Consider the following 57,671-nt stretch of genomic DNA (forward strand, 5'->3'; position numbering starts at 1 on the left):
AACTCGGCTACTAAGTTAAAATCTTCTAGCGCTTCATCAAGATCATCGGTTTCTATTGCATCGTTAGCTTCAGCTGCTGGCTCTTCTGTTTGCGCTTCATCAATTAAGCTGTCGATATCGAAATCATCTTCATCGATGAGTTCTGCTTCTACGTTAGTTGTTGAGGCATCATTATTTTCATCGAGTAAGTCATCAATATCGTCTAGGTTTACGTCTTGATTAGAATCCGTGTTGTTTTGCTCATCAATTAAGCTATCAATGTCAAAATCATCTTCAGCGTCATCTTCTGCGAGCTCTTCACTAAGCGCTGCCATTTCATCATTAGCGTTATCTAACGAGTCACCTTCATCAGTATCAAATAGGTCATCAATGTCATCTGCACTTAAAATATCACCCGATGAATCTGCTGGAGACTGTTCACTATCTAAGTCTATTTCATCACCTAAACTGTCGTCATCGGTTTGATCGAAATCTTGCTGTAAAAATGCATCTAAATCATTATCGTCAGCGCTATTAGATGAATCATCGCTAAACTCAATATCATCACTTAAAAGCCCTTCTAGCTCATCTTGATTTAAAACACTGTCATCTTCATCGAAACTATCATCAATGCTGTCGTCAAAAATGATGTCATCATCTGGCAGCATGTCTTGGTCTAAGTCGTCATCTAAACGCACACTCAAGTCATCATTGTCTTCGACTGGATCAGGAACTAGTGGATCAGTTTCTATAATTGGTTCTAAATCATCATCAGCATTATAACTTGGGCTTTGAGGTAAAAATTCATCGTCATCGCTGGCATCTGTATCATCATTAGCGCTGTTGCGTTTTTTCAAAAACATCACAACGGCAGCAATGATCAGTAATGCCGGAATAAACATTAATGCACCGAGAACAAATGGGTTGCTCAGTAAACTCGAAAAACTAAACCCACTGTCCTCTTCAATCTTTTTTGCTCTTTGCTGCTCTATGATTTCATTTTGTTTAGTGATCAGTTCTTTCAGCTGCTTTTGAATTTCACTGTCTTGACCAAGCTGATCGCGAACGGTTTCAAGCTCTTTAGAAATACCACTCAGTTGTTTTTTGAGTTTGTTGTTCTCAGCTAAGATTTCTTCAACATTTTCAACCGACGATTTAAACTGCTTTTGAAGCTCAACTAGCTGCGTACCCTGCTCTGTTTTAATGGTGTTGATTTCTTGCTTAAGCTCTTGCTTTGCTTCGTCTACATCAACTTTACGGGCTTGGGTTACTTTCTTTTGCGATTCATTAATTTCAGCAGTAGTCAGGGTGCCGTTTTTCTTTTTCTCCCATAGCTCATCATCTTGTTCAGAACGTGCTTTTGCTAACGTTGGATTGACCGCGCGCATTTCAGCAATGGTTGGGATTTTTAGGTATGCGCCATCGCGCATATGGTTAAGGTTTTGGTCTAAAAATGACGATGGGTTTTTGTCATACAGAGCTTGCATGACCTGATAAATACTTACAGAGTTGTCAGGGCGAATTTTAGCGGCAATGCGCCACAGTGTATCGGTCGGCTTGATCGGACCAATTGAGCGCCCCTGCGCACCATAATCGACACCTTTAGGGCCTTTAAGTGTGGTGCCTTCATCAGAGTATGTCGGTGTTACCACCAATGCAGACGCTAATATGAAGAGTGTTGCTAAACCGCGCATGCTGATCCTTTATGTTTTAAATGTTAACGCAGCAACCCTGGTTGCTTAAACATCAAGTAATTCTTGCAGAATTGATTCTTAATTATGTTTTCTTGCAAGCTCTATTCCAGCTGCAAACTATAACTTAGTTGCCTTGCAATATCTATTGCAACACCTTGATAGTAAATAGCTTAAATATTAGCGGCTGAGAGACTTTTTTATTGTTATCGTTAAGTTTATACGCTTTTACAACGTATGCGGCAATAATTTGGCAGTGAATTCACAAAAAAAGCGGCAAATTGCCGCTTTCTGTCAAATTTAGCTCAGCCTAAATCATCAGATTTATAAATAATTTGCGATAAGCTCTTCAGCAATCTGCACACTATTTGTTGCCGCACCTTTGCGCGTATTATCACTTACAACCCACATATTTAAACCATGTGGATGCGAAATATCAGCACGTAAACGCCCTACGTATACTGTATCGTTACCACTTGCATCAGACACAGCTGTTGGGTAATCCGCTAAATCTTCAATAAACTCAACACCTGGTGCATCGTTTAATAGCTGCTTCACATGTTCGATATCTACTGGCATACGCGTTTCAATATTGATCGCTTCACTGTGACCAAAGAACACGGGAACACGAACACAGGTCGGGTTAACCACAACACTGTTATCACCTAAGATCTTTTGTGTTTCGTTAACCATTTTCATTTCTTCGCGGGTATAACCGTTATCTTCAAAACTGTCTATTTGTGGGATCACGTTAAAAGCAATTTGTTTAGGGAAAACGGCATTATCCATCGGACGCGCATTCATTAAGTTTGCTGTTTGCTTGGCTAGTTCATCAACGGCTTCTTTACCCGCCCCCGATACAGCTTGATAAGTTGATACGTTAATGCGGTCAATGCCATAAGCATCATAAATTGGTTTTAACGCCACCAGCATTTGAATCGTTGAGCAGTTAGGGTTTGCAATGATGTTGCGATTTCTGAAATCCGCTAAGCTTGATGCATTCACTTCAGGAATAATGAGTGGCACATCGTAGTCATTACGAAAGTGTGAGGTATTATCAATTACCACACAGCCTGCGTCCGCCGCAATCGGTGCATATTTTTCAGAGACACTGCCGCCTGCTGAAAATAAACCAATGTGAGCTTGGCTAAAATCAAACTCTTCAACATCGATTACTTCAATACTCTCACCGCGAAATTGAATTTCTTCACCAGCACTACGGCTGCTTGCGAGTAAAAATAATTGGTCTACCGGAAACTTACGATCTTCTAAAGTTTCGATAATCTGACGACCCACTAAACCTGTGGCACCTAATACGGCTACATTAAATTTTTGCGACATGTGTTTTCCTCTTTTGAATAAAGCAAATGGCTTTATTCGTTAATTCTAAATCCCAGTGCAGCTAATGCGCCTTCACATGCACTGTTGGCAGCCACCGACAAAGTACTAAACTCGCGTCGTGGCGGGTAATTCTTACGTAAACTATCAAAGCCTTCGCTTGCTAATTTACTTCGTAAAATGCCATCGTCGCGACGCACATCATAAATTAAGTGCACTAAGCGACCTATATCGTCTAGGTTAAAGGTTTCACCAAGCGTGACAGAATGGCTAATTGGCTCTGGTAAAAAATCGTCCAGAGACTTAAGCGCTGCGATGCCTTCAAGCTCACATACTTGCTGATATAGCATTTGTGTACCGCGGGCTTTGCCTTCAAGTGTATGCCCTGCAATATGCACGCTGGCATAACGTACATAATCAAGCAGAGGTGTCAGTATATTGGGTTCGTTTTCCCAAACATCAAGCACACAATCTAATTTTGCGCCTTGCTCAAACAATGCTAGCAATGCTTGGTTATCAATCACATCACCACGACTTGCATTGATAATCGTCATGCCCGGCTTAAGTGCTTTTAAGCGTGTTTCGTCTAGCATGTGCAAGGTTTTATGTGGCCCTTGTTTAACCAATGGCACGTGAAAAGTCACAATATCAGCTTGGGCTAGTAATGTGTCTAACTCAATATGCTCTGCAAGCTCACCGGCTTCATGTTTTGGTGGATCACATAACAATACATTCATGCCTAGCAAGCTTAACTTATCACGTAAACAGCTACCTATACTGCCAACACCTACTATGCCGATGGTTTTGCCTTGTAACGAGCTGACATTTTCTTGGCTCAAGGCATACAAGCAGCTAATAACATATTCAGCAACCGCCACAGCATTACAACCTGGTGCGCTGCTAAATGCGATATTTCGCTCAGCAAGTAACTCGGTATCAATGTGATCAACACCTATGGTTGCTGTGCCCACAAATTTTAATTTATCTGCTTGAGTGAGTAAGGCTTTATCTACATTAGTAACTGAACGGGTTAACAAAATATCGACCCCGACTAGCTGCTCGGGTTGAAGATTACGGCCATCAAATCGCTCAACATTACCAAAATCGGCAAAGTACTGCTCAACCAATGGCATATTTTGATCTGCAAGAATTTTCATTTGTGTGTCCGAGAGGCAGAAAGTGGCGCTATTGTAGCGAATTTATCAGTATTCGGATAGGTAACAACTAAGACGATTTTGGGGTTATTTATAACAAATGAAAAAGCCGAGCTATTGCTCGGCTTTAAGCAAATACTGGAGAGGTTTAACCTTTATATTTGCTCATTACTAATGTGGCGTTAGTGCCACCGAAACCGAAGCTGTTAGACATAACTGTATTTAGTTCAACGTCTTTACGCTCAGTTACAATGTTTAGACCTGCAGCTTGCTCATCTAGTTCATCAATGTTGATAGATGGAGCAACAAAGTTATGCTCAAGCATTAATAGCGAGAAGATTGCTTCGTGAACGCCTGCTGCACCTAAAGCGTGACCTGTCATCGCTTTGGTTGCACTGATCATTGGCGAGTTACCACCAAATACTTCTTGAATAGCACCAAGCTCTTTCACATCACCAACAGGCGTAGAAGTACCGTGAGTATTTAAGTAATCAATACCGCCTTCAAGACCTTGCATTGCTTGCTTCATACAACGTACAGCGCCTTCACCTGATGGAGCTACCATGTCGTAGCCGTCAGACGTTGCACCGTAACCTGTGATTTCTGCATAAATGTGCGCGCCACGAGCAAGTGCATGCTCAAGTTCTTCAACAACAACGATACCGCCACCGCCAGAGATAACGAAACCGTCACGGTTTGCATCGTATGTACGTGATGCTTTCTCTGGTGTTTCATTGTATTTAGTAGACAATGCACCCATTGCATCGAATTCCATTGCTAGCGTCCAGTGAAGCTCTTCACCACCACCTGCGAAGATGACGTCTTGCTTACCTAATTGAATTTGCTCAACCGCATGACCGATACAGTGTGCAGATGTCGCACATGCAGAGCTTAGTGAGTAGTTAACACCTTTAATTTTGAATGGTGTTGCAAGACACGCCGAAGTCGTGCTTGCCATAGTGCGTGGTACCATGTAAGGACCAACACGTTTTACGCCTTTTTCACGTAAAATGTCAGCTGCTTCAACTTGCCACTTAGATGAACCACCACCTGAACCCACTAATAAACCAGTGCGCTCGTTTGAAACTTGATCTTCACTAAGGCCAGCATCTGCAATCGCTTGTGACATAGAGATATATGCGTATGCCGCTGCATCGCCCATAAAGCGCATTGCTTTACGATCAACAAACTCTTTAACATCAATATCGATTTTGCCAGATACGTTACTACGTAGGTTGTAGTCAGCAAACTCTTGGTTGAACGCGATACCACTACGGCCTTGTTTTAATGATTCTAATACTTCTTCTTTGTTGTTACCGATGCTTGAAACAACACCGATGCCCGTAATAACGGCTCTTCTCATGGGTAATTACCTTAGCTCTATACTAAATTGTGTTCTATTTTACGCTGAAATTACTTTCGAAGTGGTCAGCTTTCTAGCGTACACATGTACTCTGAATGTCTAGCTTATAAATAACGCCAGACTATTTCAAAGAAAACACGTAAAATAATGAAAAAAGTTTGTAGTTAATTAGTTAAACCATGATCAAAAACGCACATATTCATTTTAATCACCTTGGTACCCCTGTCGCCGATCAGTTTGACGATGTTTATTTCTCTAATGACGATGGCTTAGCCGAATCACATTATGTGTTTTATCAACAAAACCATATCCCGCAACGATTACAAAATCATGACCGTAACCACTTTGCAATTGCTGAAACAGGCTTTGGTACGGGGCTTAACTTTTTAAATACATGGCAGCACTTTGCTGCTCACCTTGATAGGCAGCATGCAGAGCAAGAAGTTCAAAATCAACCCGACCATAGTGGTAAAAAAAGTGTTACCCGCTTGCAATTTATCTCTTTTGAAAAATTTCCTATTAAGCGTGATGACCTTGCTCAAGCACTCAAAGCTTGGCCTAGTTTAAGCAAGTATAGTGAGCAACTAATTGCTCAATACCCAATTAATTTAGCCGGCTGTCATCGCCTTGAATTTGCAGGCGGAAAACTAATACTCGACCTTTACTTTGGTGACGTGCAAGACAGCATTGACGCCATGAGCTACCCAAGCGAAGGAATTGTTGATGCTTGGTATTTAGATGGCTTTGCACCAAGTAAAAACCCAGATATGTGGCAACAGAGTTTGTTCAACAAGATGCGTGCTATCTCAAGATCAAATGCCACACTCGCCACTTTCACTGCCGCAGGCTTTGTCAGAAGAGGACTCATCGAAGCTGGCTTTAGCATGAGTAAAGCAAAAGGCTATGGTAAAAAACGCGAAATGCTAATTGGCGAGCTCACTGAGCCTAATGAGCAACAGTCAGGGCCAGCGTATTTCGCACATCAGCAAAGTGAACTGAGTAATGTGGCTGTTATTGGCGGCGGTATTGCCAGTAGCAGTGTACTGTATTCACTGGCAAAAAGAGGCCTAAAAGCCACGCTTTTTTGCCAAGATGAAGCACTTGCCATGGGCGCATCTCACAATGTACAAGGGGCTGTTTATCCGCATTTGCAAGCGAAGAACTCACCGCACAGTGAAATGTTTGCTCATAGTTTTTTATATGCGATGCGTCTTTACCAACAATTACTTAATGATGGTTTTGACTACCCTCATCAGTGGTGTGGTGTATTACAGCACGCGGTTAAACAAGGTCTAGCAGATAAACATCAAAACCTTGCCGATAAAGAACTTTGGCCAGCTGAATTAATGCGTAATGTAAGCGCTGAAGAAGGCGACGAAATTGCCGGTGTAGAAACGGGCTACTCAGGCGTATTCTTTGCAAAAGGCGGCTGGGTAAATCCACCAGCCCTGGTTACAGCACTCTTTAATGCGGCAAATTCGTTAACTGCCACTACCAATAATAAAATGGACAGTCACTTTAATTGCCATATTGAAAAACTCGAAAAAACCGCTGACGGCTGGTTACTACACAGCAAAGAGCAAACATTCGGGCCATTTAGCGATGTGATTAATTGTGCAGGTGAACACAGTGACCAGTTTAGCCAAACTCAAGCTCTACCTGTTGTTGGTGTGCGCGGCCAAGTCTCGCATGTGCAAGCAAGCGAGCAGTCAAAGCGCTTAAAGACCGTGCTTTGCCATAAGGGCTATTTTACTCCTGAATATCAGGGCCATCATTGCATGGGCGCGACCTTTGAAAAAAACTCAAAAAGCCGTGAAGTTAAAGAGCAAGACAACCACATCAATCGCGAACAACTGTTAAGTTTTTACACAGACAGCGAGTTTGCAACGACCTTAGGTGAGATAACAGCCGCGAAAGCAGCTGTAAGGTGTACCTTCATTGACCATTTACCTATGGCTGGTGAATGGGCTGAACAAAGTGATTATGTAAGCGCGTTTGCTAATCTTCGCTTGGGCAAGCGTTATCAGTACCAAACGTTAACAAAACCTCAGCAAGGCTTGCATGTACTCACAGGCTTTGGTGCAAGAGGCCTGTGCAGTGCCCCCCTTTGTGCTGAACATTTAATTGCTTGTTTAAATAATGAACCAAGACCATTTAGCGAACGCGTGAGTCAAGCTATTCACCCCGCCCGCTTTATTGTTCGTGACCTAATTCGTAATAAAATTTAAGGGGCTAAAAAGCCCCTTTTGATTAATTACTTAATCGCTCAACTAGCTCTACGCGCCGGTTTAGCTGACGACCCAAATCGTTTTTATTATTGGCAGCTGGCGCATAAGGGCCTACACCATAACCAATTAAGCGCGACTCTTTAATGCCATATTGACTCACGAGCGCTTTAACAACCGCTTTTGCTCGTTTAGATGACAACCCTAAATTATATTCTGGGCTTCCTTTATCATCAGTATGACCAACAACGTACAAGTTTAAGCTGTTATTTTTATTTAAAACATCCGCAATCACTTTTAATGACTCGGCTGACTCAGGTTTAATGTCTGATTTATCATGGTCAAAGTAAATGCCATAAATGGCTGCTTTACCTTTTTGCTCTAGTTGCTTTAACACCTGATCCGGATTGGTTTTAACTAAATCGCCTTGTAAAGGCTCTGTTCGAATTATAACAAGTTGCACTCGCGTAGTGCCTTGGTAATTGCCAACAAAGAATGCGACATAGGTTGTTTGATTTTCTGTGGTGCTTTTCATTAACTGATAACGCGGCTGACGATAATAGTTATAAACTTGTTTTACCGACAAGTGATCACCAAGTGCTTGTATTGCCTTACGGTCGTCACCACATGCTTGACGTTCGCAACTAAAAACCGTTTCAAAGCCTTCTTTTGTTAAGGCAGACACATAGTTATGAAAAACCTTAAGGGTTGATACTTTTCTAATTTCATAAGTAATACGAGTAATATCACCAGTCACATCTTCGGCAGGTAGCGCTTTGTTTTTACCGTTGAATATTCCTGTTGGTAGTGAAAATTCTTCGTAATCAATTTGCTCGTAGTCTTCAATGAAACTACCAGGATAGCGGCTAAGTAATGGATGATCGCTTGATCCTCTAATATCGTCTTTAGGTGCTTTAGTAACTGGATTTGATTGCTGTTTTGCAAAAGCAGCTGTATTGGCTTTTATCAGACCTGTTTCAAGCTCTTTAATCGCAATTGAGCTACTCATAACACGCGTTTTACTGTTGTACTGGCCAACAAATAACGACACTGCAAACTCAGGCTTTTCACCTTTAGTGGCAAGCAGATAATATGGCTTACGATGATAATTATAGAGCTGAAAGTAACCGACTTCCTCTGCAAAATCACTGCTGTCACCGCAAGCATCTAGCTGACAAGAATAAACAATATTAAAGCCATCTGTGAGTAGAGCGTGTTTATAGTTTTCAAATACTTTGAGAGTGGCAACATTGTTTATTTCGTACAAAGTGTGGTTAACATCGCCAATAAAGTCTGTGTAACTAAATCGCTCTGCTGACTTTTTACTGCCATCAAACTGGCTCATTAATTTTGTCTGTTCGCCACTGAGTTTAACCGATTTTTCAACATCACTATTTGGGTAAGGCGATAGCCATTGATTAGCAGATACCGCATTGCAAAATGCTAATGTTATCACCACCAAAAGATTAAAATATATTTTCACTTTAAGTCCTTTTAATTGAGTTTGTACCTAATTCAACACTATGCCAAATAATACTTTTTTATTCAAAGTTTGCTTGTACCCCTTTAAAAATAAATCCACACCCCAAGGTCTTTAGTTACACAGCAATTAGAAGGAGTTTGATATGAAGACCTTAATCATTGGCGCAACGGGCCAAATAGGTAAAATGACCACCGAAAAAATGCTGGCAAGTGGCCATGACGTAGTGGCTCTGGTTAGAGACAAAAGCAAACTGACTGCGCTTGAAAGTAATAATTTAACGATTGTAGAGCAAGACCTCGAAAACGATTTTAGTCGTGCCTTCGAGGGTGTTGAACAAGTAATTTTTAGTGCTGGATCTGGTGGTGCAACAGGTGCAGATAAAACCTTACTGATAGATTTATGGGCCGCAGTTAAAGCGATTAATTATGCGGTAGATGCCAAGGTTAAGCACTTTATTATGGTGAGCTCAATCGGTGCTGATGCCCCAGACAACATTGAAAGCAGTATAAAACCGTATTTAGTTGCAAAGCACATGGCTGACCAACATTTAATCAATAGCGAATTAAATTACAGTATAGTCAGACCCGGCACGCTATTAGATGATGCAGCAACGGGGCGATTAACCACCACGCGCCCTGCAACGCGCCAAGATGCGGTTATCAACCGTGAAGATGTAGCAAATACCCTGCTATACCTTGCTGAACATACACCGAAAAAACCACAAGTGTTTGAATTGTTTAATGGTGATAAGTCAATCTATGACTTACTGGATGCCTAATTTAAACTATAAACTTTAGCTGGATAAAGTTAACTTTATCCAGCTCCCTCCTTAAATACCCACCCAAAAAATTAATTTTTTGTAAGTCGCAATGAATAAAAACTTTATATTTCAATGCTCTAATTATTTTTATTTTAAATTAGCTTACAAATAAGCATTGCTGTGCCCTATTTAATGATAAAGCAGTAATGACATTAAACGCCACATGGAATTAATATATTATTTACAAAAATACAACAATGGTGTCCAATGCATTACACCCTCATTATTCTATGTCTGGCCTTTGCTTCTGTAAGTTATTCCCAAGAAGTTAAGATACAAAGTAATAGTAGTAACACTTCTTTACCCTATAAATTGTTAACCCAAGCAATTGAGCGAGCGGGTTTAAGCTACTCGCATCCATATAATAACTTTAAAGATATTACCGATGCTCGAATGTTAAACGACTTACAAAATAAGCAGCTTGACGTTATCTGGAGCATGACTTCAAGACAATTAGAGGAAAATTACCAAGCCGTTTATATTCCTTTGTTTCGTGGCTTACTTGGCATGCGAGTAGCATTAGTGAAAGCACAAAATCGCGAGCTGTTTAGCTCGGTAACTAGCTTGCAAGATTTAAAGCGCTACACCGCAGGGCAAGGTAAAACCTGGCCAGATACGAAAATATTAAAAGCGAACCAACTGCCCGTTGTTACCACATTAAAATACCCTAACTTATTCCCAATGCTTGAGGGTGAGCGCTTTGATTATTTCCCACGTGGTGTAAATGAACCTTGGGATGAAATTGCCAATCATTCGGAGCTTGACCTCATTGTTGAACCGCACTTGATCATAAAGTACACCGCACCTCTTTACTTTTTCGTCAATAAAAACAACCTTACACTACACCAACAACTAAGCGATGCCCTTAACGAGATGATCGATGATGGCACTTTTAACGCGATGTTTTTGGCAGACAGCCAAGTACAAACTGTTTTATCAAAAGCCAACTTGAGCTCGCGTCGCGTCATTGAGCTTGAAAACCCAACGTTATCGTCGAACACACCAAATAAAAATAGCCCTTTGTGGTTTAACCCATTTCAATGAGCGCATAATGAAATCACTAAAATATAAAATGACCTTGGCACTGTCTTTGTGCCTTTTCTTAAGCGTGATCTTCGTGATCAGCGCAAACTATCTGCTCGCAAAGTCGAGTCAAACACAACAATGGCAAGACGACATCACAGCCCTTAATGAGCAACTGCAGGTTATTTTAGCTGAGCCGGTATTCTCTTATGATGAGCCGTTAATCAATCAGATTATTAAAGCCTTTTCGCAAAACAAACATATACATAGCATTTCAGTGACAGACCATCGTAATAAGCTTCTTGCCTCAATCATCAAACAAAGTAACAGCGCATCGGTTAGCAAAACTATTGATTTGCACTATTTAGATAATTTAATTGGCCACATTAAAATTGGTTATTCACAACAAGCGCTGCATAGCACCATTGCTAATTCGACACGCACTATGTTTATTACCCTGCTGGTCTCATTTATCACCCTAGGTACCGTGATTATTTATATCGTGCGGCTTTTAGTGATAAAACCAATCGATAGCGTAAACAGCCTTGTTGATGAAATTGTCAAAGGTGAAGGCGACCTTACAAAACGTATTAGCTATCAATCTAATGATGAAATTGGTTACTTGGTTAATGGCTTCAACCGATTTATAGCGCAAGTACAAGAAATAATTACAGAGTTAGGCAGCACTGCCAGCGAACTTGAAATGATTGCCAGCACAGTAAACGAAGCATCTGTTCGCTCAAAAAATGAGGCCGAACTTGGATACAACCGCACTGATTCAGCAACCAATGCGCTTAGTCAGTTAAGTGAAGCAACCAAAGAAATTGCTCAAGGAGCCAACCAAACCGCGCAGCAAACAACCGATGTACATCGCTTATGCCAACAAGGCGAACAAAACATGAATGCCAATGGCAATATTGTTGATGAGTTAACTGCACAACTAGACCACACTTCAAATGTAGTTAAACAATTAAACGCCAGCAGCAATGAAATTAGCCAAGTGCTCGATGTTATAAAAAGCATTGCCGAGCAAACCAATTTGCTGGCTCTAAATGCTGCTATTGAAGCGGCTCGTGCTGGTGAATCTGGTCGAGGCTTTACCGTGGTCGCCGATGAAGTAAGAGCGCTTGCTAGTAAAACCTATGATTCAACATCTGAGATTGAGTCGATTATTGTATCGCTACACAATAATACCTCTGATTGTGTAACCGCAACGGAGCAAAGTAAGTCACTGAGTGATAAAGTAAGCCAAGCGAATCAAAAAAGCCAAGCGGTGTTTAAAGATATTGCTAAACAAATCAATACCATTAATCAAATGAACGAGAGCGTGGCGGCAAGTTCTGAAGAGCAAACCAGTGTCACCGCTGATATCTTAAATACTATGCAGCTTATTAACCAAGGCGCTAAGAGTCTATCGCAAGAAGCTCAGCACCTTGATAACACCATAGGCCAGCTCAATGAATTAGAACGCGGCATCGTTGCTAAATTGGGTTTGTTTAAATACTAAAAGCCATGATCCCCTGCCACGCAAGTTGCAGGGAAAGCACCGTTAACACTAAACGAAAAATCTTTTTAAATTTATCTGACGAAATGCGGTGCAATAACTTAAGGCCAAGCCAAGTGCCTAAAGCACCGCTCAATATCATGAGCATAACCAGCGGCAACCACTGCCAAAATGCAAACCCCACAGCCCCATATAAAATCGCTTTTAAGGTATGTTGTACTGTCATGCAGCTTGAAAAAGTGGCGGTAAATTTAAGCTTATTATAATTATTGACATATAAGCAGCTGCCAACCAATGGCCCACTTGCCCCTACAAACATCGAAATAAACGTGGTCCAAAGCCCTGCGAGAACACGCCATAACTTTGAAGTTTCTCTGAGTTTTGGCGTCACACCCCACAGTAAATAAAGCACAAAGGCAGCGACCACTATTTTCATTAATTCAAGGGGAATTGATGTGACAATCGTTGAGGCAACCAGCGCTCCTATGACTCCCCCTAAAGAGAAGTACACAAACATAGCACCATCAATATGTTTAAACGTGAACAAAAAGCGGTTTGCATTAGAGCCTAACTGCACTAACCCATGAACAGGAATAACCACACTCATAGGAAGCATGGATGCCATGATCACTAGCAGCATTAAGCCGCCACCCGCACCAAAAGCTGCTGAAATCATTGAAGTAAAGCCCGCAACCACAATGAGCATTATAGTGCTGATCGGACTTAATAAATCTCCACCCAAAAACTGCCAACTGATCAAATCCATTGTTACGCTTTAAATAGTGTGTTTGAGCTAACGCTATCATGACTCACCACTATTAGCGATATATTGGAAAATAGTTTCGACTAAAAGACCATATCAACCAAAAGAGAAGTGCCCCTAAATTCACAACTGGTCAGACTTGTTGTTTATTTTGTTAAACCTATGGGTTATAACTATGCCCACAACACAATAAAATTGAAGGCACAGCATGACACTGATGAATGTAAGTACACAAGGATCTGTTGCTATCTTAACTATGACAACAGCTGAAAATCGCCATAATCCTGCTTTTGCAGAGGCTTTTTTAACTTGCCTTGACGATATCGAACGTAATCCTGAACACAAAGCACTCGTGATCACTTCAAGCAGCGAAAAATCATGGAGTTTGGGCATAGATACCGATTGGCTAATGCCGGCATTAAAAACACAAAAATTTGCAGAAGTAAGTGGCTTTATGCACTCGATGGATGCGATATTTAAACGCCTATTACTCTTCCCAATGCCAGTAATTGCAGCAATTAATGGTCACGCGTTTGGTAATGGCGCCATTTTATCGTGTGCTTGCGATTTTAGGTTTATGCAAAGCGACCGTGGTTTCTTCTGCTTTCCAGAAGTTGACTTATCAATCCCGTTTTTACCGGGCATGCTCGCCTTTATTAAAAAAGCCATTCCAGACTATCGTTTTAACGAGATGATGCTAACTGGCCGCCGCGTTACCGCAGGCGAACTTGCCACGGATCATGTTATTGAACAAGCTTGCCCAGACAACGAAGCTTTATTTAATACCGCCCTCGAATTTGCCAGCCAGTTCGATAAAAAACGCGCGATTTTCGCCGAGCACAAAAAGCGCCTACACAAACACATCATCGACACCATTGATATAGAAAACAAACCGATTATTGATGCTGTTCAGTTGGTTGTTTGATTCTAGACTCTGGACTTCTTTAGAGGAGCTTTAGAAAAAAGTTTTAGCAATAAAAAAGGCCGCTCTGAGAGCAGCCTTTTTCATATTTGGTGGAGCTGGGGGGATTTGAACCCCCGTCCGAAAAGCCTCGACCTTTGGTACTACATGCTTAGTATCGTCTTTTAGTTAACCTTATACAGCTCGGACGAACACGATCTGCAAAGGCGAGGCCGCTTAATTTTAGCCCTTCAACCCCGGCCAGGGTTTCCGTAGCGAGTCCGTGTAGGGTGACACTTCAGAACCGGGTCCACAGACATACACCGGAGAAGTGCTAGCGGGCTATTATGCCGCTAGAGCGTAGTTATCGTCGTTTGCGATTACTTTAAATTGCGGCTTTTTTACGAGGCCAACCGCACCTCGACATGCACCTCGGGCGTCTTGAATTCCGTCGAATCCTAATCAGCCCCTGAATTTGGTATCTCATTCAGAGTGTTCGTGCAGTATAACTGAGTAGCCTGTTCAGACTCAAGGCATTAATCGGGAAATTTTTGCTAAGTGCCTTTGACTGCTGAAATTTCAAGCAGGAAAAGTCAGTTTTATACATATTTTCACATTTTAATCATACAAATCCTTAACATAGTACAAAAGTTGTGCTGAAATAGGAAACGTTGTTACCCTTCTCCAAAAATAACCTGTAACAACACATAACTATAATAACAGGCAGTTTTTTACAGGGCTTTTCAGATGTCGATGTTTTCATTCGATGAACAAAGTGGCTATGTCTCTTTGTGTGAGCATCCTAGGGATGCGGGTTTTCCTACTACGAGTTCTCAATTAATTGAATTACTTGAGCAGTCGCCTTATGCCAACTACGAATATATTGATGCCAATATAGGTAAGCTGTTCATCCCTAGCAGCCAATATCAAAGCCAATCGTTAGTGGTTGCTAAAGCCGTTGATGCTCAGCTTGAAGTAAAAGTCGATGCTAAAAACATGGTGGTTGAAGCAAGCCTAACAACAGCCCGTGGCGGTAAAATTGTTAGCATGGATATGGCGCAAGAGGTGCTTGCAGAGGCGGGAGTGATTAAAGGCATTAGTTTACGTGCCCTTGATACTTTTTTAGGCCAACAATTTAAGCAACCACCCGGCGCCCATTACAGCGCAATTGTTGCCCATGGCAGAATGCCTAAAGAAGGCACTGATGCTAAATTCGTGCGCTTATGCTCAACAGCACAAGACCGCGTTCTTAGCCCGCAAGCGACCTCAGGCGGTAAAGTCGACATGCGTAATTTAGGTGCCATTATTACCGTTAAACCCGGCACGCCATTAATGCAACGAGTGCCTGCAACACCTGGTGAAGATGGCTTTACGGTGTTTGGTGATGTGATGCCAGCTAAGTCCGGTAAAGACTTACCTCTTGAGCCATTTGAAGGAACGCGTATCGATCCAAACAATAGCAATATGTTAATTGCCGATGCTAAAGGCGTGCCTGTTGCCCTACCCCGCGGTATGCGCGTGGACGATGTATTGTGCTTTCATCATGTTGATGTAAGTACGGGCCATGTCGAATTTGATGGCAGTGTCATTATCAGTGGTGATGTAAAAGATGGAATGCGCGTCAAAGCAACGGGTGATATCACTGTATTAGGCTTTGTTGAATCAGCCACAATTGAAAGTAAAAGTGAAGTCACCGTGATGCTTGGGGCTGTTGGCAGAAAGCGTGAAAACGTTGAAAACTTTACCTGTAACATCACGGCTTCGCGCACTATCTCTGTTGGTTATGCTCAGTACTGCCATATAAAAACAGACCAAGATTTATTCATTGAACGCCAGGCTTTGCATTGTGATTTAAGCGCTCGTCGCCTTATTCGCGTTGGCAAAGCCAATAATCCGCGAGGCAAAATTATTGGTGGCAATATTTTAGATGCGATGCGAATCGAAACCGGTGAGCTTGGTGCGCCGTCAGGCACTAAAACACGGGTTTTCATTGCTCAGTACTGGCATGATTTACGCCAAAAGCAGCAGCAAATTAATGACTTTGAAAAACTATTAATGACGAAAGCAGCAGCTTTACAGCAAGCACGCAAAAAGGCCAATAAAATACCCGACCCAGCTCAACGTGCGCATTATATTAAAAAGATCACTGCCAGCGAACAGCAAATTAAAATTAAAACAGCCAGCACGAAGAAAAAGAAACACTTAGTGAAAATTAAGATTGCGCGCTTATTAGCAACAAGCCGCTTAAAAGTGAATGAATTAATGCATCCTGGGGTGGAGCTTAAGATAGCGCAAGAGAGTAAACAGTTTTCACGTATTTACCCTCCTAACATGGTACGATTTTTTGAAGGCAAAATTACTCAGTCGTTTTAACGGCTGAGTCTTGCTCCTCTTCTGTCGCTTCAGTTTCAGGCAATGGCCAACCGCCGAGTTGTTGCCAGCGATTAACGATTAAACAAAACAGTTCTGCTGTGCGCTCAGTATCATATAATGCTGAGTGAGCTTGTTTATTATCAAACTCAATCCCTGCCGCCCTACACGCTTTAGCTAATACTGTTTGCCCTAGTGCAAGGCCTGCCAATGATGTGGTATCAAAGCTAACAAATGGATGAAATGGCGTGCGCTTAATTTTACAACGCTCAATGGCGGCATTTAAAAAGCCGTGATCAAACGCTGCATTGTGTGCTACTACCACTGAACGCTGACAACCCGCTGCTTTTTGTGCCTTGCGCACGACTTTACAAATTTCTTTAATCGCTTCTTCTTCAGGCACCGCACCACGCAGCGCAGAAAAAGGATCAATACCATTAAACTCAATGGCCGCTTGTTCAATATTCGCGCCTTCAAATGGCTCAACATGAAAATGCACAGTATGATCAATACTTAACACGCCGTCGTCATCCATTTTCAGTACAGATGCAGCAATTTCTAATAACGCATCGGTCTCTTTATTAAAACCTGCGGTTTCAACATCAATCACAACAGGAAAAAAGCCACGAAAGCGTTTTGCGAAAAGAGTTTGTTCAGTATTTTCCATAGTCTTCTTGGTTTGCCAGTGTAAGCTGGCTATTATGTCAAAAACCACGGCTACTCTGCTAGAGTAAATAGTGTGAAATCGCAGATTCTTACTGAGTTTTTAGGCACATTACTTGCTTTATATTAATCAGCTAGCCCTGTGTTTAGTATGCTGAAGCAATTAAACACAAAAATTGCCAATTATTTGGCATTGATGATTTGTTGGAGAATTACCGTGATGAAGCTTTCATTACTTCCTTTAAGCCTAGGCCTATTAACCTCAGTTGCAAGTATAAATGCGCATGCAGCCATGCGTGAGTATACCGCTAATGCTGATATGTCGAACTGGCAAATGGTTAAAACATCTCGTTTAGAATGCCAATTAAATCATGAAGTTCCTTACTATGGTGAAGCAATTTTCAGCACCACTGCCAGTAAAAATAAAGACGTAAACTTTAACCTTGATATGGTCGTACGCCCAGACAACTACAGTATTGCTGGTCTAAAAGCCGTACCACCTAGTTGGCGTGCAGGTATGCCTGCTCGCGACTTAGCAAACATGAAGCTATTACGTAAGTTTGACGGCGAGCTTGGTAACAAAACTGCTTGGGAAATGCTCACCGAACTAGAAAAAGGTTACCAACCGACATTTTATTACCAAGACTGGCAAAACAGTGCCGATAAAATTGCCGTTGGTTTATCGAGTGTCAACTTTAAGCAAGCCTATTGGGCGTTTTTACAGTGCCGAGATGCAATGCTGCCATACAGCTTTGAAGATATTTCGTTCACAGTGATGAACTATGAGCCTAATACCAGCAAACTGACTAAATCATCACAAAAACGCTTAGATAAAATTGGCGAATACTTAAAGTACGACACCAACATCGAATCTATTTCAATATCTTCTTACACCGACAGCTACGGTGGTCGCTGGAACAACCTCGAATTATCAAAAAAACGCGCTAAAGCGATTAAGGATTACATTGTTAGCTTAGGGGTCGATGAAAGCAAAGTAGATACCGATGGTTACGGTGAAAAGCGCCATGTTGCTAGCAACGACAACATTTTAGACCGAAACAAAAACCGTCGTTTAGTCATTCAAATTGCAAAAATGTAGCCGCCGAAGCGGCTACTAGCTTTAACTCATTTCTACCGACTTCACACGTTTAAAGCGCTTTAGCCACTTATCGCCAAACTGAAAAAATGCGAGGCTAATCATAATGATGGTCGCGCCAACAATCAGAGCTTGGTCAATGGGCTCATCATTAAGCAAACCACCAATCGCAATTGCAAAACTTGGTGTGATCAAGGTTGTTAATGCGACCGTGCTTGCGTTCAACTTCTGCAATACATGAAAATACGCCAGCGCACCAATTAGTGAGCCAAACACGCCTAAGTAAACAATTGAGTACAGTGATTTTGCACTCCACATCTGGCTATTAAGTTGGCCATCTACCAGCAACCAAGTAATAAAAAACAGCGGGGTTACAAAAACCAACGCGCCAAATGTGGTAGCCATTGGATGAATAGCAATTCTTACCCGTTTGATCATCACACCGCTCAAACTAAAAAAGCACACTGCCATAAATACATATAACAGGCCACTAAGCTGCTCTACTCCCCCTTGAATATGGCGTTGGCTTACTAAAAATAAACCAATTAAGGCACAGCCAAGTGCGCCAAGCTTAATGGTGCTGAACTTAGGTTCGCTCAAAATCTTTTGCGCAAGTAAGCCCGATAAAATTGGTGCAAGGCCAAACATTAATGATATTAACCCAGATGGCACTGTTTTAGCGGCCATGTAACTTAATAACATACCGCCAAAAATACCTATGCTTGAATAGCCATAAAGGAATAAAGCACGGCGATGCCAGGGCACTCGGATATTGGCAACAGCAACGACAAACGAAGCCAACACCAGCCCCACCAGCATGCGTAAAAACACAGCCAGGGTTGGTGCTACCGTTTCACTACTCCAAACAATACCCAGTGGTGTTGTTGACCAAATCACCACCATTAAAAAATATGAGGCTTTAACAGGCACTAGCTTATTCCTTTAAAAAGGCGAAAAAGCGGAAGAAAATTTAAAAGGGAAATAACCAACCGCTTAGAACGCGGTTAGTAAAACTTACTTAATTAACCGCAGCAAATAACAGACCATACGACTGATGAGGTCAGGCGCATACAATTGTTTGTTGGTCGTTGGTTTAGCTGCATCATGGTATTTAATAAAGTAAGTTGAAGAAGCTAAAGAATCTGCCTAAATGGTGATTTTGTCAATACGAATACTCATGCTATTTGGCAAAAAGTTTTTTGCTGATTTCAACAGCCTGTTTGCACATGTAAATCATAGGTTACATTTAATTTCTTTGATTTATAACAAAACTATTTAAGTTTTGTTAAACAAGTTATATCTTGCTTGCCTCTCACGAAGTTTAAGGGGCAAAAAGTGCTTAAAAATAAAACAATAGGTAGCATGTTAATTGTTGCTGGCACCACCATAGGTGCAGGGATGCTGGCATTGCCTATCGCCTCCGCAGGGCTTGGTTTCACAACAGCGTTATCACTTATCTTACTTACATGGGTTTTAATGACCTACACAGCATTACTGATGCTAGAGCTACATCAATATGCCGACAGAGATGCAACCCTCAATACGTTAGCTAAGTCATGGTTAGGTAAACGTGGGCAATGGGTCGCTAACTTTTCAGTGATGTTTTTGTTTTACGCATTATGCGCTGCGTATATCGCAGGTGGTGGTGCGCAATTACAAGAAAAGCTCAACAATGGTTTATCGCTTTCTTTAGCGCCGCAAGTTGGCTCAGTTATTCTGGCTGTTGTGATTGGTACTGTGGTGACACTCGGTACCAGCAAAGTCGATAAGCTTAACCGCGTACTGTTCACTATTAAAGTATGCGTACTAGCCAGCTTATTTTATATGCTGACACCTTATGTTCATGGCCAACACTTACTTGAAATGCCAATTGAACAAGGTCTGATTTTATCTGCAATCCCAGTGGTGTTTACCTCGTTTGGTTTTCATGGCTCTATTCCATCGATTGTGAAATACGTGGGTTTAGATATCAAAACACTTCGTAAAGTAATGGTGGCAGGTGCAGCATTGCCTTTAGTAATTTACATTTTTTGGCAATTACTTAGCCAAGGTATGATGAGTCAAAGTGATTTACTACAAAGCCAAGGGTTACCCGGTTTTGTAAGCAGTGTTGCTAGCATTGCTCACAGCCCACACGTTGCCACTGCTGTGAACATTTTTGCTGATTTAGCATTAGCCACGTCTTTCTTAGGGGTGAGTTTAGGCTTGTTCGACTTTTTTGCTGATGCATTTAAAAAAGGTGATGGTAGTAAAGATCGTATCAAAACAGCCTTGATCACCTTTATTCCACCGCTAGGCTTTGCGCTATTCTATCCACAAGGGTTTATTATGGCACTTGGCTACGCCGCCATTGCGCTGGTTATTTTAGCGGTGTTTTTACCGGTTGCTATGGTCTATAAGCAACGAAGCAGCAAACCTGATGCGGGTTACCAAGTTAAAGGCGGTAACATTGGTTTAGCACTGGCCGCCCTGTTTGGTGTGCTTATTATTAGTGCTCAAGGTTTACAAATGGCAGGGCTTATTCCAGCGATTGGTTAAAAGCCCATCAAAAAAAGCACCCTCGGGTGCTTTTTTTGTACCTGTGTTTAAGGTGTAATGCCAATTCGCTTAATTAAATAGTCTATTTTGAGGCAAGAAAACCTTGTTGATAACAAGGCAAAAATTTCGTTATTTAGTTGTTCTAAATGAGAAATTTTTAACGCAGGTAGCGACAGGTTTAATCCCTCAAAATGATTAAGTATTATTGCGGATTGGTATAATTAAAACACCATCGCCTTACCTCGGCCAGATGCTTCAGAAGCTGCATCTAATTTACCGTCTTTATTGATGATCACATGCATATCACCAAAATGGCGTTCATCAAGTGTATAACCCATCTTCTCAAGCGCTTTAACAACCTTTGGTTCAAGACCTGTGTGGTATCTAATCACATTTTTAGGCCATAACTGGTGATGGAAGCGTGGGCTGTCTACCACTTGCTCTGCAGTCATATCAAATTCAACCGCATTTAAAATAGACTCATACACAGAGCTAATAATCGTGGTACCACCCGGAGAGCCAGTTACCATTTTAACTTTATTATCCTGAAGTAGAATGGTCGGTGTCATTGAGCTCAACATGCGTTTATGAGGTTGGATTTCGTTAGCTTTGCCACCAATTGCCCCAAATACATTCATCACACCTGGCTTGGCACTAAAGTCATCCATTTCATCATTCAAAATGAACCCTGCGCCTGATACAACCACACCGCTACCAAAGCTTAAGTTGATGGTCGTGGTATTCGCAACGGCATTGCCCCACTTATCTAGAATAGAAAAATGCGTTGTTTGCTCACTTTCGTGTAATCCCGGTTTGATGTTCTCAGTTGTCGAAATGGCATCTGGGCGAATTGTACTTGCACGATTACTAAGATAATCATCTGCAAGTAGAGCTGTTTTTGGCACCTCATAAAAATCTGGGTCACCTAAATATTCAGCTCTGTCGGCAAATACGCGTTTACCTACTTCAGCCAAAATATGAACATAGGTGGTCGAGTTGTGCTCAAGCGTTCCTTTTGGCTTTGCCAAGTCGTACATTTTTAGCCATTGTAAAATAGCAATACCGCCTGAACTTGGCGGTGGCGATGTGAGCACTTCGTAACCGCGCCAATTACCTTTAATCGGTGTACGCGATTTAGCTTGATAAGCTTTTAAGTCTTGCTCAGTAATAATGCCGCCGTGCTGCTTCATAAATGACGCTATGATCTTTGCTGTCTCACCTTCGTAGAAACCAGCTTTACCTTGATCACGAATTCGTTTCAGTGTGGCGGCAAGTTCCGGCTGCTTAAATACCTTATTTGCTTTGGCATCGGCAAAGTAATCAGCAAAGTTAATGTTCACCGACTTTTTGGCCATTCGCGCAATGTAACGCTCGATACTCGCAGCTAACTTAGGGTGCACAATAAAGCCCTGTTCAGCTAATTTAACTGCAGGTTCTAGCAGAGTCTTCCACTCTAAGCTGCCGTACTTTTGATGGGCAAGCCACATACCAGCAACACTGCCCGGAACACCACTTGCGTGAATACCATACACAGACATGTTATCAATAACATCGCCTTTATCATCAAGGTACATATCGCGATGAGCTGCAGCAGGGGCTGTTTCGCGGTAATCAATAAAATCACCTTTGCCATCTTTTTGGATCAGCATAAACCCGCCACCACCAATGTTACCGGCTTCAGGTAAAGTAACCGCTAATACAAACTGTGCCGCAATTGCCGCATCAACGGCGTTGCCGCCTTGCTCTAAAATAGCGCGCGCCGTATCACTGCTGTAACTATCTGGCATAGCGACGGCCGCTTGCTTTGCAAAGCTTGATGGGTGAAAGAATATCGCGGTAACGATAAATAGATGTGCCGCGTATTTGACTAAACTTGCCATGGTACTTCCTTTTTCTTGATGTTATTTTAACGATTTAGACATGTGAAACCCATAAGGTCAATTAGTTACGATTAACTTAGCTAAGCTGCTCTTTAGGACATGAATAAAGTACTGCAGGTAATTCACCTTGCTCATCTTGATGGGTATAGTTTTTTACAAACTTAAGGCCCAGCTTTTCCATCACCTTTATTGAGCCTAGGTTATCTTTAAGTGCTGTGGCACTGAGCGACTTTACTTCTTCTGGCTCGCTTACGGCTTTAGCAATGGCAAGTGCTGCCTCAGACGCATAGCCTTTGCCCCAGCTCATTCTTTTAAAGCGCCAGCCAATTTCTAAATCACTAAAATCAGGTTGTTCAAAAAAGCCCATGGGCCTGACTAATACCCAACCGATAAAGGTATTGCTCTCTATGATGTTTACTTGCCAAAGCCCCCAGCCTTTTTGCTCATTTCGATACGCATTCAAGCGCGGAATAAACACCTCTTTAATGCTCTGCATACTGGATACTTTGCCGCGAGTGAGATGTTTCATTACCTCAGGGTCGTTATCGAGCTCATAAAGTAGCTCGGCATCATTTTCATCCATTAACCGAAAACTTAATCGTGCTGTTCTAGCTATATTCATTTTTTATTGCTTATACTGCTTAATAGTTAATTAACCATTAGAGAAAAATATGAACAAATTAGCAAGCTTAGTTTTATTAGGCTGTATTGCCTTAACAGGTTGTGAAGATGCAGAGCAAGCCAAGAAAGATGCCAGCGAAGCAAAAGAGGAAGTAAAGCAAGCGCTAAATGATGCTTGGAGCGACGTAAAAGACGCCACCAATGAGTTTAACGACGACTCACTGCAAGAGTTACTCGAAGAAAGTAAAAAGATGGGCTTAAGCATGTATGATGACGGTAAAGAAATTGCCTTAGATGCATGGATTGAGAGTAAAGAAGCGGCTGGTGAGCTTTCTGAAAAAACCAAACAAAAAGCAAAAGAACTGGCTGAAGAATTAAGAGAAGCGCGCGAAAAACGCGAGCAAGAGAAAAATAATTAAAAAGAAAGGGCAAGTATTTACTTGCCCTTTTTTGTTAGTAATTAAAGCTCAAATTCTTTTTTGAATTTTAAGCCAAATTCACTGCGGTCGTTGCTGCGCATTACGCCAACAAAACCAGATTGTTGTAAACGACCCACATCGTATACTTCGTTTAACACGTTCTCACCGTAAAAAGTCACTTCAAAGTCACCGTTCGGGTTTAAGTAAGAGATGTTAAAGCCAACTAATTCACGAGAATCAATGTGTTCACTTTGGTTGTAAACTGATTGACCTTGCATATCGCTACGGTATGAGTAGTTAGCGTTTACTGCCACTGTGCCACCGTTACTTAAATCGATGAAATAAGAAGGTGCGACCATCACAGTCCAACGTGGTGTTAGTGCTGGTGAGTCGCCTTTACCAATACCTAATACACCGTCATCTACTTCTGTGATTTCTGAATCTAGGTAACCAATTGCGCTACGAAGCGTAAAGTCATCTGTAAATGCAATTGTTGTTTCAAGCTCGATACCTTGTGCTTTAGACTCACCCGCATTTTCTACGATAGTAACGAAACCGCCACCTGCAGTTGGATCTGAGAATGGTAATGCTAGGTCTGTGTAGTCAGTAACAAACACCGCAAGCATCATAGATACGTCTTCATGTACTTGACCTTTAAGGCCTAGCTCGTAGTTAATTGCTTTTGTTTCATCGAAAGAAACAAATTGATCAGGACCACCAAATGGACGCGGTGGGAAACCTCCTGTTTGATAACCTTTTTGGATTTGGCCATACACGTTCATGTTATTGCTAAGCTGGTAAGACGCATTTAAATCCCATGTTACTGCATCAAAATCAGCACTTACGTATTTGCGTGTTGCAAACGTTGGGAATAAGGCATCGGCTTCTTTTTTATCTTTCGAATAACGCAGACCACCGCCCACTGTTAAATCGTCGCTTAGGTCATAGCTTGCATTGATATAAGCTGCGTATGAGTTAGTCTCTTGGTTGATATCAAAGTAACCATAATCACCAAAAGACGCAGTAGTACCGTCGTTCAAAAGGCCATCTGGTGTGTTGAATGGGCTAAATACAAACGGACCAGAACTTGTGAAGCCATCTTCATTAAAGAAGTATAAGCCAGACACAAAGTCCATATTATCGAAGCTACCATTTAACTGGATTTCGAATGAATATTGATCTGCACCGCCTTCTTCAGGGAACTCTGATAAGTTAAGGGCAACAGCGTCATCATCAAGACCCCCTTCGTATTCTGAGCTACGGTAGCTTGTGATAAACTTAGCTGTATAGGTGTTATTGATATCCCAATCAGCTGTTAATGAAGTACCCCAGCCTGAGTAAGCCGTCGACTCAATACCCGCTACCGTCGTTGCTAAATCATCAGGATCGCTCGGTAACATGTCTTCTGTAAGTAATGGGAAATCACCATTGAATGGGTCATTCGGGTCAAGTGGCGCCGTTAGCTCAATTGTGTATGGTGATTGGCCTGATTCGTTATCAACACCATCAATTGAGAACACAAAAGATAAGTCGCTGTTTGCTTGCCATTTAAGCGCCATACGACCACTTAACTCTTGCTCTTCACCAATTTCTTTCTCTGGGTTAGCAAGGTTAATCGCTTCACCTACACCATCGCGTTGTTTATAAGACACGCTTGCCGACATGCTTACAGTGTCTGTAAGGCTGTTATTAAAGTAAACGTCACCGGCTAAACGACCACGGCTACCTACTTTTGCATTTGTAGTCACAATGCCTTCATCACCCGGTTGCTTAGTAATAATATTTACTGCACCACCTAATGTGTTGCGACCGTACAAAGTACCTTGTGGACCACGTAATACCTCTACACGCTCAACATTTGGTAATGATAAGTTAGAGCCCATTTGGCGACCAAGGTAAACGCCATCTAAGTAAACACCTACACCCGGATCAGTTGTGATCACATGGTCTTGTAAACCAATACCACGAATGAATACAGATGCATGTGCCGCATTACCTACACCGTAACGAGTGATGTTTAGGTTAGGTACGTATTTGCCAATGTCTTCTAGGTTACTCATGTTCGCTTTATCAATCAGGTTTTCACCGATTGATGTCACTGCTGTTGGCGACTCAAAAATGCTTTCTGTACGCTTACGCGCTGTTACTTCGATTTTTTCGAAAGCATCTTGTTTAGCAGTGGTTTTTTCTTGCTCAGCAAAGGCTGAAGTAGATAATGCAGCAACAATAGCTACAGTTAACTGTGAGAGGTGACGTAATTTCAATTAAAACTCCAAAGGATACCGTGTGTGTATTTTTACCCGTAAATTTCAGGCATAAAAAAAGACGCTTAGGTGTAAGCATCTTTCCTCTGGAGGGGTATTATATGTCAGTTTTGTGAAAATATGTATAATTTTTTTAATTTAATGCTGATTATATTAATTTAAACAATTAAATGTATGACAATTTGAATAATCTCTTCAATTAAATGACTATTGCAATTAAAATTATTGCGCAAATTCAAAGAGTAACATAACAGCAGTATAAATTTATCCTATTCCCACGCATTTAGTAGTAGTTAGATTATTCTATCGTAACACTTCAATTTGATTGAATTTCAAACAAGTAATAGTCTATGCTTTTATTTGATCCCATTTTGCAAGGAGCAAATTTTGAAATTACTCACCCCCTTACGTGCTGCAATTTTAATGGCAGTCGCTGCGGTCTCATTGACCGGTTGCCAGCTTTCTTCAAGCGAACTACCCGCAATCAGTGATTCAGGAACAAAGAACTCAGGTCACGTAGTGTGGCATGATTTGATCACACCTAATTTGGCACAATCTCAAGCATTTTATGCCAGCGTGTTTGGATGGCAATTTCAAGCCGTTAACGACAGCTACACGCTGGCATCATTAGATGGAAAATTAATTGCTGGTATGGCAGAGCTTGATAATAAACAAAATGCCAGCCATTGGCTGAGCCTTATCAGTAGTAAAGACATCGCTGGCGTTAGTGAAAAAACTATCAAAGCCGGAGGTAAAGTCTTAGTAAGCAGTACCGAAATTAAAGGCCGTGGCACTATTGCTGTATTAGAAGACCCCCAAGGGGCTGTTTTTTCACTGATCAATACAGTTAGTGGTGACCCTGAAACTCAGCAAACTGATAACAGCTGGATTTGGCAAGAAGTATGGAGTGATAACCCAGAGCAAAGTAAAGCCTTTTACCAATCACTTGGTAATTATTCAGCACAAAGTAAACCGCTTAATAATGCCAATTACAGTTACTTAGCCTTAAATGGCAAACCTGCGATTGGCTTTGTAAAAAAACCAGATGCCGAGATTGGTAATACATGGGTGAATTACATTAAAGTAGCCGATATTGATGCAACCCTATTAAAAGTAACCTCGGCAGGCGGCATCGTATTGATGGCACCAAGTGACAAAGTACGAAGTGGCAGTGTCGCAATTATTCGTGATCCAGCCGGTGCTGGTATTGTTATTCAGGAGCAAATGTAATGAATAAAAAAATAGTTCGCCTAGCTGCTCTTGCAGCTGCAATATTAACTTTAAATGCCTGCACCCCCTATGCAAGCCTAGATATTAATGCGCCATTTAAAGTAGGTCCTGTGTACGTTAACCCAAGTATTGGCATTGGCGGTACACTTTAATCAATTTCAGGGCGCTGCGTTTTAAACAAAGCGCCCTATTCATTAGTGTTTTACTTTTAAGCGTTGCACTTGGGTCAGTACATCTTCAGCCTTGGCGCCTAGGTAAACGTAAATTGCCAGTGCAATCAACAGACCTACCACAGCAAACATCATCAATACAGCAGGTATAACATTCTCAGTTTGCCCGAGTGCTGCTTTAAACATGGTTAGTAAGGCTTCTATCGATACTGCAATCAAAATTGTTGAGATAAAGCGTGTGATCGTACGTCTTGTTGAGCTGTGGCGAAAAATATCCTTATGCATGAGGATTTCTTCTTCTAGAATTGTTTTACCTAAATCAAAAATAGCCAACGCTAAAGTAACAAAGATAATAATAGTAAATGGTTTAAGCGGGTCTGACTGGGTGTCTTCGCTAATCACTAAGTCCACCATTCCAGCAAACACTTTATATAACAGATAGAACACCAAGCAAAACAAACAAGTGACAATCAAGCCATAACCTACCTTAAAGTAAGGTGTCATTCTGGCTCGTTTGGTGTCTCCCATAATAAATTCAATCAGTTCTGTTAAACACACATCGATGACTAAGAACTGCTGCAAATTATTACCTGCAGGAATTGTTTTAATAACAGAAATACACAAGTGCTTTGTCGCCGTGGAAATATACGGCGATGTAAAGTGCGGCTCCGGCGTAGCAGAAGCGAGTAAAAAATAAGGCCGAGCACTTAAGTCCTGCCCTGCTCCAATATGACCCAGTTTCTTGCTGTATTGACGCTTAAAGCAGACATTATCACCTTGCTGAATGCCTTGTTCATTCAAGCAATATTGCAATTCTAGAAATGGATATTGATTGACGAGCTGTTGATAGGCTTGCTTGTTAGTCAACGATGCCTGAACACTGGCAAGTATAGAAAGAAGCAGTTCATGAATAAGCTGTTGTTGCTCTTCATATCGTTCTATAGCACTTAAATAACTCATTCTGGCCATCTTGCTTCCTCAAAGTAATGATATCAACTCTAGTTAAGCAAGGAAGACTCCAATTTTTATTTCTATTAATAATCAATTAGTTAATTTCGTGCACGGGAATGACATTAGAATAAAAGCACTATAAAGGTGCGCATTTTGTTTTATGAAGCACTAAAACGAAAAAAGCTGTAACTCAGTGAGTTACAGCTTTTTAATTTTGGTGCGGATGGGGGGACTTGAACCCCCACGGCCGAAGCCACCACCCCCTCAAGATGGCGTGTCTACCAATTCCACCACATCCGCATACAATTCTGTATGTTGTTAAGCTTTAAGTTTACTTGAGGAATGAAAACTGCTTAACGCTAATTAGCAAAGCTAATTAGTTAGGTACGTCAGACGTTTTATCTTCTGTCGCAGGCACATCAGATTGTGCTGGCGTTACAGTTTCAACAGCTGGCGCAGCTTCTAGGTTTTCCCACTCATCAGTCTTTTTGATTTGACCTGCAGTAAGGTTACCTAGAACAATACTTAGTACGAAGAAGATCGTTGCTAAGATTGTTGTTGTTTTAGTCATGAAGTTACCAGCACCTGATGAGCCAAACACGGTACCAGAAGCGCCAGCACCAAATGATGAACCCATATCTGCGCCTTTACCTTGTTGGATTAAAACCATACCAACTAATGCTAAAGCAACAATTAAATAAACTACTAATAAAATTTCGTACATCTTATACGGTCCCTTTTGCACTTTCACAGATAGCAGTAAATGAATCTGCTTTAAGACTCGCACCTCCAATAAGGCCGCCGTCTATATCTGGTTGTGCAAATAATAATTCGCTATTTTTTTCATTTACGCTACCACCATATAAGATGGTTAACTGCTGTGCTACATCGCTATCCGAAGAAGCAATCTTCTCACGGATAAATTTGTGCACGGCTTGCGCTTGCTCAGGAGAGGCAGTCTTACCTGTGCCAATGGCCCAAACGGGCTCGTATGCTACCACAGAATTCTTCAGTGCTGCTACACCTAATTTGCTAATTACAGCATCAATTTGAGCTGCAACCACTAATTCAGTTTCGTTTGCTTCACGTTGCTGCTCGCTTTCACCCACACATAGGATAGGAGTTAAGCCAACTTGCTGCGCTCGCGCAAACTTATCTGCAACAACGTCATCTGACTCACCGTAAATGCTACGACGTTCAGAATGGCCAACTAACGTATAAGCTGCGCCTAGGTCTTTGACTAGCTGAGCATCTACTTCACCCGTAAATGCACCTGCTTGATTTTCAGAGACTGTTTGCGAACCAAACGTGACATTTTGTTGCTGCAAAGAACTCAACAATGGGAATGGTGGAAACACCACTATATCCAGTTCATCCGTTTGAACATTTTTAATAGCAGTTGATAACTGTTCAACAAGCTCTAAAGAGCCGTTCATTTTCCAATTACCTGCGACCATCGGCTTACGTGTTGCCATTATTCCACTCCACATTTGAAAGCGGGCAAGATACTAACTCGACTTGCCCGAAGTTACAAGAGGTTATTGTTATGCCTCGGTTTGTTTGCTCACAGTTTCGACAACTTCAGCTATTTTGCGAGCACTATCAAGTACAACTTTTTCTTGCTCAGCTTCAACCATTACTCGAACAACAGGCTCTGTACCTGATTTTCGAAGTAATACTCGGCCTGTATCACCTAATTGCTCTTCAACATGCGCTACCATCTCAACTACAGCTTGATCTTGCGTTGGATCGGTACCTTGTGGGTAACGAACATTGATCATTTTCATTGGGTACTTTGTAAAACCTGCCCCTAAGTCTTGCAATGTTTTATTCTGTGCAACCATTGCCGCTAACACTTGCAAGCTTGAGATAATGCCGTCACCCGTACTGATTAAATCAAGATTTAATACATGGCCTGAGCTCTCACCACCGATTTTCCAGCCATTCTCTTGAAGCAGCTCCATCACGTAGCGGTCGCCTACTTTACTACGAGCAAAGCCAATACCGCGCGCTTTTAATGCATTTTCAAGGCCCATGTTAGACATAACAGTGCCAACAACACCCCCACCTAAAATATCGTCATTTGCAGCTTGACAAGCAATGATATAAACAATGTCATCACCATCAAATACACGACCATTGTGGTCAACCATCATTACTCGGTCACCATCACCATCGTAGGCAATACCAACATCAGCATTGTGTTCTAATACTTTGCGTTTAAGCGTTTCAACATGGGTTGCACCACACTCTAGGTTGATATTTACCCCATTTGGCTCACAAGCATGACAGATTACTTCAGCGCCTAACTCACGCATTACTGACGGTGCAATGTGGTATGTAGCACCATTTGCGCAATCGAGAACAATTTTTAAACCTTCAAGCGATAAGCCTTGTGGGAATTGGCTTTTGCAAAACTCAATGTAGCGACCGTCAGCTGTTTCTAAACGACGCGCTTTACCAAGCTTGTCAGAGGCAACGCAGGTCATTGGCTCATCCATCATAGCTTCAATTTCAAGCTCAACATCATCTGGTAATTTTAAGCCTCTGCTTGAAAAGAATTTAATTCCGTTATCATGGTAAGGGTTATGAGATGCACTAATTACAATACCCGCTTCAGCACGGAACGTTTGCGTTAAATAAGCAACCGCCGGCGTTGGCATTGGGCCTAACAAAACAACATCGATACCAGCGGCGATTAAGCCAGCTTCAAGTGATGTTTCAAGCATATAGCCAGAAATACGTGTGTCTTTACCAATAATGACTTTTTTGGTACCAATTTTTGATAAAACGCGACCTGCAGCCCAACCAAGCTTAAGCGCAAACTCTGGAGTGATTGGGAATTCACCCACCATGCCACGTACACCGTCCGTGCCAAAATATTTTCTTGTTTTACTCATTTGTAATTCCTTTAGTACATGCTTGCCAAACGCTAAGCACATCAACTGTTTCTTGTACGTCATGAACGCGAATGATTTTTGCACCGTTTTGTGCTGCTATCAGCGCGCCTGCAAGGCTTCCCGCTAAGCGTTCATTGGTATCTCTATTTAATAAGTTACCGATCATTGATTTACGAGATAATCCCGCAAGAACCGGTAATTTGAATTGGTTAAATACATCAAACTTATTTAAGATTTGGTAATTATGAGCCAGTGTTTTACCAAAGCCAAAACCTGGATCTAAAATAATACGTTCAGACTGAATGCCCGCTTGCTCACACGCGGCTAAACGCTCTGCAAAGAATTCGTTAATATCAGCAAATAAATCATCATAATGTGGGTTACTTTGCATCGTACGAGGCTGACCTTGCATATGCATTAAACAAATTGCCACCTCTGGGTATTGTGCTAATACCTCTATTGCCCCTGGCTCTTGCAAAGCTCTGACATCATTAATGATATCAGCCCCTGCAATTATTGCTTGGCGCATTACTTCGCTTTTGCTGGTATCAATGGAGATAATACAATCGCTGGATGCTCTTAGCGCTTTAACTAAAGGAATAACGCGATCAAGCTCATCCTCAAGAGATACATCAGGTGCCCCAGGGCGGGTTGACTCACCACCTATATCAATTATTTTTGCGCCTTGATTTAATAACGTTTTAGCTTGTTTGACAGCGCTGTCGAGTTGGCAATAACTACCACCATCAGAGAATGAATCAGGAGTGACATTTAAAATCCCCATAACAACAGGGGAATCGAGGCGTAAAATGCGACCTCGCGGTAATTTAAGAGCGGTCATTTTTACTTAAACTTCCATGCATTTGCTTCACTGGACTCCACTGGAATAGTGAGCCAATTTTATGCTACAAAAAAGCCCCGGCATCCGGGGCTTTTGCTTTTTATATTCTAGCGATTATTCAGCTTTGTCATCAAGGCTTGTTTCATCCTTTTTTACTGAATCATCAGATTTAGTTTCATTAACTACAGGCTCAGCTTTCGCACTCGGCTTTTTATCGTCTGAACGGCGGTCATGAACATCACGTGGCTCACGTACAGGCTGACGTGCCATTAAGTCATCAATTTGACCCGCATCGATCGTCTCATACTTCATGAGTGCATCTTTCATCGCATGTAAGATATCAATGTTATCTTTAAGGATTTGCTCTGCACGTTGATAGTTACGGTCTGAGAATAAACGAACTTCGCTGTCGATAACTTTTGCTGTTTCATCAGACATGCTCATAGCACGGCTACCGCCGCCACCCATGTACATTTCGTTTTGATCTTCAGCGTAAAGTAACGGACCAAGTTTTTCACTTAGACCCCATTGGGTAACCATTTTACGAGCAATATCTGTTGCACGTTCAATATCGTTACTTGCACCAGTTGTCACTTTATCTTCACCGTAGATAAGTGCTTCAGCGATACGACCACCGTAAAGACTCGAGATCATTGACTCTAATAGCTCTTTTGAATGGCTTACACGATCTTGCTCAGGCAGGTACATAGTGACACCTAAAGCACGACCACGAGGAATGATAGACACTTTATACACTGGATCATGTTCAGGCACCATGCGACCAACAATCGCGTGACCCGCTTCATGGTAAGCAGTCATTTCTTTTTCCTGCTCACTCATCACCATGGTCTTGCGCTCTGCACCCATCATGATTTTATCTTTTGCAGCGTCAAATTCTGCCATGCTTACAACGCGTTTGTTACCACGAGCTGCATATAAAGCGGCTTCGTTAACTAAGTTTGCAAGGTCAGCACCAGAGAAACCAGGTGTACCACGTGCAATTACCGCAGCTTCAACGTTGTCACCTAATGGCACTTTACGCATGTGAACTTTAAGGATTTGTTCACGGCCTCGAATATCAGGAAGACCAACAACAACTTGACGGTCAAAACGGCCAGGACGTAATAACGCAGGGTCTAATACATCAGGGCGGTTCGTTGCAGCGATAACGATAATACCTTCATTACCTTCAAAGCCGTCCATTTCTACAAGCATCTGATTTAGCGTTTGCTCACGCTCATCGTGACCACCACCCATGCCAGCGCCACGTTTACGGCCTACTGCATCGATTTCATCAATAAAGATGATACAAGGTGCTGCTTTTTTAGCTTGCTCGAACATGTCACGTACACGTGATGCACCAACACCAACAAACATTTCTACGAAATCAGAGCCTGAAATTGTGAAAAACGGCACTTTAGCTTCACCAGCTACCGCTTTAGCTAGTAATGTTTTACCTGTACCAGGAGGACCAACCATCAACACACCTTTCGGGATGCTACCACCTAGCTTTTGGAATTTTGATGGGTCACGTAAGAAGTCTACAAGTTCAGTTACATCTTCTTTCGCTTCGTCACAACCAGCAACATCAGCAAACGTTGTTTTAACTTGGTCTTCACTCATCAGGCGCGCTTTACTCTTACCGAAAGACATCGCGCCTTTACCGCCACCACCTTGCATTTGACGCATGAAGAAAATCCACACACCAATAAGCAGTAACATCGGGAACCAAGAGATTAAAATGCTGGCGAGGAATGACTGCTCTTCTGGCTTAACGCCTTTGACATTAACGTTGCTTTTTAAAAGATCATTCAAGATGTCTTTATCATACATAGGCATGATGGTTTGAAAGCGCTCACCATTTGTTTTAGTACCAGTAATCGTACCTGTGGTGCTTTCAATTGAGACTTCTTGGATAGCGCCACTGCGAGCGTCGCTAACAAATTGAGTGTAACTTGTTTGGCGATCTGCCTGATCACCACCATTAAAGCTCTGGAACACTGACATTAGCACTACTGCAATGACCAGCCAGAGTATTAGATTTTTCGCCATATCGCTCAAGGAGTTAACCTCTTGTATCCAATTAATTTAAATTCAACTTAACGCAGCACAACTGTACTACAGTTTGTAACCTGTCGCCACTATATATACTTCCCGAGAGCGGGCACGTGATGCATCGGGCTTTCTAATTTTAACTGCTTTAAAGCTATTACGTACTTCTTGTAAGTATTGATCAAATCCTTCACCTTGGAAGACTTTGACACAAAACGCACCATTTTTCTTTAAAACTTGGTGGCACATATCTAATGCTAATTCGACTAAATACATACTACCCGCTTGATCCACTGATGTATTACCACTCATATTGGGTGCCATATCAGAAAAAACTACATCAACATTTTTTCCGTCAATACGTGTTAATAGTGCATCAAGTACCGCTTCTTCACGAAAGTCACCTTGCAAGAAATCAACACCTGCTAAGGAATCCATAGGCAAGATATCACAAGCAATAACCTGACCATTATCACCAACCTTTTCAGCTAAATACTGTGACCAACTTCCTGGCGCAGCACCTAAATCAACCACCGTCATCGATGGTTTGATTAATTTATCTTTGTTTTGAATTTCGTCTAATTTGAATACCGCACGAGAGCGCCAACCTTTCTTTTGCGCTTCGTGAACATAAGGATCGTCGAAATGTTCCTTCAGCCAACGCTTAGAACTGGCTGAATGTTTTTTATTTGCCATAAAATTAATACGTAACTAATTAGTAATATTCTCTAGATGGCGTTAGAATACCCTTAATTCAAGCCATATTCAGCAAAATTTGTAACATGATGAAATTATCGAACAAACAAAAGCAGTTTTTAAAAGGCCAAGCGCACAGTTTAAAACCTGTTGTATTACTTGGTGCAAACGGATTAACCGAAGGCGTTTTAGTTGAAATCGAAAGCGCTCTAGAAATTCATGAGTTAATCAAAGTTAAAGTTCCTACAGATGAACGTGAAACTAAAACATTGATTTTTGATGCAATTGTTCGCGAGACAGGCGCAACAAAACTACAAACAATTGGTCATACAATTGTACTGTATCGTCAAAGCGAAGAGAAAAAGATTCAATTACCGCGCGGTTAATCCTGCCTTGTGGAGTTTCGAATCATTAAAAGCCAGCAAATTTGCTGGCTTTTTTGTAGGCAAAAATAATTTTCCATTAATTTGTAACTAAACTTTTTTACCTAAGCTATTTTTGCTCTCGCGTGAATTTAAGAACCCGATTGATAAACTCGGTAGTAAGCTCGTTAATTAACCCAGTTTCGGCATTAAGAACTAAGCTAAACCCGATGTTTAGATGCGGAAATACAACAATATCGCTGCGATAACCTTGTACCCAACCGCTATGGTAGTAAAGCACTTCATCATCATAATTATAAACACGCCAACCTAATCCATAATAAGCATCTTTTACATGTTCACGCCAAACCCTACGACGAGTTTCTTTTTTAGTATGTGTGTAAGGGCGGGTTTGTTTGATCAATGCCTCGAGTGGTAATACGTCAGGGTATTGCCCTAACTGTGCATTCAACCAAATCGCCATGTCATTTGCGCTGGCGTTCACTCCTGCAGCCGCAGGCACTTTATAATAGTTTTTCTTCAAGCGTGATGTATACCATCGTTTTCTGCCGCGCACATGAGGGTGAGCATAATTATCATCTTTCACCATCCCCTCAAAACCAACACTCGCATCCGCCATTTTTAATGGTGCAAAAATATACTCCGAAATCCAGTGTGAGTAATCCATCTGTGTTGATTGATAAATCACAGAATCAATCAAGCTAAACATCACATTTTGATAACCGTAACATTCACTTGGTTTGCAGATAGGCTCAACAGTCAATAGCCGCTCGACAATATCTGGGTAGCTCATACGCGACTCAATTAGGTTATCGTATGCGTTAGGTACCAAGCCACTAGAGTGACTCAATATGTGATAAATTTTTAAGTCATCTTTATAAGCAGTATTAGCAAAAGCAGGAATAAACTTACTGATAGGGTCATCAATATTAAACTCCCCTTGTGCTGCCAGTTTTGCGGTTAATGAACCCGCAAATGTTTTTGAGACGGATGCCAATCGAAAGCGGGTATGTTTATCTACTCTGCGGCCTTTTTCTATTTTTGTTCGACCAATACCGTTAATAAAATCATCATGACCAATATTTACAATTGCCAATGAGCCACCTGGGATCCCTTTACTTTTTAGTTTTCGGGTGAGGTGTTTATTATAATCAGCAACGAATGTTTGCCATTGCTTATCACTCGAAGCAGCTTCACCACTAACAAAAAGCAGTGTTAAAGAAAAAAGAAAGGAAATTAAAAATAAGCTGTACTTCATTATTTATTTTTTTAAGTCTGTTTAGGAAGTTTCTTATAACATAATATCATGAACTTTTGCCTCGACTAACGTACAATACGCTTAATCTTAATTATTTATGGGTAGATTATTTTTTATGCGCTTATTCGTGCTTTTATTTTTTGTTTTAATTTCAGTCGGTTGCGCCCTTAAACCAGAGCCAGCGCCGTTACTTACAATGCCAAAAAAACCGAGCTTACAGAGCCAGCGTTTTCAAGTTGAGTATCAAACAGAGCATGCATCACCTAAAGTGAAATCGGTACAACTACCAGCTCATACAGTAAGTAAAAATCAAACCGTCATGATAGTTGCCGACAAAACCAGTGTCACAGATACACTGTACTCTCAACTAACTGAGGCACTTACAGCTAAGCAGTTAAAAGTCGTAGCCGAAGGCGCACAAGCAGATTATACCCTATCTATCCATCAGCTTGATCTGGAGCTTATTGAAGAAACAGAATACCAATTGGTGAAACCCAAAAAGCCACTTTCTTTATTCGATGAAGTCGCCAAGCAATACCCTGTTCAACAATGTGCGACTATTTTAGGCCAAGTAAGTATGCGCCTAACTCATAAAAAAACAGGTGACGTTGTCTGGTTTGCAAAATCGTCAATTGATAGCGCAAGCTTTCACCGCGAGCCGCTAATCTACAGCTTTGAGCAACAACAACTAATAAAGAATGAACTTGAAGTAGCCAGCTTTGTGCATGAGCAAAATTCAGAGCAAGCACGTATGGCACGTGTGAATATAGACGTGACGATACCTGAGTATCAGACCATTACACGCATGGACATGTTAAAAAAAGAACAAGGCCCGTGTACCCGTACTGAAGTTAGTGCTCTTACGCCTATGATGCAATACTATCTTAGCAGTATCTTAATCGATAAAATCAAAGTTCAATAAATAACTTTCGCTGTTTGTCTGCCCATAGGCAAACAGCGCCCTTCACCATCTCCTCAACATCATTTCATTCGTCTGTTGCTACATTTTTTTACAGATTACAGGAACTCATTAACAATATACTATATGCTATTACCCTTTCTTACAGACAGACAAGGAAGCCACGTTGCGAGCTCAAAGTACCCTATTTTTAATATGTTTAACCTTGCTAAGTACCCCAAGCCTAGCAAGTAATCGCTATTATGCCGACAATACATTAGAGCCTAGCCAAGGCTTTGCATGGGATTGGGGCATAGGCGCTGGGTATTACATTGAAGACTCGTATCTAATAGGCATGGACTCTTACAATGATGGCTTTGAACCAGATATTCACCTTGCCGTTTCTTACAACAATTTTTACCTTGATTATGATCAAAGCCAACTTAGTGGTGGTTTGACTCTGGGTTATAGTGTTATCGACAAATTTGAATGGGGCTTAGACCTAGTAGGCACAAATGTTCAATCTGGTTTTGATGATACAGGCTTAACTTTTTACGGTGACGAAGTCATCGCAGAACTCGAAGGTATAAAAAGCCGTAATTATGATTTTGATGTTGGCCTTCGCCTATCACGCCGTTTCGAAAACTCACAAATCTCATTTGAGTATTTACATGATGTTTCTGGTACCCACAACGGCTGGGTGATGAATTCATTTTTTAGTCAGATTATCCCTTGGCGAAATTGGGAGTTCCGCTCTGGTGTTGGCTTAAGTGCTTACTCTAATGATTTTACTGACTATTACTTTGGAATTTCACCATCAGAATCTTTATTAACACGCCCTGTCTATGATCCTGATACCTCGTACAGTTTAATTTTTGAATTCCATGCTGAATACCCTATAAATAGGCATTGGGTGTTTCTAACTGGCTGGCTTTCAACCTGGTTTTCTAAAGACATTCATCAAAGCCCAATTATTTCGCAAGAGTATCAGCATAAAGCCAAGGTAGGCGTGCGTTATGTTTTTTAAGTATTGTGTAACGTTAACAATATTATTTGCAAAACCCGTGTTTGCCCAAGATCAAGCAAATACAGATAATGCGTTAGTTGCATTGCCTGATACATGCGTAGCCTTACGTGAAGGTAGAAATTGCTTTGCCGAGGTGGATATAACCTGGCAACAACATAATACTGGCAATTACTGCTTACGCAACGCTCAAAGTAAGCACATCATGCAATGCTGGTTAATGCAACAAAAAGGGCTATTTAGATACCAGTTTGATTCTGCTGAAAGTGTTGGTTTCGAGCTAATAAATAGTAATAACGGTAAAGTTGTCGCAAGCACAGAAATACAATTGCAATGGGTCTATAAAAATCGTCAGAAGAAACGACGCTGGCGATTGTTTTAACTAGGAGTGAATAATGGAACATTATGGGACCATCTTATTGGTTGAAGATGATATATCTCTTGCCAACTGGGTTGCAGAATATTTAATCGAACAAGGCTACCAAACAACACTATGTCAACGCGGTGACCAAGTTGTTGAGCAAGTACGTAAAACAAACCCAGACTTGGTTTTGTTAGATATTATGCTACCAGGGCAAGACGGTATTAGTGTGTGCCGAGACTTAAGGCAGTTTTATCAAGCCCCAATTATTATGCTAACCGCTCGTGATGATGAAATGGATGAAGTGATTGGCCTTGAAGTGGGTGCAAGCGATTATATGATGAAGCCCGTTCGTCCCCGTGCATTATTAGCACGTATTAAAGCGGCACTGCGCTCTAAAACTGATACGCAAGAGTCAACAGCCAACTCTGAACTAATAAATGTGGGTAAGTTATCAATTAATACTGAATCACGTACCGTTTACTTGGCAGATGAAGAAGTTCATATTTCAAGTGCTGAATACCTTCTACTCCATTACTTAGCAAGTAATGCAGGCCAAGTTGTATCCCGCGACTCTGTGTTTAAAGCGACGAAAGGTCGAGAGTATGATGGCTTAGACAGAAGTGTGGATGTGCTCATTTCATCGTTACGTAAAAAATTTAATGATGACCCACAACACCCTGAAAAAATTAAAACCATCTGGGGCAAAGGCTATTTACTTGTTGCCACGGCATGGCAATAGCATTGAGCGCCTGTGAAAAAGTTTTATCTTTCGCTACTTGGTAGTGCTTTACTTTCAATCATTGTTTTGGGTTGGCTAATTGATGCTTTCAGTCAGCAAACCCAAGCTCCTCAAGATGTGTTTTCTAGCGAAACACAAATGATTAAAGGTTTTGCAAAACAAATCGCCAAGCTTGACGCTAAACAGCGCGAGCAAGCTATCACGGATATTAATCAAGACTTTGCAGTGCAACTTGAGTATCGCCCGACGCAATCGCTTGCACTTCCCCATTCTCTATTATCACAAATAACCCAACCTAGCGGTCTGATCCTCGAAGATCAACAAGGCTACTATTTACTTTATAGTGAAGCCGCTTTAGGCACGCACCACTTAAAAATGCGTTTAGATAAAGACTTAACACACGAACAAGGCAACGATGTGTTACTCACCTTGTTGTTCTACGCTGGGTTATGCGTATTTATGGGCTTTATCATTGCGCCACTAGCCAAGCGTTTAACCGTTTTAAACGAAGCAGCAAAACGCTTTGCCAAAGGCGATTTAAAAAGTCGTATTCACTTATCTCATTTTACCTATATCAAAGATGTTGAGCTAACATTCAACCGTATGGCTAGCCAAATCGAAAAACTGCTTGATGAAAATAAGTTGATGGCATCGAGTTTATCTCACGATATTCGCACACCTATCGCTTGTTTACGGTTTGGCCTAGAGGCAGCGCAAGATTGTAGTAGTGAAGAAAAGCGCCTTGAGTATCTTGCTCGCATGGAAAACGACTTAGATCAAATGGAGTCAATGCTAAAGAGTTATCTGGCATTTGCTACCCTTGAGCAAAAAGCGAATCAATTGACCTTCAATCATTCTGATTTAGAAACCTACATCCTTACACTCATTCATCAAATTGAACCTAAAGTAGAACAACATGGCTTACGCATTAATCACCGCGTTGAAGGCGATGATATTTGTGCTGATTTGCACTGGTTAGCTCGGGCCATTGTTAATTTATTAAGTAATGCTTGCGACTTTGCTGAATCTGAAATTTTACTCAGCGCTACGAGTACCAGTGAATCCGTTACCATAAAGATTGAAGATGACGGCCCGGGTGTCAGCGAACAAAACTGGCAAAAAGTATTTAGTCCATTTTTCCAAGAACAAACGCATCGCAATCGGGATGGAGAAAGCTACGGGCTTGGCCTTGCTATCGTTGCGAAAGTCGTTGATTGGCATCATGGTAAGGTCGAAGTATCAAAAAGTAAGCAGCTAGGTGGCGCGTGTTTTACTCTTTCAATTCAAAATAAAAGCCTTTAAACATGTTTCAATTACGTTAATTGTCTCGTATTGTAGAGAACAATTGCACGAAATGTACGCTGACTTCAAAGATAACAATATATAGAACGAATTTGACCTAGATTAACTCTTTTTATTTAGTGTTAATTCAAGTAGATTGTCAGCGCCGTCACAAATAGAGAAGTAACAAAAATATGAGCGCATCACGTGGGGAGTTCAGCTCCCGCTTTGGATTTATTATGGCAGCAGCAGGCTCTGCTGTTGGCTTAGGAAATATTTGGGGTTTCCCAACACAAACTGCAAGTAATGGCGGTGCCGCATTTTTAGTGGCTTATTTAGTATTAGCATTTTGTCTTGCTTATCCTGCTTTAATGGCTGAGTTAGTGATTGGTCGTCACGGTCAAGCTAATGCCGTCACTTCACTTCGAAAAGTAACAAATCAAGCATGGCAAAAGAAGTTTGCCTTCATGGTAGGTTTTGGCGGTATTATTTGTGCGGGTCTAATTTTAAGCTTCTATGCTATCGTCGCAGGCTGGATGCTGAGTGCGACCCTCGAACCCGTTGCGCAATTAGCCGGTCAAGAGCAAGCTGGCACTTGGCTTAGTGAGCAGTCACTACCAAGAAACCTTATATTTTCTGCTACATTTATTATTTTAACCGTTGCGATTATCTCTAAAGGCGTCGAAAACGGCATAGAAAAATGGTCTAAGCGCTTAATGCCTGCTCTGTTAGGCATTCTGTTTATGCTGATCATCTATGTAATGACTCAAGATGGCGCAATGGCAGGCCTAAAAGCGTATTTAGTGCCAGACTTTTCATCGATTTTAAACCCTGAGTTATTAGTGAATGCGTTAGGGCAAGCATTTTTTTCACTATCGCTTGGTACCAGCGTAATGATCATCTACGGATCATACATCAGCAAAAAGGAGAACTTAGTATCGTTAGGCGCTTATGTGACTTTAATCGATGTGTTCATTGCATTTGTTGCCGGTTTACTTATTATTCCTGCGATGTATGTAGCCCAGGCACAAGGTGTTGAGATTTTCTCTGCAGAAGGTGCACTACTTTCAGAAGATACCTTAGTATTCCAAGTGCTACCGGCGCTTTTCACCAGCATGGGTGATGTGGGTATTTTTGTTGGTTTTGCTTTTTTCGCGTTAATGAGTATTGCAGCATTAACGTCATCTATTTCGATGCTAGAAGCACCTGTTTCTTATGCTGTTGAACGTTTTGCGCTAAAGCGAGTACAAGCGACTTGGATCATTGGCGGTATTATTGCGCTCATTAGTTTTACAATTGTCTTTAACCTAGGCACCTTGTTTGGCTTTGTGATCACCTTAACAACTAAGATTGGTCAACCTATTCTAGGCTTAATGTGTTGTATTTTTGTTGGTTGGATTTGGCATCGCGGGTCGTTACTAAAAGAAATTCAACAAGGGTGCCCAGAAGCTGCTAGTAGTTTCTTTTGGAAAGTATGGCCATGGTATATCAAGTTTATTTGCCCACTCGCCATTGCACTCGTATTCGCGAACTCTTTGTTAAGCTAGTAAGCATTTATGTTTGAAGTGGCCCCATAGGCTACTTCAAACACATATCCTGATGTGGAATACCATCTTCTAAGTAATCATTCCCCACATTTTCAAAACCAAATTGCTGATAAAACCCTGTTAGGTAACACTGAGCACCAATCATAATCGCTTTATCAGGCCAATGCCTCTTACATGTATCAATCGCGGTTTGCACTAGCTTGGTTGCGAGTCCTTCACCACGAAATTGCTCTGCAACCAGTACTCGACCAAATGCGCTAAATTGCTCATTCTTTTTATAACATCGTGCATAGGCTGCCACCTGCAGGTCTTTGAACAAGAACACATGTTGGGTCAGTTCATTGTTATCCACTTCGTCAATTTCTGGGTAAGGGCAAGTTTGCTCTACCACAAATACATCAACCCGCGCCCGTAAAATGGCAAATAACTCATCTTTACTGAGTTCGTTATAACTTTTAACAGAAAACATAATGCTCCTTAATGAAGACAAAAAACCCAGCCGTAGCTGGGTTTTAACTCGCTATTCAGTCGTTAATCTTTAAGCAAATAATCGCTCTAGCTGATCACACAGCTGCGACAGGTTTACATGATCATGCTCAATCGTTAAATCGACATAACCGTCCCCCCTAAAGGCACGGTCAAGCTCGATTAATACATGAGTTTTATGTGCTTCAGGCACAAACGACAACTCAATCTCTTGTAAGCCAAATAGGCTTCGGCTATTTGGGCGATATTCAAGTTCTTGATAACAGCCTGAATGCGATTGAAAAGTAGGTGCTTTTAAATAACCCTTTTCTACATCTGCTTTCACTAAGCTAAAACCAAGTCTATCCATCGCTTCCATTAACGTGCTTACAGCGTCATTAGGATAAATGTGTAATGCATCACGGTCAGTTGGATCAAGGGCTAGATCAATGTCTAAGCCTGTTTCAAGCCAAACATGCGATTGGTTATAACCAGCGTTAATTTCAGTGATCGGGGTTTCAGAATGTAGGCGAGCTTCGAATGGGATATGCTTTTCAGCGCCCGCTGCAATCATGCCAATATCTGTAATTCGCCATTTTTCTATCACATGGTTTGTAAAATACTCACCATCATCACTTTCAACTTTCACACGGGTCATAAGTGCTAGGTCTAAACCCGAAATTTCTTGATCAACATCACCACCTTTGATGACTATCACGGCATTAAATTTTTGACCAGGTTGTAAATGCTCTGTCTCAAGTACAGTGTCAACTTTTGCTGCACCAATACCTACTGATGCAAGGATTTTCTTAAACATCTATTCTCCTTAAGCCAGCTTCTTAGTTATGGCTTAAATTCCTTTGTTAATGCATCTTAACCACAATTAAAAGCTATTGTCAGCGAAAAAATGTTGCTTTTGGCGGATTAATCAATAAATCATGGATAAGTGCTTATTTTTTGAACTCTTCTTGCTCGATATTGTTTTCCAATAACGAATATTTCGCTACACTGCTAGCAAATGAAGCTAAAAGAACAATTATGGAACTTATCTACTTTGCTACCGCTTTCGTGTTTGGCTTTGCCATTTATCAATTAAAGCTACCTCCTCTCATCGGCTTTTTATTAGCAGGCTTTGCGCTTAATCTTTATGGCTATAAAACAACCGAACTACTAAATACATTAGCAAACCTCGGTGTAACACTATTACTTTTTAGCATAGGTCTAAAACTTAAAGTGTCTAATTTAATGAAACCGCAAGTGTGGGCGCCTGCCTCAATGCACATTGTTCTGAGCAGCACGCTGTTTAGTGGTTTTATGTTACTGCTAGGTGCCCTTGCACTGCCTTTATTTAGTGAACTTACTTGGCAAAGTGCATTGTTAGTCGGCTTTGCTTTTAGCTTTTCAAGTACCGTATTTGCCGTAAAAGTATTGGAAGAGCGCGGTGAGATGGCAAGCCTGCATGGTAAAATCGCCATTGGCATTCTAGTTATGCAAGATATCTTCGCTGTTATTTTCTTAGCCATCAGTACAGGTAAAGCACCGAACATGTGGGCACTGGCATTATTAGTGGGATTGCCTATTTTACGTCCAGTGATGTTTTGGGTATTAAATCGCTCAAAACACGGTGAACTATTACCTTTATTCGGGTTTTTCTTTGCACTAGTTTTAGGTTACCAAGCATTTGAATTTGCAGGTCTTAAAGGTGATTTAGGTGCGTTGATTATCGGTATGATGTTCGCATCACACAAAAAAGCAGGTGAGTTATCAAAGTCATTACTGAATTTAAAAGATGTGTTACTGGTTGGCTTTTTCTTAAATATTGGTTTGAATGCCGAACTGACAAGTCACGCAGTGATTGTTGCACTTATCATTATACTCGTCTTGCCACTAAAAGTTGCACTTTATTATGTACTGACAAACGCATTTAAGTTACGTGCTCGTACTTCGTTATTAAGTGCATTTAGCTTAGCCAATTACAGTGAGTTTGGCCTGATCGTTTGCGCAGTTGCAGCTACCAGCAATTTAATTACTTCTGAATGGCTGGCAGTTATGGCTATTGCAGTTTCAATCACATTTGTTTTAGCCTCGCCTCTTAACAAACGATCTAATGAGATTTATGTCAAAATCGAACATTGGCTACTTAAATTTGAAAGTGACAGCCGTCTTGCTGAGGAACTACCTGTTAATTTAAATGATACTAAAATCGTGATATTTGGCATGGGCCGTATTGGCACGGGTGCTTATGAAACGATTAGCCAAACCCATCCAAATCTTGTCGCGGGTATTGATATCAAACCTGATGTAGTAGAAAAGCACATCAAACGCGGTCGTCGGGTATTACTCGCTGATGCAACAGACCCTGATTTTTGGCAACGTGTAAATCATTCACATGTCGGTATGGTAATGCTCGCTATGCCTAAACATATGCAGAATATTTTTGCTTTGGAGCAACTACGAGCCTCAGGTTATCAAGGACAAGTTACTGCAATTGCCAATTATCCAGATCAGCAAAAAGAACTAGAAGATATGGGCGTTGACTCTACTTATAATTTTTATTTAGAGGCAGGAAGTGGTTTTGCAGAGCATGTAAAGCAAAAACTTTTTTCTTAGCACCTAAAATAATTATTGGTACTTAAGGATGGTACCAATAATTATCTCTAAAATTTTCAGCAAGTTGCATAGTCAGGTTAAAATCACCTGTTTTTTAGTTCCCTTTATTAGGTCAACTCTATTTACAAAGCTTTACATGTAGATTAGCAATCACCAATAAAAAAAGAGTAGAATCCTAAGAGTACTAATAGCTTAGTATCTATTTTTAACACAAAGAAGTGACACAGTATAAGCATATTACGACTAGCATATGCGTAACTGTAAACTGATTAGGGTTGTTTAAATGAAGAATAAGTTTACCAACGAAGTTTTGGCAGACACGGATGATGCGCGTTCTGGGAAACTTTCAGACATTCAGCAGCAGCTTGATGAATTACAACAAAATGGCATGACCCCAATGGATATAAGGGCGGTGCTTTTTAACAAGATGCTCGATATCTATCAGGTACCTAATGATCACTTTCTGAGAGATGCAGAAACACCAGAAAGAATTGATGATCCGTCTATTGCATTGCAATTGCAACAGCTCGGTTTTTCAAAAAAACCTCGATATCAATTACACTAACTACTAGGCATTACTCTAGTAGTATCTATTCTGAGGGCCTACCTCCCTCACTAAATAGGCTGTTTCTTGCCCGTCACAGCCTATTTTCTCTCTTATTTTTACCGTATCATCTAGCTTTAAAGTTTCTTTGAGATAAAGATGGATACAGCTGAACTCAAACGTGCCATAAATACTAAGATGCCATTTGGAAAGTATGCTGGCCGCCCTTTATTGTTACTCCCTGAGCCTTATTTAGTTTGGTTTAAACAGCAAGGATTTCCAGACTCTAAATTAGGAGCACAACTGGCGATGATGTATGAAGTGAAGCTAAATGGCCTAGAAAAAATGCTCATGCCATTATTAAATGAAAATAATTAAACTTTTTACGAACTTTTATAAATTGGTGCGGTCTATTACTTTGCTACTTGTTTATTTTTGGTTTTAATCTTTAAAAAGCGCCCTAGGCGCTTTTTTTATGCCTGTAATTTAAAGCGAGTTACTTTTAAATAAATGAATAGTAAATTTAGCTCCACCTAATGGTGAATCACACACCTCAGACTGCCCTTGATGCCAACTAACAATTTTAGCAACAATCGCAAGGCCTAAGCCAAAGCCGCCAGTTTTCTTGTCACGGCTTTTATCTAGACGAGTAAATGGCTTAAAAATACTTTGCCACTCAGACTTAGCTATCCCTGGGCCGTCGTCTTCAACACTTATTTGTATTGAATCACCCAACTCTTCAAGGCTGACATGAATTTTATGGTTTGCGTATTTTTGTGCATTGCCTAATAAATTTTGAATACAACGCGCCATAAAATGCTCGTCACACTCATAGTAAAGCTGCCTAGGCGCACTCACTGCTACATCGATATCAGTAGCAAATTCGAGCTTATTCACGACACTGTTAATAAGCGCTGTAAGGTCACACGAACGTGGCTTTAAGCTTGGTTGATGCGAATCAAGTCGTGCGTATTCAAGCATCTCAGACACTAGCGCTTCAAGCTCAGCAATATCAGCCTGCATATTATCTATATAACTATAAGATTTCTCATTTTCAATTTGCTCTTCAAGCATAGCAACGGCAAATTTTAAACGCGCCAACGGCGTTCTAAACTCATGAGAAACAGAAGAAGTCAGTTCTTGCTGCGCAGCTAGTAGGTACTGAATACGCTCTTGCATAGCATTAAGCGTGCCTGTAATTGGCAAAAAAAATGATTTAGATGCATCACGCAATTCGAAATCTTGCGAGCCGCCTACCGCCTCACAAGCTAAAGTGAGTTTGTTAAAGTCTCGCCAAAGTAACAAGCTCCAAAGACCAATAGGAAGACCAATAATGGCTAGTAATAAAAAATAGGGCCAAACAGAGCTAAAGTTAGGATTTGATATTGAGAGTGGACCAACTTGTAATAGCTGAGTCTCATTAATAGTAATGTACCAAATTACCTTCTGCTGCTGATTAAAAAGATACAGATAGTGATCATTTTGTAATTGTGTTTTGAGGTTTGTTGGTAGAGCGAGATCAGTTAAATCAATTAGCTCGCTATTAAACTCTTGCTGTAATTTAGCTAAGCCATTGTCAGTTTGACTTAATAGCCATAATGATTTACCAAACTCTTGATCTAGAGCGATTTGTTGCTGTGTGTCTTCATAGGGCCATAACTGCTCTATAACCCCACTAACAAGAAACAGAGAAACTATTATGTAAAGATATAAGCTAGCAAACAGTTTCCCCATTAATGATTACATATCCCATGCATCAGAAACGAACAGGTAACCTTGCCCCCAAACTGTTTTAATTCGGTATGGTTTATCACTGTTATCACCTAATTTCTTACGGATACGCGATACACGTACGTCAACGGTTCGGTCTAAACCATCATATTGACGACCAATCATATGTTGATGAACATGCTCACGACTTAACACTTCACCTGCATTTGAAGCAAGCAACCAAAGCAGCTCAAATTCATGAGAAGTCAGTGTAATTTCACTGCCTTTAAGTGTAACAATGCGGCTAGTTTTATCAATGGTTAAATCGCCAAAGCTAAGCTCTTCTGGTGCTTTGTTTGTAGCTTGACCACGGCGTAACAATGCGTTGATGCGCGCTAATAATACGCGTGGTTCTGCAGGCTTAATAACATAATCGTCTGCACCTAGTTCAAGCCCAATTACTTGATCAAAGTCTTCACCTTTTGCTGTAAGCATTAGAATTGGTAAGTTGAATTTATCGCGTACCTGACGGCAAACACTAAAGCCATCTTTACCCGGTAACATGACATCTAAAATCATTAAATCAACTGGATTGTTCTCAAGGTATTCGAAAACTTCATCGCCGCGTTCAAGGACCGCAACATCCAATCCATTATGCTGAAGGTAATCGCGTGTTAACTGCTGTAAGCCGAGATCATCTTCAACAAGTAAAATCTTTGCCATTGGTTGCTCCTGATTTAAAAAAAGCTCCACGGTGAACGTAACCTACGCCTCGTTGTTTTTGCTTCAGTGCTTTGCACTTCGACTTTTGTGGTCGCAACTTTGCTCCCCGTGTGCGGATTGACTAAGGAGTATATTGTTTCAACCTGAACCCGCGCTTTATGGCTATAAAGCCCATTATTACTATCAGTCCAGCATTGAATTTGCTGGTTATTTTGGTATAAACACAGATCTTGAGGTTGAGCAGTTTTCCAGCTAATTTTTAATTCAAGATCACAAAATTCGTGCTGTTGTAATACAACACACACTTTTGGTGTGATATCAAACTGAGTCGCTTGTGCATAGCTTGGGGGAGCCCAAATAACAGCAACAAACACACACAGACTAAAAACAAAATACTTCATATTAAAAAATATGATTGAATCCTATAAAAGCAGTCATCGAATACGTGTGTTCAAAAAGCGGACTGTCATCCACGGCTGAGTAGTCATAATATGCTAAATGAAAACGAAGAGAGTTAGTCTCACCTAGAGGCCAACGGGCGTCGATTTTAGCATAAGGTTGCCAGCTACTGCCAACCTCTATTTCTCCGTATGATGATTCTTCGGCCGATAAACCATAAAAATAATCATTTAATTCGTTCGATTTATACCAAACACCTAAGCTCGGTGCGATACTTAAACGACCTAACTGATGGTGAGATTGCCATTGTAAGGCACTGCGAGCCCCTTTATAAACCCCGGAGACATCAGCTAGAACCTGAACAGAGAATACATGATTACTGCGGATATAGTGATAACTCAAGCCCGCATCTAAAGCCCAGCGTCTTTTTTTTACGTCATTTGTTGTGACAACAGACTTTTCAACTAATTCATCACTACTCGTTGATTCAACAACGAAGCTATTTGACGTTTGCAAGGCAAATACATTACTAGGATGAAAATCTATAAAAAAACGGGTCTCGGGGTTAAATTCAGTGACAATGCTAACAACATGTGTGTCGCTTTCATGAAGGGAATAGCCTAAGCGACCATTATCAAAAAACCATTGTTCACCATAAAAAGCAACCTCTGGTAGCAGTATTAAAGGTAAATTGTCACCTCCATGCAATGGGTTTGTAATTACCCCAGCCCCAGTATTAACACTTAAGTGCCACTGCTCAGTATCAATTTGTTGATTTGCCATACGGCTTTCACGTTCAGTGCGAGTAGAATCATCAGCATACGCTTGACCCACACATACTAGCGCCAAAGCATAGAAAACTACGCAGAACCTGATCGTTAGAAACTTCATTATTATTTTACGACCAAAGAAAATTTTGCAATGTCAGCATAATATCAAGATGTGAACAAACTGTCCTCAGCAGGTTACAAGTATTCACAAATTTGATACATATTTCGATTAAGTTTGTTACTCCTCGACAATCTCTATGCGATTGCGACCATGTTCTTTAGCTAAGTAAAGCGCCTTATCAGCTTTAGCAATGAGCTGTTCAGGGTTACTATTTTTAGCTTTTATCGCAATACCAAAACTAGCCGTTACTTGACTCAACACCTTATCAGAATTTGGCTTCTTGATTTGTAATTTAGCGATAGTTTGGCGAAGTAGCTGTGTGAAATTAGTCATATCACTAATACTTGCAAACTGGGCCGTAAAGCAAAATTCTTCACCACCGTAACGATAGACTTGGCCAATACTGGAAACATGCTTTAATAGCTTAGCAGACACTGCTCGTAATACTTGGTCCCCTTTTTGATGTCCAAAGTTATCATTAAATGATTTGAAATGGTCAATATCTATCATGGTTAATACTGATACTTGAGCTAATTCATTGTTTTTACAAAAACGCTTTATATCTTCATCAAACTTGCCACGATTCAATAACCCTGTTAATGGATCTCTTTGCGCTTTATCTTTCGATCTAATCAACTCTTGTTTTAAGTCGGTAATTTCTGCATAAGCTTGTGCTAGTTGATTTTGAAAGTCCTGTGCCCTACTTTGTAAGGTCGCTGACTCGTCACTTAGACGTTCTACACAATCAAGTACATCATCAAAGCCTGTTTCTTGGCTGATATCTGCATTTTTTAGTTTCAAATGGCATTCTTGAAGCGTTTGGTTAAACTCTGTTGAGTAATTTATTGCTTCATTGATGTCTTGATGTACCTTTCCAACAACATCATTAAAACCACCTGATAACTGATAAAACAATGCTAAATCATCACTAGATAGAAACTGGTTGAACAGCGCTTTAGCATGCTCGTGGCTGCACGTTTTAAATTCATCAATAATTTTATCTAAAGCATCATTAAGTTCGGGGGTTTTATTGCTGACATACGCATACCAAATCGCATAATTTAGCGGTGTTATTGGCATCTTGTACTTAACCATGAGAGGAATAGCTTGTTTTAAACAGTGACTTGAATAACTTAGTGAATGCTCGGCTTGCGCAGAAAGTATCATGATTCTAGGCCATGAAAATTTTATTATTTTAAATTACGTTAACAACACCTTGAAAAAAAGCAATAAAAATGGATTTTATCCATTTAAAACCAGTAAAAAACACGAAAAATAAATGCAAAAACCAATACTAAATAACTATCAAAAATTAAACCTTTTATACCAACATCAAATCGTTAACGCTAAATAGCTTGCTGAGTAAGTGATTGAGCAATGCTCCAGATAGCATTGAGCGCAGGATCATGGCGCTCTTTATTCAAAACAGCTAAACCAATTTCGAAACCAGCAACAGTCTGCTCAGCATCACTTACGATTTGCACTTTATCTTTAAGCGGACTGTTGTCCAAAACTATCTTTGGCACCATGGCAATACCTAAACCTAAGCTCACCATAGACACCATCGCTTCATGGCCTGCAACCTGAGCGTAAATTCGGCCGTGAATATTCTTTTTACGCCACCACTGCTCAAGACGTTGCCTTGATAACCCTTGCTCAGCAACAATAAACTCTAAATCTGACCAATCAATTTGTTCACTGGCAGAAAGCTTTTCGCTGATCGGGCACGCTATTTTTGGTGCTATCAATACTAATGGTGAGTACCCGACACTGGTAAAGGCAATTTGCCCAGGTAGCTTTATAGGTTTTGCGGCAATTGCCATATCTTCATGGCCATCTAAAACACGGTTTATTGCAAGAGCGGGATCACCGGTATTAAGGGTAATTTCAATATATGGATGTTGCATTCGCAATTGCTCGAGTATTTGATGTAAAAAACTATATGAGGCAGTTACAGAACAATAAATACTGACATTGCCATAAACATGCTGTTGCGGCTCTTGCACATTAGCCTTAAAACGATGCCAGTTAGCCAGCGTCGCATTCGCATATTCAATGAATGACTCACCTTCGCGAGTTAATTTGACAGTGCGATTATCCCGATTAAACAGTACCACCCCAACCTCTTCTTCTAGCTGTTTAATATTACGGCTCAAAGTTGGCGCACTGATATGGCAAAGCTCACTCGCTCTGGCAAAGTGTAGCGTCTTGGCTAACGCTAAAAAGTAATTAAGATGTTTGTGATCCATACCGCTACCATTTCATTTTATGAAATACTTTAATTCAAATATATCATTTTACGCAAGGTAAAAAATTGCATAGTGTTAATACATACAAAGAACATCACGTCGGTTCTTTGATTTTCTAACAAAATTGTATTTATAGGACACTAACAATGGCGAATTATTTTAATACTCTTCCTTTGAGAGAGCAGTTAGCGCAATTAGCGCAGTGTGAATTTATGGACCCAGCAGAGTTTGCTGATGGTGTAGACGCTTTAAAAGGGAAAAAACTCGTTATTGTCGGTTGTGGCGCACAAGGCCTTAACCAAGGTTTAAATTTACGTGACTCAGGCTTAGATGTTTCTTATACATTACGTGAATCAGCAATTACTGAGCGCCGTCAATCTTTCTTAAACGCATCTGAAAACGGTTTTACTGTAGGCACGTATGAAGAGCTTATTCCAACAGCAGATGTAGTTTTAAACTTAACACCTGATAAACAACATACGGCTGTTGTAAATGCCATCATGCCATTAATGAAACAAGGTGCAACACTTGCTTATTCACACGGCTTCAACATTGTTGAAGAAGGCATGCAAATCCGTGAAGATCTAACTGTTATTATGGTTGCACCTAAGTGCCCTGGTTCAGAAGTACGTGAAGAGTACAAACGTGGCTTTGGCGTACCAACATTAATCGCGGTTCACCCAGAAAACGACCCTCAAGGCCATGGTTTAGCGCAAGCTAAAGCGTATGCAGCAGGTACCGGTGGTCATCGTGCGGGTGTACTAAAATCATCATTCATTGCAGAAGTTAAATCTGACTTAATGGGTGAGCAGACGATTCTATGTGGCATGTTACAAACTGGTTCACTACTTTGCTTCGATAAAATGGTAGAAAAAGGCATTGATGCAAGTTACGCGTCAAAACTAATCCAATATGGTTGGGAAGTGATCACTGAAGCACTTAAGTATGGTGGTGTAACTAACATGCTTGACCGTTTATCAAACCCAGCAAAAGTGAAAGCATTTGAATTAAGTGAAGAGCTTAAAACAATCATGCGCCCACTTTATAACAAGCATATGGACGATATCATCAGTGGCGAATTCTCACGCGGTATGATGGCTGATTGGGCTGAAGATGACGCAAAATTACTCTCATGGCGCGCAGAAACTGCCGAAACTGCATTCGAAAAGCAACAAAATACCGACCAAGAAATCAGCGAGCAAGCATTCTTCGACCAAGGTATTTTAATGGTTGCAATGGTTAAAGCAGGTGTTGAGCTTGCCTTCGAAACCATGACTGCAGCAGGTATCATCGCAGAATCTGCTTACTATGAATCACTACACGAAACGCCGCTTATCGCAAACACTATTGCTCGTAAGAAGCTTTTCGAAATGAACCGAACTATTTCAGATACTGCAGAGTATGGCTGTTACTTATACAACCACGCGTGTTTACCACTTTTACAAGACTTTATGAAAGACATCGATACAGATGTGATTGGTAAAGGTCTTGATAGTGCGAGCAACCAAGTCGATAACCAAACCTTGATTGCCGTGAATAAAGCACTACGCGAGCACCCGGTTGAAATCATTGGTAGCAAACTACGTGGTTACATGTCAGCAATGAAGAAAATTGTTTAACCCTGGAAAGTAAGTTTCGCTTGTTAGAAACCAAGCCCAATTGCTTATATGCTTTGGGCTTTTTTTTTGTCCCTACATTGATTCGTCATCTGTAAAGTGTATGCTAAAATTACTGACTTAAATGTTGTAAACTAAGACACTTTCATGGCGTTAAATCAATTCACCATCACTAAAAAAATTACCCTACTTGGCAGTTCTATCGCCCTCATTGTTGCTGCGTTAATCGGCGCAACAGCGATATACAGTGCAAAACAAATCATTGAACAGCGAATGATTGAATCGGAACTACCGAGCAAACTACAAGCAATTGATAATTATATTACTCACGATATAAATCAAATGATCAGTGCAGCTGAGCAACTCTCCAGTAACGAGTTTGTATTAGAGTGGGCTAACTCTGGCAATACAGATGATAAAACACTGCTAAAAGAGCTTAACCGCCTTGTTACCCAGTACGATCTAGCAACGGCTTCTTGGGCTAACCGTGAAACAGCACAATATTGGAACCAAGACGGTTTCTTGCGCGTTTTAACTAAAGAGCAAGATGGTTGGTTTTTCGCGTTTACTAACACCGCACAACCCTTTTCGATCAGTATCTATCAAGAGTCACCGACTGATGTAAAAATGTTTGTGAACCACCAGCAAACTAATGGCATTGGTTTAGCAGGCCTTGCAAAAAGTATCGACGATATGCAGGGCATGCTTAAACGCTTTCAAATAGAAGAAACCGGTTTTGTATTTGTTGCAGATAAAAACGGCCTAATTCAGCTGCATAAAGACGAAAACAAAGTCGCTAAAGCTAAGTTGGATGACGTTTATAAAACGGGTATCACGCGTACTCTACTAACGCAAAGTGACTTCAATTTACAAGAAATCAACCTTAATGGTGAAGCAACCTTAGTGGCGGCAAGCCCAATTAAAAACACTGATTTGTTTGTTATTGCCCAAGTGCCAAAGCACGAAGTGTTTTCGAGCATTCAAGTTTTACAATGGCAAATCATCAGCTTTGCGATTGTGATTGCGTTGATTGCAAGCTTTGCAGGTTTAGTACTGGCACGTACGCTTTCATCGCCGCTGTCGAAAATGGCTGAGTTGTTCACCCGTTTAGGCTCTGGTGATGCTAATTTAGCGTATAGACTTCCTGACTCTGAGCAACCTGAACTTGCAAACTTATCAGCGGGCTTTAACCAATTTATCTCTAAGATTGAAACTGCAATTAGCCAAGTTGCTCAAGAAAGTAGTGAAATTAGACAAAGCGCCGATCATGTGTTTCAGCAAGCAAAAAAGAACTCAGTGGCGCTTGATAATCAAAAAGAGCAAACTATCTCGGTTGCTGCGGCGATTAATGAAATGGGTGCAACAGTGCAAGAAATAGCCTCAAGCGCAGCGAACACGGCTAAGCTCACTGAGAATAGCAAGCAGAACACTGAACAAAGCCATACTCAGGTAACGCAAAGTAAAGAAGCAATAATTGAATTGGCATGTGATATCGATAATATCACCGAGCAAGTAAACGAGCTGGCAAATAAAACGCAAGCGATTGCCAGTATTGTCGACTCTATCAGAGGGATTTCGGAGCAAACCAACCTATTAGCACTTAATGCGGCAATTGAATCTGCTCGTGCGGGTGAGCACGGCCGAGGCTTTGCTGTTGTAGCTGATGAAGTAAGAGCGCTTGCAAATCGCACTTCACAATCAACAACTGAAATTCAAACTATGATTAGTGAACTTACCAGTACCTCTGATTTAGTGGTTAATCATATTAATCACTCAAAATCACAAGCTCAATTAAGCGTTGATGCAATGCAGAGTTCTGTTGAATTACTTAATGCCATTAACGATGCTGCCAATGAAATAAACGATATGGCAACCTTAATCGCCACTGCAACTGAAGAGCAAAGTAATGTAGTGGCAGATGTCGGTCGTAACATTGAGCAAATAAGTGACATTAGTGATAACGTCATGCGTGAACAAATTGATAGTGAACAAGCAATCAAAGACTTAGCAAACAGTGCGCAAACCCTTGACGACCTTGTTGCAACATTTGATAAACGCTGACACGTTTTGTAACAGTTAACCCTGACCCTTTTTCATTCACGGCCTATACTTTAATGGTATTAGGCCAAGAATTAAGAGGGTCAAATGAAATTACCTAGCATTGTTTTCGCCTCAAGCTTTTGCTTATTAACAGCGTGTAGTAGTACAGAAAATAACACCGCCCCACCACCACTTGCTTTGGTGAAAAGTAATACGTTTACCCAAACCTCAGTTGAAACCCAACAAGAAATTTTTGCATTAAGCAAACATGTCAAACAACAACTTGACAGTACTTTTCCCAAAGATGGTCGATCATTGCAAAGTACTAAAGGCTTACTCAGGTTTCTATTACAAAATGGCGATGCGTCTTTATCTTATCAATCTGGTGCGACCTTAACGGCCAATCAAGCCTACGAAAATTTAAATGCTAACTGTTTATCGTTATCGATTTTAGCCTACAGCCTCGCTGACTATCTTGGCCTCGAAGGGCAATTTCAAAAAGTGCATATCCCAGAGTATTGGGCGCTGGATAATGGTTTTAACTTACTCACAGGGCATATTAATTTGAAAGTGAGTGAATCAACAAAACAAGTGTTAAATCGTAAAGTTATATACCCTCAAGAGCGCTCTTTGGTGATAGACTTTGACCCTAACAGTCGCCAAGAGGCGTTTAAAACCAGCAACATCAACAAAGCCCGCATCACAGCGATGTTTTATAACAATAAGGGCGCAGCTGCGATGTTAAAACATGATTACGACACTGCTTTTAGCTATTACAAAGCAGCAGTTGATATTGATAGCAACTACTCAGGTGCATGGGGCAACCTTGGGGTATTATTCAGATTAACGAGTGACTATCAAAGTGCTGAAACAGCCTATCAGTATGCAATTACTTTAGATCCTGACAACAACACCGCGCTTGGCAATTTAGCAAGACTCTATAACCTGACCGATCGTAAAGAGCAAGGCCAAGCTATATTAGCCATGCTTGACAAGAAACGCCGAGCAAACCCTTATTACCATATTTCTTTAGGTAATGATGCCTATACGACCAGCCGTTACCAAGATGCCATAAAACACTACAAAAAAGCCCGTGACTTAAATTCAACCCTACATGATACTGATTTTGGTTTAGCCAGAACCTATTATCAATTGGGTGACTTAAAACTGGCTAAAAAGTATTTAACTATGGCAAACAATAAAGCTGACTTTGATCATGATAAACAGCGTTACGAAAGTAAATTACAAGCGCTTCGCTCGCATACTGCAAAACTTATTGATTACCGCTAGTGCTGCCCTGATAAGCACAGGGCACGCTTTTGCCAATACAAACTTAGTACAAGACGTTATAACGCTAACATCGCCTCAATTTGCTGGGCGAAAAACGAATACCGAGGGCGCTAAATTAGCCGCCGATTTCATAGCAGAGCGCTTTGTCGCTCTTGGCTATTCAGTAAATGAACAAATTTTTACTTATCAATCAGGTTTCTTTAGTGAGGCGGTTGGGAGAAACATTGTTGCGATAAAAAATAGCCCTTGTGAAAAGTGTAAAAAAATTATTTTTACAGCCCATTACGACCACCTTGGGCAACAAGGCAGTCGGCTTTACCCGGGTGCCAATGATAACGCCAGCGGCGTTGCAGCTTTACTTTATTTAGCTGACCACTTTGCACAAAGCCCTCAACGCTATCAGTTAGTGTTTGTTGCAACCGATGCCGAAGAAAATGGCCTACATGGTAGCGATTACTTGGTATCGACACTTAATACAGACAAAATAAAACTTAACATTAATTTAGATATGCTTGTTGTGAATCCAAGAAAACCGCGTATCTATGCGTTTTTAGATAAGCAATCATTAACGCACTATAAAGATGACATTAAAGCTTTGTCTGATGAGCAGCTAACCTTTATGGCAACTAGCTCTTCGGCGAGGCTGAATCGATTATTTGATCTCAAAGTTGATTGGCGCAGAGCAAGCGACCACTATTCATTCGC

General features: G+C 41.0%; 52 protein-coding genes, 1 tRNA gene and 1 other RNA gene (1 of these 54 running past the window's edge). 25 read left to right on the forward strand and 29 right to left on the reverse strand.

Annotation, left to right across the window (positions count from 1 at the left end):
• From CWB80_RS05450 to fabB, 4 genes are all read right to left on the reverse strand, one after another.
• The coding region (locus CWB80_RS05450) for a FimV/HubP family polar landmark protein (RefSeq protein ID WP_283235110.1) at positions 1 to 1,673 on the reverse strand (1,673 nt) is incomplete at its 3' end.
• A gap of 321 nt (positions 1,674 to 1,994) precedes the next feature.
• Positions 1,995 to 3,011, reverse strand: coding sequence for an aspartate-semialdehyde dehydrogenase (locus tag CWB80_RS05455; RefSeq protein ID WP_054551679.1), 1,017 nt, complete (start codon positions 3,009 to 3,011; stop codon positions 1,995 to 1,997).
• 32 nt (positions 3,012 to 3,043) lie between these two features.
• On the reverse strand, positions 3,044 to 4,165 hold the full coding sequence (locus CWB80_RS05460; RefSeq protein WP_138601610.1) for a 4-phosphoerythronate dehydrogenase: 1,122 nt from the start codon (positions 4,163 to 4,165) through the stop codon (positions 3,044 to 3,046).
• A gap of 145 nt (positions 4,166 to 4,310) precedes the next feature.
• A complete protein-coding gene (gene fabB, locus CWB80_RS05465; protein ID WP_054551681.1) occupies positions 4,311 to 5,525 on the reverse strand; it encodes a beta-ketoacyl-ACP synthase I in 1,215 nt (404 codons plus the stop codon).
• Positions 5,526 to 5,704: 179 nt separating this feature from the next.
• Between fabB and mnmC the strand changes: the two genes are divergently transcribed.
• A complete protein-coding gene (gene mnmC, locus CWB80_RS05470; protein ID WP_138601608.1) occupies positions 5,705 to 7,753 on the forward strand; it encodes a bifunctional tRNA (5-methylaminomethyl-2-thiouridine)(34)-methyltransferase MnmC2/FAD-dependent 5-carboxymethylaminomethyl-2-thiouridine(34) oxidoreductase MnmC1 in 2,049 nt (682 codons plus the stop codon).
• A gap of 22 nt (positions 7,754 to 7,775) precedes the next feature.
• On the opposite strand, the gene CWB80_RS05475 is transcribed toward mnmC, so the two are convergent.
• A complete protein-coding gene (locus CWB80_RS05475) occupies positions 7,776 to 9,233 on the reverse strand; it encodes an OmpA family protein (RefSeq protein WP_138601606.1) in 1,458 nt (485 codons plus the stop codon).
• Between the two features lie 142 nt (positions 9,234 to 9,375).
• Between CWB80_RS05475 and CWB80_RS05480 the strand changes: the two genes are divergently transcribed.
• The 3 genes from CWB80_RS05480 (at position 9,376) to CWB80_RS05490 (ending at position 12,583) form a co-directional block, all read left to right on the forward strand.
• Positions 9,376 to 10,011, forward strand: a complete 636-nt coding sequence (locus CWB80_RS05480) for an SDR family oxidoreductase (RefSeq protein WP_138601604.1) — start codon at positions 9,376 to 9,378, stop codon at positions 10,009 to 10,011.
• A 249-nt stretch (positions 10,012 to 10,260) separates the two neighbouring features.
• Complete coding sequence (locus tag CWB80_RS05485; protein ID WP_138601602.1) at positions 10,261 to 11,097, forward strand: substrate-binding periplasmic protein; 837 nt, start codon at positions 10,261 to 10,263, stop codon at positions 11,095 to 11,097.
• Between the two features lie 7 nt (positions 11,098 to 11,104).
• Positions 11,105 to 12,583 (forward strand): methyl-accepting chemotaxis protein, encoded by a 1,479-nt coding sequence (locus CWB80_RS05490; RefSeq protein WP_138601600.1) that lies wholly within the window; start codon positions 11,105 to 11,107, stop codon positions 12,581 to 12,583.
• On the opposite strand, the gene CWB80_RS05495 is transcribed toward CWB80_RS05490, so the two are convergent.
• On the reverse strand, positions 12,573 to 13,346 hold the full coding sequence (locus CWB80_RS05495; protein ID WP_055020932.1) for a sulfite exporter TauE/SafE family protein: 774 nt from the start codon (positions 13,344 to 13,346) through the stop codon (positions 12,573 to 12,575). The two genes, CWB80_RS05490 and CWB80_RS05495, sit on opposite strands and share 11 nt — an antisense overlap.
• Positions 13,347 to 13,551: 205 nt before the next feature.
• Here CWB80_RS05495 and CWB80_RS05500 point away from each other — a divergent pair, with 205 nt between their 5' ends.
• Positions 13,552 to 14,268 (forward strand): enoyl-CoA hydratase/isomerase family protein, encoded by a 717-nt coding sequence (locus CWB80_RS05500; protein ID WP_138601598.1) that lies wholly within the window; start codon positions 13,552 to 13,554, stop codon positions 14,266 to 14,268.
• Between the two features lie 87 nt (positions 14,269 to 14,355).
• Here CWB80_RS05500 and ssrA read toward each other — a convergent pair.
• Positions 14,356 to 14,714, reverse strand: a transfer-messenger RNA (tmRNA) gene (gene ssrA / locus CWB80_RS05505).
• 277 nt (positions 14,715 to 14,991) lie between these two features.
• On the opposite strand from ssrA, the gene CWB80_RS05510 reads away from it, so the two are divergent.
• Positions 14,992 to 16,617 carry a FapA family protein gene (locus CWB80_RS05510; protein ID WP_138601596.1) on the forward strand — a complete coding sequence of 542 codons (1,626 nt, stop codon included), beginning with the start codon at positions 14,992 to 14,994 and terminating at the stop codon, positions 16,615 to 16,617.
• On the opposite strand, the gene rnt is transcribed toward CWB80_RS05510, so the two are convergent.
• A complete protein-coding gene (gene rnt / locus CWB80_RS05515) occupies positions 16,601 to 17,281 on the reverse strand; it encodes a ribonuclease T (RefSeq protein ID WP_138601594.1) in 681 nt (226 codons plus the stop codon). The two genes, CWB80_RS05510 and rnt, sit on opposite strands and share 17 nt — an antisense overlap.
• 216 nt (positions 17,282 to 17,497) lie before the next feature.
• Between rnt and CWB80_RS05520 the strand changes: the two genes are divergently transcribed.
• On the forward strand, positions 17,498 to 18,376 hold the full coding sequence (locus tag CWB80_RS05520) for a flagellar protein MotY (protein ID WP_054561850.1): 879 nt from the start codon (positions 17,498 to 17,500) through the stop codon (positions 18,374 to 18,376).
• A gap of 21 nt (positions 18,377 to 18,397) precedes the next feature.
• Here CWB80_RS05520 and CWB80_RS05525 read toward each other — a convergent pair whose 3' ends face one another.
• Positions 18,398 to 19,303, reverse strand: a complete 906-nt coding sequence (locus CWB80_RS05525) for a DMT family transporter (RefSeq protein WP_138601592.1) — start codon at positions 19,301 to 19,303, stop codon at positions 18,398 to 18,400.
• Positions 19,304 to 19,708: 405 nt separating this feature from the next.
• On the opposite strand from CWB80_RS05525, the gene CWB80_RS05530 reads away from it, so the two are divergent.
• A complete protein-coding gene (locus CWB80_RS05530; RefSeq protein WP_082389182.1) occupies positions 19,709 to 20,911 on the forward strand; it encodes an aromatic amino acid transport family protein in 1,203 nt (400 codons plus the stop codon).
• 221 nt (positions 20,912 to 21,132) lie between these two features.
• Here the strand turns inward: CWB80_RS05530 and ggt are convergent, their stop codons facing one another.
• Together ggt and CWB80_RS05540 are read right to left on the reverse strand one after the other, a co-directional pair.
• A complete protein-coding gene (ggt, locus tag CWB80_RS05535; protein WP_138601590.1) occupies positions 21,133 to 22,791 on the reverse strand; it encodes a gamma-glutamyltransferase in 1,659 nt (552 codons plus the stop codon).
• 76 nt (positions 22,792 to 22,867) lie between these two features.
• On the reverse strand, positions 22,868 to 23,413 hold the full coding sequence (locus CWB80_RS05540; RefSeq protein ID WP_138601588.1) for a GNAT family N-acetyltransferase: 546 nt from the start codon (positions 23,411 to 23,413) through the stop codon (positions 22,868 to 22,870).
• 49 nt (positions 23,414 to 23,462) lie between these two features.
• Here CWB80_RS05540 and CWB80_RS05545 point away from each other — a divergent pair, with 49 nt between their 5' ends.
• Positions 23,463 to 23,831, forward strand: a complete 369-nt coding sequence (locus CWB80_RS05545) for a hypothetical protein (protein ID WP_138601586.1) — start codon at positions 23,463 to 23,465, stop codon at positions 23,829 to 23,831.
• Positions 23,832 to 23,872: 41 nt separating this feature from the next.
• On the opposite strand, the gene CWB80_RS05550 is transcribed toward CWB80_RS05545, so the two are convergent.
• Complete coding sequence (locus CWB80_RS05550; RefSeq protein ID WP_138601584.1) at positions 23,873 to 26,095, reverse strand: TonB-dependent receptor; 2,223 nt, start codon at positions 26,093 to 26,095, stop codon at positions 23,873 to 23,875.
• Between the two features lie 387 nt (positions 26,096 to 26,482).
• Here CWB80_RS05550 and CWB80_RS05555 point away from each other — a divergent pair, with 387 nt between their 5' ends.
• Positions 26,483 to 27,325: a VOC family protein gene (locus CWB80_RS05555; protein WP_249362526.1), complete on the forward strand. Its 843-nt coding sequence runs from the start codon at positions 26,483 to 26,485 to the stop codon at positions 27,323 to 27,325.
• On the forward strand, positions 27,325 to 27,477 hold the full coding sequence (locus tag CWB80_RS22465; RefSeq protein WP_171041491.1) for a hypothetical protein: 153 nt from the start codon (positions 27,325 to 27,327) through the stop codon (positions 27,475 to 27,477). Before CWB80_RS05555 ends, CWB80_RS22465 begins: the two co-directional genes overlap by 1 nt.
• A 42-nt stretch (positions 27,478 to 27,519) precedes the next feature.
• Here CWB80_RS22465 and CWB80_RS05560 read toward each other — a convergent pair whose 3' ends face one another.
• The 8 genes from CWB80_RS05560 to rlmE form a co-directional block, all read right to left on the reverse strand.
• Complete coding sequence (locus CWB80_RS05560; RefSeq protein WP_138601582.1) at positions 27,520 to 28,464, reverse strand: general glycosylation pathway protein; 945 nt, start codon at positions 28,462 to 28,464, stop codon at positions 27,520 to 27,522.
• Between the two features lie 197 nt (positions 28,465 to 28,661).
• Positions 28,662 to 28,746, reverse strand: a tRNA-Leu gene (locus CWB80_RS05565).
• 76 nt (positions 28,747 to 28,822) lie between these two features.
• Positions 28,823 to 29,170, reverse strand: coding sequence for a preprotein translocase subunit SecG (gene secG, locus CWB80_RS05570; protein WP_054551698.1), 348 nt, complete (start codon positions 29,168 to 29,170; stop codon positions 28,823 to 28,825).
• 1 nt (position 29,171) lies between these two features.
• The gene (gene tpiA / locus CWB80_RS05575; RefSeq protein ID WP_054551699.1) at positions 29,172 to 29,921 is read right to left on the reverse strand and encodes a triose-phosphate isomerase; all 750 of its coding nucleotides are present in this window, start codon (positions 29,919 to 29,921) and stop codon (positions 29,172 to 29,174) included.
• Positions 29,922 to 29,990: 69 nt separating this feature from the next.
• Entirely contained in the window at positions 29,991 to 31,346 is a 1,356-nt protein-coding gene (gene glmM / locus CWB80_RS05580) for a phosphoglucosamine mutase (protein WP_138601580.1), read from the reverse strand.
• On the reverse strand, positions 31,339 to 32,187 hold the full coding sequence (gene folP, locus CWB80_RS05585) for a dihydropteroate synthase (protein WP_138601578.1): 849 nt from the start codon (positions 32,185 to 32,187) through the stop codon (positions 31,339 to 31,341). Before folP ends, glmM begins: the two co-directional genes overlap by 8 nt.
• Before the next feature lie 114 nt (positions 32,188 to 32,301).
• Positions 32,302 to 34,239, reverse strand: a complete 1,938-nt coding sequence (ftsH, locus tag CWB80_RS05590) for an ATP-dependent zinc metalloprotease FtsH (protein WP_054551702.1) — start codon at positions 34,237 to 34,239, stop codon at positions 32,302 to 32,304.
• A 66-nt stretch (positions 34,240 to 34,305) separates the two neighbouring features.
• Entirely contained in the window at positions 34,306 to 34,935 is a 630-nt protein-coding gene (gene rlmE / locus CWB80_RS05595; protein WP_138601576.1) for a 23S rRNA (uridine(2552)-2'-O)-methyltransferase RlmE, read from the reverse strand.
• Positions 34,936 to 35,024: 89 nt separating this feature from the next.
• On the opposite strand from rlmE, the gene yhbY reads away from it, so the two are divergent.
• Positions 35,025 to 35,321: a ribosome assembly RNA-binding protein YhbY gene (gene yhbY / locus CWB80_RS05600; protein ID WP_054551950.1), complete on the forward strand. Its 297-nt coding sequence runs from the start codon at positions 35,025 to 35,027 to the stop codon at positions 35,319 to 35,321.
• Positions 35,322 to 35,427: 106 nt separating this feature from the next.
• Here yhbY and CWB80_RS05605 read toward each other — a convergent pair whose 3' ends face one another.
• Positions 35,428 to 36,576, reverse strand: coding sequence for a serine hydrolase domain-containing protein (locus CWB80_RS05605; protein ID WP_138601574.1), 1,149 nt, complete (start codon positions 36,574 to 36,576; stop codon positions 35,428 to 35,430).
• Positions 36,577 to 36,691: 115 nt separating this feature from the next.
• Here CWB80_RS05605 and CWB80_RS05610 point away from each other — a divergent pair, with 115 nt between their 5' ends.
• From CWB80_RS05610 to CWB80_RS05635, 6 genes are all read left to right on the forward strand, one after another.
• Complete coding sequence (locus CWB80_RS05610) at positions 36,692 to 37,498, forward strand: hypothetical protein (RefSeq protein ID WP_138601572.1); 807 nt, start codon at positions 36,692 to 36,694, stop codon at positions 37,496 to 37,498.
• A gap of 163 nt (positions 37,499 to 37,661) precedes the next feature.
• A complete protein-coding gene (locus CWB80_RS05615; RefSeq protein WP_138601570.1) occupies positions 37,662 to 38,501 on the forward strand; it encodes a MipA/OmpV family protein in 840 nt (279 codons plus the stop codon).
• The gene (locus CWB80_RS05620) at positions 38,491 to 38,880 is read left to right on the forward strand and encodes a DUF3019 domain-containing protein (RefSeq protein WP_138601568.1); all 390 of its coding nucleotides are present in this window, start codon (positions 38,491 to 38,493) and stop codon (positions 38,878 to 38,880) included. Before CWB80_RS05615 ends, CWB80_RS05620 begins: the two co-directional genes overlap by 11 nt.
• A gap of 13 nt (positions 38,881 to 38,893) precedes the next feature.
• The gene (locus CWB80_RS05625) at positions 38,894 to 39,601 is read left to right on the forward strand and encodes a response regulator (protein WP_054551708.1); all 708 of its coding nucleotides are present in this window, start codon (positions 38,894 to 38,896) and stop codon (positions 39,599 to 39,601) included.
• Between the two features lie 12 nt (positions 39,602 to 39,613).
• Positions 39,614 to 40,903: a sensor histidine kinase gene (locus tag CWB80_RS05630; protein ID WP_138601566.1), complete on the forward strand. Its 1,290-nt coding sequence runs from the start codon at positions 39,614 to 39,616 to the stop codon at positions 40,901 to 40,903.
• 173 nt (positions 40,904 to 41,076) lie between these two features.
• Entirely contained in the window at positions 41,077 to 42,429 is a 1,353-nt protein-coding gene (locus tag CWB80_RS05635) for a sodium-dependent transporter (protein ID WP_138601564.1), read from the forward strand.
• A gap of 31 nt (positions 42,430 to 42,460) precedes the next feature.
• On the opposite strand, the gene CWB80_RS05640 is transcribed toward CWB80_RS05635, so the two are convergent.
• Both CWB80_RS05640 and CWB80_RS05645 read right to left on the reverse strand, forming a co-directional pair.
• Positions 42,461 to 42,901 carry a GNAT family N-acetyltransferase gene (locus tag CWB80_RS05640; RefSeq protein ID WP_502705002.1) on the reverse strand — a complete coding sequence of 147 codons (441 nt, stop codon included), beginning with the start codon at positions 42,899 to 42,901 and terminating at the stop codon, positions 42,461 to 42,463.
• 66 nt (positions 42,902 to 42,967) lie between these two features.
• Positions 42,968 to 43,711: a sporulation protein gene (locus CWB80_RS05645; RefSeq protein WP_054551711.1), complete on the reverse strand. Its 744-nt coding sequence runs from the start codon at positions 43,709 to 43,711 to the stop codon at positions 42,968 to 42,970.
• Positions 43,712 to 43,932: 221 nt separating this feature from the next.
• Here CWB80_RS05645 and CWB80_RS05650 point away from each other — a divergent pair, with 221 nt between their 5' ends.
• The 3 genes from CWB80_RS05650 (at position 43,933) to CWB80_RS05660 (ending at position 46,426) form a co-directional block, all read left to right on the forward strand.
• A complete protein-coding gene (locus CWB80_RS05650) occupies positions 43,933 to 45,504 on the forward strand; it encodes a cation:proton antiporter domain-containing protein (protein ID WP_054551712.1) in 1,572 nt (523 codons plus the stop codon).
• A 283-nt stretch (positions 45,505 to 45,787) separates the two neighbouring features.
• Positions 45,788 to 46,069: a hypothetical protein gene (locus CWB80_RS05655; RefSeq protein WP_054551713.1), complete on the forward strand. Its 282-nt coding sequence runs from the start codon at positions 45,788 to 45,790 to the stop codon at positions 46,067 to 46,069.
• 138 nt (positions 46,070 to 46,207) lie between these two features.
• Complete coding sequence (locus tag CWB80_RS05660; RefSeq protein WP_054551714.1) at positions 46,208 to 46,426, forward strand: DUF3820 family protein; 219 nt, start codon at positions 46,208 to 46,210, stop codon at positions 46,424 to 46,426.
• 108 nt (positions 46,427 to 46,534) lie between these two features.
• On the opposite strand, the gene CWB80_RS05665 is transcribed toward CWB80_RS05660, so the two are convergent.
• The 6 genes from CWB80_RS05665 to ilvY all read right to left on the reverse strand — a co-directional run bounded on the left by CWB80_RS05665 (position 46,535) and on the right by ilvY (position 52,020).
• On the reverse strand, positions 46,535 to 47,782 hold the full coding sequence (locus CWB80_RS05665; RefSeq protein WP_054551715.1) for an ATP-binding protein: 1,248 nt from the start codon (positions 47,780 to 47,782) through the stop codon (positions 46,535 to 46,537).
• Positions 47,783 to 47,788: 6 nt separating this feature from the next.
• Entirely contained in the window at positions 47,789 to 48,481 is a 693-nt protein-coding gene (locus CWB80_RS05670) for a response regulator (protein WP_054551952.1), read from the reverse strand.
• 14 nt (positions 48,482 to 48,495) lie between these two features.
• A complete protein-coding gene (locus CWB80_RS05675; protein ID WP_054551716.1) occupies positions 48,496 to 48,882 on the reverse strand; it encodes a DUF3019 domain-containing protein in 387 nt (128 codons plus the stop codon).
• 1 nt (position 48,883) lies between these two features.
• Complete coding sequence (locus CWB80_RS05680; RefSeq protein WP_502705001.1) at positions 48,884 to 49,714, reverse strand: MipA/OmpV family protein; 831 nt, start codon at positions 49,712 to 49,714, stop codon at positions 48,884 to 48,886.
• Between the two features lie 174 nt (positions 49,715 to 49,888).
• Positions 49,889 to 50,938, reverse strand: a complete 1,050-nt coding sequence (locus CWB80_RS05685; protein ID WP_054551717.1) for a GGDEF domain-containing protein — start codon at positions 50,936 to 50,938, stop codon at positions 49,889 to 49,891.
• 179 nt (positions 50,939 to 51,117) lie between these two features.
• Entirely contained in the window at positions 51,118 to 52,020 is a 903-nt protein-coding gene (gene ilvY, locus CWB80_RS05690; RefSeq protein WP_138601560.1) for an HTH-type transcriptional activator IlvY, read from the reverse strand.
• Between the two features lie 146 nt (positions 52,021 to 52,166).
• Between ilvY and ilvC the strand changes: the two genes are divergently transcribed.
• From ilvC to CWB80_RS05710, 4 genes are all read left to right on the forward strand, one after another.
• Positions 52,167 to 53,639, forward strand: a complete 1,473-nt coding sequence (gene ilvC, locus CWB80_RS05695) for a ketol-acid reductoisomerase (protein WP_138601558.1) — start codon at positions 52,167 to 52,169, stop codon at positions 53,637 to 53,639.
• A 144-nt stretch (positions 53,640 to 53,783) separates the two neighbouring features.
• Positions 53,784 to 55,697, forward strand: coding sequence for a methyl-accepting chemotaxis protein (locus tag CWB80_RS05700; RefSeq protein WP_138601556.1), 1,914 nt, complete (start codon positions 53,784 to 53,786; stop codon positions 55,695 to 55,697).
• An 84-nt stretch (positions 55,698 to 55,781) separates the two neighbouring features.
• Positions 55,782 to 56,966, forward strand: a complete 1,185-nt coding sequence (locus CWB80_RS05705; RefSeq protein ID WP_138601554.1) for a tetratricopeptide repeat protein — start codon at positions 55,782 to 55,784, stop codon at positions 56,964 to 56,966.
• Positions 56,953 to 57,671: the 5' portion of a M20/M25/M40 family metallo-hydrolase gene (locus CWB80_RS05710; protein ID WP_249362528.1), read on the forward strand. 148 nt of this gene lie beyond the right edge of the window; 719 of the gene's 867 nt are visible here — the first part of the coding sequence; the start codon lies at positions 56,953 to 56,955; its stop codon lies off the right edge, out of view. The genes CWB80_RS05705 and CWB80_RS05710 overlap by 14 nt, the downstream gene beginning before the upstream one ends.

Origin of the sequence: Pseudoalteromonas sp. S1650, assembly GCF_005887195.1 — a bacterium.
Classification (GTDB): Bacteria; Pseudomonadota; Gammaproteobacteria; order Enterobacterales; family Alteromonadaceae; genus Pseudoalteromonas; species Pseudoalteromonas simplex.

Excerpts from the sequence above, each read along its gene's own strand:
- CWB80_RS05455 (WP_054551679.1), bottom strand. The coding sequence starts at position 3,011 with ATGTCGCAAAAATTTAATGTAGCCGTATTAGGTGCCACAGGTTTAGTG.
- CWB80_RS05460 (WP_138601610.1), bottom strand. The coding sequence starts at position 4,165 with ATGAAAATTCTTGCAGATCAAAATATGCCATTGGTTGAGCAGTACTTT.
- fabB (WP_054551681.1), bottom strand. The coding sequence starts at position 5,525 with ATGAGAAGAGCCGTTATTACGGGCATCGGTGTTGTTTCAAGCATCGGT.
- mnmC (WP_138601608.1), top strand. The coding sequence starts at position 5,705 with ATGATCAAAAACGCACATATTCATTTTAATCACCTTGGTACCCCTGTC.
- CWB80_RS05480 (WP_138601604.1), top strand. The coding sequence starts at position 9,376 with ATGAAGACCTTAATCATTGGCGCAACGGGCCAAATAGGTAAAATGACC.
- CWB80_RS05485 (WP_138601602.1), top strand. The coding sequence starts at position 10,261 with ATGCATTACACCCTCATTATTCTATGTCTGGCCTTTGCTTCTGTAAGT.
- CWB80_RS05490 (WP_138601600.1), top strand. The coding sequence starts at position 11,105 with ATGAAATCACTAAAATATAAAATGACCTTGGCACTGTCTTTGTGCCTT.
- CWB80_RS05495 (WP_055020932.1), bottom strand. The coding sequence starts at position 13,346 with ATGGATTTGATCAGTTGGCAGTTTTTGGGTGGAGATTTATTAAGTCCG.
- CWB80_RS05500 (WP_138601598.1), top strand. The coding sequence starts at position 13,552 with ATGACACTGATGAATGTAAGTACACAAGGATCTGTTGCTATCTTAACT.
- CWB80_RS05510 (WP_138601596.1), top strand. The coding sequence starts at position 14,992 with ATGTCGATGTTTTCATTCGATGAACAAAGTGGCTATGTCTCTTTGTGT.
- rnt (WP_138601594.1), bottom strand. The coding sequence starts at position 17,281 with ATGGAAAATACTGAACAAACTCTTTTCGCAAAACGCTTTCGTGGCTTT.
- CWB80_RS05520 (WP_054561850.1), top strand. The coding sequence starts at position 17,498 with ATGAAGCTTTCATTACTTCCTTTAAGCCTAGGCCTATTAACCTCAGTT.
- ggt (WP_138601590.1), bottom strand. The coding sequence starts at position 22,791 with ATGGCAAGTTTAGTCAAATACGCGGCACATCTATTTATCGTTACCGCG.
- CWB80_RS05540 (WP_138601588.1), bottom strand. The coding sequence starts at position 23,413 with ATGAATATAGCTAGAACAGCACGATTAAGTTTTCGGTTAATGGATGAA.
- CWB80_RS05545 (WP_138601586.1), top strand. The coding sequence starts at position 23,463 with ATGAACAAATTAGCAAGCTTAGTTTTATTAGGCTGTATTGCCTTAACA.
- CWB80_RS22465 (WP_171041491.1), top strand. The coding sequence starts at position 27,325 with ATGAATAAAAAAATAGTTCGCCTAGCTGCTCTTGCAGCTGCAATATTA.
- CWB80_RS05560 (WP_138601582.1), bottom strand. The coding sequence starts at position 28,464 with ATGGCCAGAATGAGTTATTTAAGTGCTATAGAACGATATGAAGAGCAA.
- secG (WP_054551698.1), bottom strand. The coding sequence starts at position 29,170 with ATGTACGAAATTTTATTAGTAGTTTATTTAATTGTTGCTTTAGCATTA.
- tpiA (WP_054551699.1), bottom strand. The coding sequence starts at position 29,921 with ATGGCAACACGTAAGCCGATGGTCGCAGGTAATTGGAAAATGAACGGC.
- glmM (WP_138601580.1), bottom strand. The coding sequence starts at position 31,346 with ATGAGTAAAACAAGAAAATATTTTGGCACGGACGGTGTACGTGGCATG.
- folP (WP_138601578.1), bottom strand. The coding sequence starts at position 32,187 with ATGACCGCTCTTAAATTACCGCGAGGTCGCATTTTACGCCTCGATTCC.
- ftsH (WP_054551702.1), bottom strand. The coding sequence starts at position 34,239 with ATGGCGAAAAATCTAATACTCTGGCTGGTCATTGCAGTAGTGCTAATG.
- rlmE (WP_138601576.1), bottom strand. The coding sequence starts at position 34,935 with ATGGCAAATAAAAAACATTCAGCCAGTTCTAAGCGTTGGCTGAAGGAA.
- yhbY (WP_054551950.1), top strand. The coding sequence starts at position 35,025 with ATGAAATTATCGAACAAACAAAAGCAGTTTTTAAAAGGCCAAGCGCAC.
- CWB80_RS05605 (WP_138601574.1), bottom strand. The coding sequence starts at position 36,576 with ATGAAGTACAGCTTATTTTTAATTTCCTTTCTTTTTTCTTTAACACTG.
- CWB80_RS05610 (WP_138601572.1), top strand. The coding sequence starts at position 36,692 with ATGCGCTTATTCGTGCTTTTATTTTTTGTTTTAATTTCAGTCGGTTGC.
- CWB80_RS05620 (WP_138601568.1), top strand. The coding sequence starts at position 38,491 with ATGTTTTTTAAGTATTGTGTAACGTTAACAATATTATTTGCAAAACCC.
- CWB80_RS05625 (WP_054551708.1), top strand. The coding sequence starts at position 38,894 with ATGGAACATTATGGGACCATCTTATTGGTTGAAGATGATATATCTCTT.
- CWB80_RS05635 (WP_138601564.1), top strand. The coding sequence starts at position 41,077 with ATGAGCGCATCACGTGGGGAGTTCAGCTCCCGCTTTGGATTTATTATG.
- CWB80_RS05645 (WP_054551711.1), bottom strand. The coding sequence starts at position 43,711 with ATGTTTAAGAAAATCCTTGCATCAGTAGGTATTGGTGCAGCAAAAGTT.
- CWB80_RS05650 (WP_054551712.1), top strand. The coding sequence starts at position 43,933 with ATGGAACTTATCTACTTTGCTACCGCTTTCGTGTTTGGCTTTGCCATT.
- CWB80_RS05655 (WP_054551713.1), top strand. The coding sequence starts at position 45,788 with ATGAAGAATAAGTTTACCAACGAAGTTTTGGCAGACACGGATGATGCG.
- CWB80_RS05660 (WP_054551714.1), top strand. The coding sequence starts at position 46,208 with ATGGATACAGCTGAACTCAAACGTGCCATAAATACTAAGATGCCATTT.
- CWB80_RS05665 (WP_054551715.1), bottom strand. The coding sequence starts at position 47,782 with ATGGGGAAACTGTTTGCTAGCTTATATCTTTACATAATAGTTTCTCTG.
- CWB80_RS05670 (WP_054551952.1), bottom strand. The coding sequence starts at position 48,481 with ATGGCAAAGATTTTACTTGTTGAAGATGATCTCGGCTTACAGCAGTTA.
- CWB80_RS05675 (WP_054551716.1), bottom strand. The coding sequence starts at position 48,882 with ATGAAGTATTTTGTTTTTAGTCTGTGTGTGTTTGTTGCTGTTATTTGG.
- CWB80_RS05685 (WP_054551717.1), bottom strand. The coding sequence starts at position 50,938 with ATGATACTTTCTGCGCAAGCCGAGCATTCACTAAGTTATTCAAGTCAC.
- ilvY (WP_138601560.1), bottom strand. The coding sequence starts at position 52,020 with ATGGATCACAAACATCTTAATTACTTTTTAGCGTTAGCCAAGACGCTA.
- ilvC (WP_138601558.1), top strand. The coding sequence starts at position 52,167 with ATGGCGAATTATTTTAATACTCTTCCTTTGAGAGAGCAGTTAGCGCAA.
- CWB80_RS05700 (WP_138601556.1), top strand. The coding sequence starts at position 53,784 with ATGGCGTTAAATCAATTCACCATCACTAAAAAAATTACCCTACTTGGC.
- CWB80_RS05705 (WP_138601554.1), top strand. The coding sequence starts at position 55,782 with ATGAAATTACCTAGCATTGTTTTCGCCTCAAGCTTTTGCTTATTAACA.